Source organism: Sphingomonas faeni, assembly GCF_024273235.1.
In the GTDB taxonomy this organism is placed as follows: Bacteria; Pseudomonadota; Alphaproteobacteria; order Sphingomonadales; family Sphingomonadaceae; genus Sphingomonas; species Sphingomonas faeni_A.
This window is the reverse complement of record NZ_JANBVH010000017.1, coordinates 1-57,671: the sequence shown is the minus strand read 5'-3', so window position 1 is coordinate 57,671 and position 57,671 is coordinate 1. Positions and strand designations below refer to the sequence as shown.

Sequence of the window (57,671 nt, the reverse complement as noted above, 5' to 3'; positions counted from 1 at the left end):
TCCTGCACCATTTACGACATTTTATAATAGCGGCGGACTTTTTGGTTGCACCGCAGCATGGCGAATCTACGTTTCAGCCGGCGGGCGTGCCGAGCGTCGCGGGGAGTCATTATGTCCCAAGCCGGCACGATGCGGCCGATCCCATTGCGCGACGCCAAGTAAATCCTTCATTAACTATTCGAGATGTGGTTAACCCGCTTGCACTTAACGGTTTGTTTTGCAGTTAGTCGGATAGCGGCGTTCCGATGCTGTAGAAAACGGGGATCCGACGCCCAGTAAAATGTCGGCAACGAAAGAGTGACGATATGTCGGTGCGGATGGCCTTGGCGAAATTATGCGCGTGCGCATGTGGCGGTGCCCTGATCGGCGGCGGCGCGGTGCATGTCGCGGAGAGTTCGAAGCGAACCGCCAACACCAAACGCGTTCTCGTCAAGCGAGTCGCGCGGACGCAGGTCGCAGCGGTGAAGCGGCCCCGCGTTCGACGCGTCACCACGACCACGCGGACCACCTGCGCCCCGACCGTCGTCACGGTCGCCAATGCGGCGCCCGTACCGGTCCCATTGCCGGTCGGCGACGGGTATATCGGTGGCGGCGGCGCTGGTCCCGCCCCGGTCGTGGTCGGCGGCAGCGGCGGCTTCTTCGGCGGTGGCGGGTTTGGCGGCGGTTTCGGCGGCGGCTTTGTCGGCGGTGGTGGCTCAAGCGGCAGCATCGTCATCTCGTCGACATCGAGCGGCGGATCGACCTCGACCGGCGGATCGTCGAGCAGCACCGGGGGCGCCGAAGTCTCCAGCACCTCGTCAGGCGGCGGTTCCAGCGGCAACGTCTCGTCTGCGTCGGGCGGTTCGAGCGGCAACGTATCGTCCGCGTCGGGCGGTTCGAGCGGCAACGTATCGTCCGCGTCGGGCGGTTCGAGCGGCAACGTCTCGTCGGCGTCGTCGAGCAGCGCGTCGTCGGCGTCCTCGGCCTCGTCCGCAAGCAGCGCGAGTTCGTCGGGCTACGGATCGAGCAGCAAGGGCTGGGGCTCGAACGGCGGGTGGAATTCCAACGGCGGTTGGAGCTCGAACGGATCGTCGGGCAGCTCGGCCTCGTCCGGGAGCAGCGCATCGTCGGGCAGCAGCGCGAGCAGTGCCAGCAGCGCGTCGAGCGCGAGCAGCGCAAGCTCGGGTGGCAGCACCGGATCGAGCGGCGGCCCGCCGGCACCGGTACCCGCGCCCCCGATGGTGTTGCTGTTCGGTGCGGCCGCGGCCGCGCTGGTCGCTCGCAAGCGGTTTGCAAAGCCGACCAAGGTCGCCGCCTGATCATAGTTGTCGCGGCATGAAAAGGCCCCGCCGGACTATTCCGGCGGGGCCCTTTTTTTTGCGTGAGCGGGGTTTCGAATCAGGCGTTCTGGAGCGCCTTCTCGATGTCCTTGATCGGATGCCCGGTCAGGTCCTTGTCGAGTTCGCCCTTGAGGCGGCTGGTGACTTCCTTGTGATAATGCTTGCGTAGCTCGCCGAGCGTTTTCGGCGGCGCGACGACGATCAGCGAATCGTACCTGTTCTTCAGCGCACCGGTCTTGAGGAACTCTGCGGCGTCCGCCGCGAAGCGATCTTCCTCGATCTGGTGGAAATCGGTCGGCTCGACCGAACTCTGTACGCCACCCTGCGGAGACGAGGCGCGGCCGGCGGAATCGGTCGCCTGGTCGCGCGTCGCCGGATTGTCCTGCTCCTGCGCCTTCTCGACCACGAAATTGGGATAGTCGTTGTCGCCCTCGTTGCGCAGGAAAAGCATTTTCCGGCCATCCGCGACGAGCACGACGGAGTTGTGTGGAAGATGCATGCGTGTCTCTCCTTTTCGCTATGCGTATGGCTTGTGAACGCGTCGAGAACGGGAGAGGTTGCGCCGCCTTGATCCTCCCCCCCGCGGGGCCCTTCTGATCCTCCCCCGCGAGGGGGAGGTGGCTGGCCCTTGCCAGACGGAGGGGGAGGCAAGCGCTCAGGCGGGCTCCGTGTCCTCCCCCTCCGTCAGCTCAAGAGAGCTGCCACCTCCCCCTGGCGGGGGAGGATCATGAGGATGCGCTCCGCCTTGCGTACGCTTGAACGCCTCGGCATAGCCCGATCATGCACGACATACGCCTGATCCGCGACGATCCCGCCGCCTTCGACGCCGCCCTCGCCAAGCGGGGCTTTGCACCGCAGTCCGCAGCTTTGGTGACACTCGACGAACAGCGCCGCGCGACGATCGCGGACTCGCAGACCGCACAGACCCGCCGCAACGAACTGTCGAAGGCGATCGGCCAGGCCAAGGCGCAGAAGGACGAGGCCAAGGCGCAGGCGCTGATGGCCGAGGTCGCGAGCCTGAAGGAGGCACTGCCGGCCCTGGAGGCCGACGAGGCACGGCTGGGCGCCGAACTCGGCGACATGCTGGCCGCGATCCCCAACCTGCCAGCGGCGGACGTGCCGCAGGGTGGCGGCGAGGACGACAACGCGCTCGTCCACACCCGCGGCACGCCGACGACCTTCGCCTTCACCGCCCGCGAACACGATGCGATCGGCCCGGCGATCGGCCTCGATTTCGAGACCGGCGCGGCGATGTCGGGCGCGCGCTTCACATTGGTCCGCGGCCCCGCGGCCAAGCTGCAACGGGCGCTTGGCCAATTCATGCTCGATCACGTTGCCGAGGCCGGTTTCGAGCAGGTGTCGCCACCGTTACTCGTCCGCGACGAAGCCGTGTTCGGCACCGGCCAGCTGCCGAAATTCTCGGAGGATCTGTTCCGCACCACGGACGGCCGCTGGCTGATCCCGACCGCCGAGGTGAGCCTGACCAACATAGTCCGCGAGCAGATCCTGACCGAGGGTGAACTGCCGCTCCGCTTCACCGCGCTGACGCCGTGCTTCCGCTCCGAAGCAGGCGCGGCGGGGCGCGACACGCGCGGCTATATCCGCCAGCATCAGTTCGACAAGGTCGAGATGGTCTCGATCGTCACGCCCGACATGTCGGAGGCCGAGCATGAGCGGATGACGGCGTGCGCGGAAGGCGTGCTCGACGCGTTGCAGCTACCGTTCAGGCGGATGCTCCTATGCACCGGCGATATGGGCTTCACCGCGGCACGCACCTATGATCTCGAAGTCTGGCTGCCCGGCCAGGCGCGCTATCGTGAGATCAGCAGCGTCTCGACTTGCACCGATTTCCAGGCGCGCCGGATGAATGCACGCTATCGACCCGAGGGCGAGAAGGGCACGCGGTTCGTCCACACGCTCAACGGCTCGGCGCTCGCGGTCGGCCGGACGCTGGTCGCGGTCTTGGAGAATTACCAGCAGGAGGACGGCTCGGTCGCGGTCCCGGCGGTGCTCCAGCCGTATCTCGGCGGGCTGACGGTATTGGAGCCGAAGCGCTGATGCGGATCCTGCTGACCAACGACGACGGCTATCACGCGCCCGGCCTCAAGGTGCTGGAAACGATCGCCCGGACATTGTCCGACGATGTCTGGGTGGTAGCACCCGCGGAGGAACAGTCGGGCACGGGCCATTCGCTGACGCTGTCGCGGCCGATCCGCGTGCGGAAGCATGGCGAGAAGCGCTATGCGGTGGCGGGCACGCCGACCGATGCGGTGATGATGGCGCTCGCCAAGATCATGAAGGATTGCCCGCCCGACCTGATCCTCTCCGGCGTCAATCGTGGCGCCAACCTCGCCGAGGACGTGACCTACTCGGGCACCGTATCGGCGGCGATGGAGGGCGCGCTGGGCGGCATCCGGTCGATCGCGCTGAGCCAGATCTACAGCCGCGAGGGCATGGGCGACAGCGTCCCGTTCGAGGCGGCGGCGGCGTGGGGCGAGCGCGTGCTGCGGCCGCTGGTCGACGCTCCCTTGGCACCGCGGACGCTGGTCAACATCAATTTCCCCACCGGCCCCGCCGACGCGGTGAAGGGCGTGCGCGTCGTCGGCCAGGGTTTCCGCGACTATGGCCGGTTGCAGATCGTCAGCAACGTCGATCCACGCGGCTATGAATATCACTGGTTCGCGCTCGGCCGGACCGTCGAGACGCCGGCGCACGCGACCGACCTCGAAGCGACCGCGGACGGGTATGTGTCGGTGACGCCGCTGCATCTCGACCTGACGCATTTCGAGTCGATGGATATGCTCGCCCGGGCCTATCGCTGATGCGGCGCGGCGGCGCCCTGATGGCGGCAGCGACGCTGCCGCTGCTCGGGCTCGCCGCGTGCATTCCGCAGGTCGACCGCCCCGCCGGCTATGGTCGGCCGGTCGAGGGCACCGGCTATGGTAGGCCAGCCGATGCCGGTCGCCCGCAACGGCCATACCGCGATCCGCCAGCGCGACGCGACGATCCCCCGCCGCGGCAGGGTGAGTCCGTACCGCGGGACACGCCCGATGATCGCCCCGCCCGCGATACCGGCGAAGTAACCACCCTGCCCGCGCCGCGCCCCGCGTGGGAGGCGCGCCAAGTCCGCGCTGACGCGAAGACGATCCCCGACACGACCTACGTGGTGCAGCCCGGCGATACGCTGAGCCGGGTCGCCGATCGCAGCGGCGCCAGCCTCGAAGCCATCGCGCGTGCGAACGATCTCGAATCGCCCTACACGATCGAGACCGGTGAGCGGCTGAGGATCCCGGGCGGACGCTATCACCAGGTCCGACGCGGCGAGACCGGTATCGCGATCGCCCGCGCCTACGGCGTCGAATGGTCGCGGATCGTCGCGGCGAACGCGTTGGTCGAGCCGTATGTGCTGCGCGCCGACCAGCGTGTCCTGATCCCCGATGCGCCCGGCGGCGGCAGGCCCAGCGCCGCGGAGCGCGCGCAGGCCTTCACGCTCGACATCGACGACATCCTGACCGGCGGCGAGCCCGCGCTGGCGAGCAACCAGGCGCCGGCCAAACCGATCGCGACGCCGCGCCGCGTGCTCCCGTCGAACGCTGTGGTCACCGGGCCGGCGCGGTTGGCGAGCGGCGGGTTCCTGTGGCCGGTCGACGGCAAGGTCGTGAAACGCTTCGGCCCCGGCGCGAGCGGCGAGCGCAACGACGGCATCAAGATCGCGGTGCCGATGTCGACGCCGATCCATGCCGCGGCGGACGGCGTGGTGGCCTATGTCGGCGACGGCATCGCCGCGCTCGGCGGGCTGGTGATCATCAAGCACGGCGGCGGCTGGACGAGCGTCTACGGCCATGCGTCGAAACTGCTGGTGCAACGCGGCCAGAGCGTGAAGCGCGGCCAGACGGTCGCGCTGTCGGGGGATACCGGGTTTGCGGATCGCCCGGAACTGCACTTCGAACTGCGCAAGGGGCGCACCCCGGTGGACCCGACGTCGCAACTGCCGCGAAGCTGATCCCGCCTCCCCCCGCCCGTCATCCCAGCGAACGCTGGGATATCCCGGTTCTGGCCACGGCACCCGCCCCATAAAGATCCCAGCTTTCGCTGGGATGACGGTTGGGGGCGGGATGAAGCGAATCTCCCCTCCCGCTTGCGGGAGGGGGCGGGGGAGGGCATGGGGGCCAGCAAGCCCCTCCCCTAACCCCTCCCGCAAGCGGAAGGGGAACGAGACGCACCATGACCTACCAGTCCGACCTGCTCACCACGCTGACCTCGCGCGGCTATGTTCACCAGATGACCGACGCGACCGCGCTCGACGCGCTCGCCGGCAAGCAGGTGGTGCCCGGCTATATCGGCTTCGACCCGACCGCGCCGTCGCTCCATGTCGGCAGCCTGGTCCAGATCATGCTCCTCCGCCGGCTCCAGCAGACCGGGCACAAGCCGATCGTGCTCATGGGCGGCGGCACCGGCAAGATCGGCGACCCGAGCTTCAAGGACGAGGCGCGCAAACTGCTCGGCGAGGACGGGATCAAGGCCAACGTCGCCTCGATACGCCGCATCTTCGAACGCTTCCTGACATTCGGCGACGGTCCGACCGACGCGATCATGCTCGACAATGCCGAGTGGCTCGACGCGCTAGAATACATCCCGTTCCTGCGCGACGTCGGCCAGCATTTCTCGGTCAACCGGATGCTCGCGTTCGATTCGGTCAAGCTCCGCCTCGACCGCGAACAGTCGCTCAGCTTCCTCGAATTCAACTACATGATCCTCCAGGCCTACGACTTCCTCGAACTGTCGCGCCGCGCCGAATGTCGGTTGCAGATGGGCGGCTCGGATCAGTGGGGCAACATCGTCAACGGCATCGAACTCTCGCGCCGGATGGATGGCATCGAGGTGTACGGTGTCACCACGCCGCTGATCACGACCGCGGACGGCGGCAAGATGGGCAAGACGATGTCCGGCGCGGTCTGGCTGCACGAGGACCAGTTGCCGAATTTCGATTACTGGCAGTTCTGGCGCAACACCGACGACCGCGACGTCGGCCGCTTCCTGCGACTGTTCACCGACCTGCCACTCGACGAGATCGCGCGGCTGGAGGCGCTGGAAGGCGCGGAGATCAACGCCGCCAAAATCGTGCTGGCCAACGAAGCGACGGCGATGTGCCGCGGTCGGGGCGCTGCCGACCAAGCCGCGGAGACTGCACGGAAAACCTTCGAAGAGGGCGCTTCGGGCGATGCCTTGCCGAGCTTCGCGGTCTCCGGCGGCGCGATCGGCATCGTCGAAGCACTGGTCGGGCTGGGCTTCGTCGCCTCCAACGGTGAGGCGCGCCGAAAGATTGCCGAGGGCGCAGTACGCATCGATGGCGAACCCGCGCGAGAACCGACTCACGTCATCGCGGTCACCGCGCCCGTTCGCCTGAGCCTCGGCAAAAAGCGGCATGGGATGCTAACCCCCTCGTAATAGACGTATTCTCGTTTCGAAGAACGTCCCGTTAAGCATCATGGTTCGTATCCGGTTCACGGCAGCCGTCATAGACTGGTCGGATGGTCAAAGCCGGGGAACGATCGATGCGAGGCTATGCGATGGCGGTTCGCGACTCTCGGGGCGAGCCCCGCGACGAGGTGATGCACCGGACCAGGGCGACCGATAGCGATGGGCGCAGCATCAAGCTCGTGCTCGTCAACATGTCCGCGAACGGCCTGATGGCTCGGTGCGAGGGCGATCCCAAGGCAGGCGAACACCTGCGGGTCCACCTGCCGATCCTCGGTGAGGTCGATGCCATCGTGCGCTGGTCGCTTGGCGGACGGATCGGTTGCGAGCTCGAACGGACAATCCCGCTGGCGGACTATTACGGCATGCTCACGGTGATGACCCGCAACAGCTGAGCTCAGCCTGCGCGGACGAGGACAACGCCGCCGATGACCAGCGCGACACCGGCGAGCCGCGCCAGGCTGATCGGTTGCTGGCTGAGCCCGAGCAGCCCGAACCGGTCGAGGATCAACGCGGTCACCAACTGGCTGGCGACCGCCATCGTCAGCGCGGACGCGAGCCCCAGTCTCGGAGTCGCATAGGCGAGCGCGGCGACGAAGCACGCGCCGTACAGTCCGCCCAGCCACGCCCAGCCGGGGGCGCCCTTCAACGCCGCCGGCATCGTCCGGTCCGCCGCCGCCCATATCCCGAACAGGATGACCGTCCCGACGGCGAACGATACGAGCGAACCGAGCCATAACGAGCCGGACGCCTTGACCAGGGCGGCGTTGGTCGGCGGCTGGATCGCGAGGCCGATACCGGCGAGAAGTACGACGAGGATGGGGATAAGGGCAGTCATCGCGGGTCCGTGACGGGTGACCCCGCGCAGGTCAACCCGAGCGGAGCAGCGCCACGCCCGCATCGCGATCGAACAAATAGAGCGCAGTGCGTGCCGCCTGCCCCCTGGGCCCTTCGAGACCGCCGTCGCGGTCGATCAGCAGGCGCGCGTCGTCGTGCGCGCATTGCAGCAGGTCGGCCATCATGTCCGGCGTGGCGAGCCGGAACGCCATTTCGCCCGACTGCTTGGTGCCGAGCAGTTCGCCGGCACCGCGAAGGCGGAGGTCTTCCTCGGCGATGCGGAAGCCGTCGTTGGTCTCGCGCATCAGGGCGAGGCGCGCGCGGGATGTTTCGCTGAGCGACGACCCGCGCATCAGCAGGCAGATCGACCGTCCGGTGCCGCGCCCTACCCGCCCGCGCAACTGGTGAAGCTGGGCGAGGCCGAAGCGGTCGGCATGCTCGATCACGATCAGCGTCGCGTTCGGCACATCGACGCCGACCTCGATCACCGTCGTTGCGACGAGGACGGAGGTGCGGGCGGCCGAGAACTCGGTCATCACCGCGTCCTTCTCGGCGGGTTTCATGCGGCCGTGGACGAGCGCCACCTTGTCGCCGAAGCGGGCTCGCAGCGTTTCCGCGCGCATCTCGGCGGCGGCGAGGTCGCTCTTCTCGCTCTCCTCGACCAGTGGGCATACCCAATAGGCCTGCCCCCCATCGGCCAGATGCCGGCCGAGCGCGTTGACCACGTCGTCGAGGCGGTCTTCGGAGATCACGCGCGTCTCGATCGGCTGGCGACCGGGCGGCATCTCGTCGAGGCGGCTGACATCCATCTCACCGTATTGCGCGAGCGTCAGCGTGCGCGGGATCGGCGTCGCGGTCATCGCCAGCAGATGCGGCGGTGCGACGCCCTTCGCCTGCAACGTCATGCGTTGCGCGACACCGAAGCGGTGCTGTTCGTCGACCACCACGAGCGCGAGGTCCTTGTAGCCGACCGCATCCTGGAAGATCGCGTGCGTGCCGACGAGGACGTCGATCTCGCCGCTCGCCAGCGCCATCAGCGTCGCCTCCCGCACGCGCCCCTTGTCGCGACCGGTGAGCACGCCGACGTTGATCGGCAGGCCGGCGAGCGTTTTCCGCAACGTCTCGTAATGCTGGCGCGCGAGGATTTCGGTCGGCGCGAGCATCGCCGCCTGCGCGCCGGCCTCGACCGCGATCAGCATCGCCACCGCCGCGACGAGCGTCTTGCCCGAACCTACATCGCCTTGCAGCAACCGCAGCATCGGCGCGGTCTGCGCGAGATCGCCCTCGATCTCACCCACCGTCCGCGATTGCGCGCCGGTCAGCGTGTACGGGAGCTTCAGCAGATTGCGCAGCCGCCGGTCGCCGTGGAGCGCCCTGCCCCGCCGCTTCCGCGTATCGGCGCGGACCAGCGTCATCGCCAGCTGGTTCGCGAAGACCTCGTCATACGCCAGACGCTCGCGCGCCTTCGCATCCGACGGGTCGGCGTGGATGCGCTCGAGCGACTCGTGCCAGCCGGGCCATTCGCGCTTCGTCTTCAGCCCCGGCTCGATCCATTCGGGCAGGTCCGGCGCGCGTGCGACCGCCTGCGCCGTCAGCGCTGCCAGCCGCCGCGAGGTGAGCCCCTCCGACAAAGGATAGATCGGCTCGCGCTCGCGCAACTCCTCGTCGGGCTCGACGATGTCGGGGTGGACGATCTGCAATTCCTGGCCATATTCGTCGAGCCGCCCCGAGACGCGCTTGGCCTCGCCGATCGGCAGCAGCTTCTTCGCCCAGCCCGAACTGCCGCCGAAGAAGACGAGGCTGACATAGTTGCCGTGCTCGTCGGTCGCCTGCACGCGCGTCGGACCGCGGCCTGCGCTGATCCTGTAGTCGCGCGGGGTCAGCGTGATCGTGATGATCCGCCCCGCATCGCTCGACATCAGCTCGGTGCGCGGCAGGCGATCGACGTATCCGGTCGGCAGATGGAAGGCGACGTCGACGACGCGCGCGAGCCCGAGCCGGTCGAGCGGCTTGGCGAGCGCAGGCCCCACCCCCTTCAGGACGAGGGTTTCGGCGAACAGCGGATTGAGGATTTCGGGTCGCATGACTATCTGGCCTCTATAGCCTAGCCGACGGCCGCTGCCAGCGGTCGCCGGCTGTTCGTGTTTGGAGTTCGAAATGGACCACGAGACCCGCCTCAAGCGCCTGGGCTTCCGCAGCTCGCACCGCGGCACGCGCGAAGCCGACATGATGATCGGCGGCTTCTTCGAAACCTATGGCCCGACCTGGACGCCCGAGCAGCTCGACTGGTTCGAGGCGCTGCTGGAGGAACAGGACGTCGACATCATGGGCTGGGCGATCGGCTCGATCCCCTGCCCGCCGGAGTGGGACGGCCCGATGATGCAGGCTATGCGCGACATCAATTACGTGACCGTCGTGAAGTAATCTTCTGCGCCCCTCCCTGGAAGGGAGGGGTTGGGGGTGGGTCGGCCGCTGGGCGATCGTGACACCTGCCTCATACCAACCCACCCCCAGCCCCTCCCTTCCAGGGAGGGGGGAGTTCGAATGCCAGACCTCAAGACGATCCTCTCCGCGACGAGCCCGCTGACGTTGTCGGGCGTGCCGTCCGGCTTCCAGCCGTCGCTGCTCGCCGACCTCGCGCGTGCCGTGAAGACCCGCGCGGTGTTCATCGCGCCGGACGATGCGGCGATGCGCGCGGTCGCCTCGACCGCGGCGTATTTCGCGCCCGATCTCGAAGTGCTGAGCTTCCCGGCCTGGGACTGCCTCCCCTACGACCGCGCCTCGCCCACGCTCCGCATCATGGCCGAGCGCGTCGCCGCGCTGCAACGCCTGCAAGGCAAGTCCAAGGGGCCACAGCTCCTCCTCACCACCGCCAATGCCGCGACGCAGCGCGTCCTCACCCCGTTCCGCATCCGTCAGCTCGTCGCTCGGCTGGCACCCGGTGAGCGAATCGGCCGCGACAAGCTCGCCATGCTGCTCCAGGCGAACGGCTATGTCCGCACCGACACCGTCCACGACCAGGGCGAATACGCGGTGCGCGGCGGGATCGTCGATCTCTACCCGTCGGGCGAAGACCACGCGTTGCGCCTCGATTTCTTCGGCGACGAGATCGAGAGCGTCCGCACGTTCGACGCGGCGGACCAGCGCACCACCGGCCGGATCGACGGCTTCGTCCTGCTCCCAGCCTCCGAAGCTTTGCTCGACGAGGACTCGATCAAGCGCTTCCGCACGCGTTACCGCGACGCGTTCGGCGCCACCGCGACCGGCGATCCGATGTACCAGGCGATCTCCGAAGGCCGGCGGATCGCGGGCATGGAGCATTGGCTGCCGCTGTTCGAAGAGAAGATGGCGACGCTGTTCGACCATCTCGGGGCCGACGACGTGGTGGTCCGCGACAACGGCGTCGCCGCGGCGGCGGAAAGCCGGCTCGAGGCGATTGCCGACTATTACGAGAACCGCAAACGCGCCGAGGCCGCACAACCCGGCAGCTATCGCCCGCTAACCGCCAAGGCGCTCTACCTCGACGCGCAGGAATGGTCGGGCGCAACCGAGGCGTTCGCCGCGCACGTCACCTCGCCCTTCCACGAGCCGACCAGCGCCACCGTGCTCGACTTCGACGTCGACGGCCCGCGCGATTTTGGCCCCGAGCGCGCGGCGCAGGCGAACATCTACGAAGCCGTCGCGGATCACGTCGAGAAGCTCCGGAAACAGGGCCGCAAGCCGATCCTTGCCAGCTATTCGATCGGCGCGCGCGAACGCCTGGGGAGTCTGCTCGCCGATCACGGGATGAAGGGCGGGAAGCACGCGGAAACCTGGCAGGAGGCGCTCGGCATCGCGGATACCGCGCGCAGCTTCGGCGTCGCGCTGATCGTCCTGCCGCTCGATCACGGCTTCACCGCGCCCGGGATCGCGGTCCTAACCGAGCAAGACATGCTCGGCGACCGGCTCGTTCACCGCAAGAAACGCAAGAAATCCGCCGACGCGTTCCTCGCCGAGCTGGCGACGCTGACGCCCGGCGATCTCGTCGTCCACATGGACCACGGCATCGGCCGCTACGAGGGGCTGACCTCGATCCCCGTCGGCCAGAGCCCGCACGACTGCGTCGCGCTGAGCTATGCGGGCGGCGACAAGCTCTACGTGCCGGTCGAGAATATCGACGTCCTTTCGCGCTATGGCTCGTCGGAGGAAGGCGCATCGCTCGACCGTCTCGGCGGCGAGGGCTGGCAGCGTCGCAAGTCGAAGATGAAGGAGCGGATCCGCGAGATCGCCGGCGAACTCATCGCGACCGCCGCCGAGCGCGCGCTGCATCCGGGCGACGTGCTCGAACCCGATGCGAGCGGCTATCCCAGCTTCGTCGACCGCTTCCCGTACGAGGAAACCGAAGACCAGGATCGCGCGATCGAGGACGTGCTGGGCGATCTCGCCGCGGGAAAACCGATGGACCGCTTGGTGGTCGGCGACGTCGGCTTCGGCAAGACCGAGGTCGCACTCCGCGCCGCATTCGTCGCTGCGATGGGCGGCAAGCAGGTTGCGATCGTCTGCCCGACGACGTTGCTCGCACGCCAGCACTACAACAACTTCGTCGCCCGTTTCGAAGGCTTCCCGATGAACATGGGCCGCCTGTCGCGCCTCGTCACCGCTGGCGAGGCGAAGGCGACCAAGGAAGGGCTGGCGAACGGCACGATCGACGTCGTCATCGGCACGCATGCGTTGCTCGCGAAGAACATCGACTTCAAGCGGCTCGGGCTGGTCGTGGTCGACGAGGAACAGCGGTTCGGCGTCACGCACAAGGAGCGGCTGAAGGCGCTGCGGGCGGACGTCCACATGCTGACGCTGACCGCGACGCCGATCCCGCGCACGCTGCAGATGGCGATGTCGGGCATCCGCGAGCTGTCGGTGATCCAGACCCCGCCGGTCGATCGCCTCGCGGTGCGGACGTACATCATGCCGTTCGACCCGGTCGTGCTGCGCGAGGCGTTGCTCCGCGAGCATTACCGCGGCGGGCAGAGCTTCGTCGTCACGCCGCGCGTGGCGGACCTGCCCGAGATCGAGGATTTCCTGCGCGAACAGGTGCCCGAGATCCGCTTCGTCGTCGCGCACGGCCAGATGTCGCCGACCGAGGTCGAGGAGCGCATGTCGGCGTTCTACGACAAGAAGTTCGAGGTGCTCGTCTCGACCACGATCATCGAGAGCGGGATCGACATCGCGTCCGCCAACACGATGATCGTCCACCGCGCCGACCGCTTCGGCCTCGCCCAGCTGTACCAGCTGCGGGGCCGTGTCGGCCGGTCGAAGACACGCGCGTACGCGTATCTGGTGACGCCGCCCGAGCGGCAGATGACCGTCACCGCCGAGAAGCGGCTGAAAGTGCTGTCCGATCTCGACTCGCTCGGCGCCGGGTTCCAGTTGGCGAGCCACGATCTGGATATCCGCGGTGCCGGCAACATGCTCGGCGACGAGCAGACCGGGCATATCAAGGAGGTCGGGTTCGAACTCTACCAGGCGATGCTGGAGGAGGCGATCATGGACGCCAAGGCTGGCGGCATGACCTCGTCCCGTCCGCGTGATTTCTCGCCGCAGATAACGGTCGACGCGCCGATCCTCATCCCGGAGGATTACGTGCCCGATCTCGATTTGCGGATGGGACTGTATCGCCGCCTCAACGATCTCGACGAGGGCCAGGAGATCGAGGCGTTCGCCGCCGAGATGATCGACCGCTTCGGCCCGCTGCCGGACGCGACCGAGAATCTGATCAAGGTCATCGAGATCAAGCTGAACGCCAAGCGCGCGTGCGTCTCGAAGATCGACGTCGGGCCGAAGGGCGTGCTGGTGTCGTTCCATGACGACAAGCCGCCGAACATCGACAAGCTGCTGGCGTATGTCGAGCGGCTGAACGGGGTCGCGCGGTTGCGGCCGGACAGCAAGCTCGTGCTGCAACGCGCGTGGGGCGATCCGAAGGCTCGGCTGCATGGGGCGTTGCAGCTGTCGAAGGGGTTGGCGAAGGCGGCGGGGTAACGTCTTAACCCTCTCCCCTCCGGGAAGAAGGTTGGGTGAGGGGCGCCGCGAGCGATGCCCTTCCCAACTGCCCCTCACCCCGGCCCTCTCCCCGCAGGGGAGAGGGAGCAGCGCCACGAAAAAGGCCGGACTACCCTGGGGTAGCCCGGCCATTTACCGTATCGAAAACCGCAGCTTACTTCGGCAGCACGACACTCGGCCCGATGCTGTCCACAACCTTGCGGGCATCGAACGCGCGAATGTTGTCGCGCGGAATCGGGCCCTTGCGCATCACGATCTCCGCGGTCGCCTCGTAGCGATCGATCGTGCGGATATCGAAGTCGTTGCCCCAAGGCCCGCCACCGAAACCGCCGCCGAAGCCACCACCGAAATAGGGGTCCCAATTGCGCCAGCCGAACCCACGGCCGTAATAGCGCCAAGACGGCCCCCAATAGCCGCCGAAGCCGCCATAGCCGAATCCGCCGCCGAGGCCCGGCGTCGAGTAGGTGCGCGACTGGAGGTTGGTGTCGCGGTCGGCCATCAGGTAATAGTCATAGCCGTTCTGCAGCGTCAGTTCGGCGGCGCGGAAGAACAGATAGCGTTCGACCGTGTCACGCGACGTGACGCTGTTCCCGGCGAAGCTGACGAGGAAGCGACCCGGCTCGATCATACGGTCGCTATAGCCGGTGCGGCTGAACCCCTGCCCAGTCGCGGGACGATAGGTGGTCTCGGTCGCGCATCCGGCCAGCAGCAGCGCGCCCGTTGCGAGCGCTGCTAATGCGACCTTGCGACCCGGTGTCTTGAACATGGTGTCGTCTCCGTTCGCGGCGAATGCGGCGAAACGCCGCTTATTAGCCGTCAGTGGTGGAACGGTTGATGAACGACATCGCTCCAATGCGCCACCAAACTGACTCATTTTTCACGTTTCGCCTAAACGCCGATCAAGTGCAGCGCCAAGGTGCGTCGATGCGGGCGGCGGCGATGTTCGAACAGATAGATCCCCTGCCACGTCCCCAGCGCGAGTCGCCCATCGATCAGTGGGATCGAAAGCTGGACTTGGGTCAGCGCGGTACGAAGATGCGCGGGCATGTCGTCCGGGCCTTCGTCGTCGTGTTCGTACTCACGAGATTCGGGCGCAATGCGGGCGAAGTATGCTTCGAGGTCGGTGCGGACTTCGGGGGCCGCGTTTTCCTGGATCAGGAGGGAGGCGGAGGTGTGGCGGCAGAAGATCGTCAGCAGGCCTTCGGTCACGCGTTGGTCGCGGGTCCAGCGGGCGATCGGGTCGGTGACGTCGACGAGGCCTTGGCGGGTGGTATCGATGGTTAGGATCGTGGTGGCTTGGCGCATGGGGTCCTAACGATCGGTCGAGGGGAGTTGCTCCGTGGCCCGTTCGTTGGCGAGCAACCGTTCCCCCGCGAAGGCGGGGGTCCAGGAGTCCCATACGCCATCGTCGGTAGCCTGGACTCCCGCCTTCGCGGGAGAACTGGAAGTGCGCCCACACTTCTTACCACCCCGGCGGAGGCCGGGGCCCAATTGGGAAACGTCGCTAACGACGGACGCGTTTCGTTACTTCGACCTCACCAATTGGGCCCCGGCCTTCGCCGGGGTGGTAAAGCCTCGAAAGCTCAGCCCTCAAACAGCCCCGTGGCACTGCTTGTACTTGCGCCCCGACCCACAAGGGCACGGCGCGTTACGGCTCACCACGCCCTCCCAGTTCGCCGGATCCTCGCCGATATCGGCCTCCTGCGGCTGAGGGATCTGCAACGGCGGCATCTGCGAGGTAATGTGGCCGCGCGTGCCCGCATCGAAATCGTTTGAATCATCCTCGCCCGTGAACGGGTCGAAATGCGTCGTGATGAAATCCGGCAGCTCGGGCAGCCCGACCGGCGCCTGCATCTGGAACTGTGCGTGCGCGATCGTCTTGGTCACGTCCTCACGGATCGTCTCGAGCATCCGCTGGAACAGCGAGAACGCCTCCTGCTTATACTCGTTGATCGGCGTCTTCTGCGCATAGGCCCGCAGATGGACGACCTGACGCAGCGCATCGAGCGTCGCCAGATGCTCCTTCCAGTGATGGTCGAGATTCTGCAACAGGATCGACTTTTCGACCGACGTCCATGTCTCGGGGTCGAGCTCTGCCGCCTTCTGCGCGATCGCCTCGTCGGCCATCGCCCGGATGCGCTCCTCGAGCACCTCGGGATCGACCGACTCTTCCAGCAGCCACGCGTCGATCTGCGGCTCGAGGTTCAGCACCTCGGCAAGCCGCGTCTTCATCCCCTCGATGTCCCACTGCTCGGGATAGGAGTTGGGCGGGCACGCATCGCCGACGATCACGTTGACCGTCTCCGCGCGCATGTCGGTCACCACGTCGCCGACGGTGTCCGCGTCCATGATGTCGGCACGCTGCTCGTAAATGACCTTGCGCTGCTCGTTCATCACGTCGTCATATTCGACGACCTGCTTGCGGATGTCGTAGTTGCGCGCCTCGACCTTCTTCTGCGCGGTCTCGATCGCCTTCGACAGCCACTTGCTGCCGATCGCCTCGCCGTCCTCGATATTGTTGCGCATCATCTTGGCGAACAGCGTGTCCGGCCCGAAGATCCGCAGCAGGTCGTCGTCGAGGCTGAGATAGAAGCGCGACAGGCCGGGATCGCCCTGACGACCCGAACGCCCGCGCAGCTGGTTGTCGATGCGCCGGCTCTCGTGACGCTCGGTGCCGAGCACGAACAGCCCGCCCGCGGCCAGCACGGCCTGCTTCTCGGCCTCGATCTCGATCGTGATCCGCGCCGCCGCTTCGTCGTACTCGGGCGTGCCCTCGACGAGTTCGGGATGCTCGTCGAGCATGCGGAATTCGAGGTTGCCGCCGAGTTTGATGTCGGTACCGCGGCCCGCCATGTTGGTCGCGATCGTCACCGCGCCCTTGCGCCCGGCCTGCGCGACGATGTGCGCCTCCATCTCGTGGAAGCGCGCGTTCAGCACCTTGTGCTCGACCTTCTCGCCGACCAGGAACTCGCTCAGCATCTCCGACTTCTCGATCGATACCGTGCCGACCAGCACCGGCTGGCCCAGCTCGGCGTGATGCTTGATCTTCTTGGCGATCGCCGCGAACTTGTCCTTGGTGTCCTTGTAGAACTCGTCTTCCTCGTCGACGCGCTTCACCTCGACGTTGGTCGGGATGCTGACGACGTTGATCTTGTAGATGTCGTAGAACTCGGCCGCCTCTGTCGCCGCGGTGCCGGTCATGCCGCCGATCTTGGGGTACATGCGGAAATAGTTCTGGAAGGTGATCGAGGCCATCGTCTGGTTCTCGGGCTCGATCTGGACGCCCTCCTTCGCCTCGACCGCCTGGTGCAGGCCGTCCGACCAGCGACGGCCGTCCATCATGCGACCGGTGAACTCGTCGATGATGATGACCTTGCCGTCCTTGACGATATAGTCGATGTCCGACTTGAACATCACGATCGCACGCAGCGCCTGATTGAGGTGATGCACGACCTGCGTGTTTTCGAAGTCGTACAAATTCTGCCCCTCGAGCAGCCCCGCCGCCTCGAGCATCCGCTCGACCTTCTCGGTGCCGTCCTCGGTGAGGATGATCGTCTTCTGCTTCTCGTCCTTGTCGTAGTCGCCGGGGACGAGCTGCTTCACGACCGCATCGACCTGGATATACAGCTCGGACTTGTCGTCGGTCGGACCCGAGATGATCAGCGGCGTGCGCGCCTCGTCGATCAGCACCGAATCGACCTCGTCGACCACCGCGAAGTTGAATGGGCGCTGCGTCATCGCGCTGCGCTCATACTTCATGTTGTCGCGGAGATAGTCGAAGCCGAACTCGTTGTTGGTGCCGTAGGTGATGTCGGCTGCGTAGGCGGCGCGGCGTTCCTCGTCCGACAGGTTCGGGATGATGACGCCGATCGTCATGCCGAGGAAGGTGTAGACCTGCCCCATCCATTCCGCGTCGCGGGCGGCGAGATAGTCGTTGACGGTCACGACGTGGACGCCGTCGCCCGGCAGCGCGTTGAGATAGGTCGCGAGCGTGGCGACGAGCGTCTTGCCCTCGCCGGTCCGCATCTCGGCGATCTCGCCGCGGTGAAGGACGATGCCGCCGACCATCTGCACGTCGTAATGGCGCTGGCCGAGTACGCGGTGCGCCGCTTCACGCACGGTCGCGAACGCCTCGGGGAGCAGGTCGTCAAGCTTCTCGCCGTTCGCCAGCCGCGCGCGGAACTTGACGGTCTGCGCGGAGAGTTCCTCGTCGGACATCGCCTGGAGCGCGGGCTCGAACGAGGCGATTTTCGCGAGGATCGGGTTGAGCGACTTGACGTAGCGGTCGTTGGACGAACCGAACAAGGATTTGGCGAGGCCACCGAACATGGGCAGATTTCCTGAATTTGAGACGCGGCGACACGCGGTGGGCGCTCGCGGAAGTGGATCACGCGGATCCAGAGGTTACGATAAGGTCATACCAAGCCGCTATTCGCGGCGGCGCTCGGCCCATAACGGCGGCGCGACGATGGCGATGGTCCGCAACGCGCTGGCGACCGCGACCTGAGGCAGCGTGACGATGCCGGATACAGGCCTTATCAAGACCTTGGCTGGCGTTGCTGCCACCGACTGCGAGCAGACGATGCCCTGCGCGACGGCCTGTGCCGACTGCCCACGCACGCCAGGTACCGCGCCGGTCAGCGCGGACAGGAGGGCGGAGATGAGCAGCAGCAGGTTCATGCCTCATGGGCTTTATGCGAGCCCGGGCGATAAATCTACCGTTCGTCTCACGGCAGCGCCCGGCCGACGTGCAAAGGCACGGTCCGCACATCTTGCCGCCCGGATTGCAGCGACTATGAAGACGGGATGCAAACCTCGCCGCTCGCCTTGCCCTTCCCCGCCGCCCCATCGATCGACGGAGTCGCGCTGCATGTCGCCCGCGCGCGGTACAAGAATTGGGACCGGTGCGACCTGACGTTCGTGACGCTGGAACCGGGGACGGTGGTCGCGGGGGTGCTGACGCAGAGCAAATGTCCATCGCCCGAAGTGGAGTGGTGTCGTGCGGCGCTGACGCTCGGGCAGGCGCGGGCGCTGGTTGTGAATGCGGGGAATTCCAACGCGTTTACCGGGTCGCGCGGGCGTGCGGCGGTCGAGGCGATTGCGGCGCGGACGGCAGCGCATCTCGGGTGCCAGCCTTCGGACGTGTTCGTCGCCTCGACCGGGGTGATCGGCGTGCCATTGCCGATCGACAAGGCCGAGACCGGGCTCGATGCCGCGTTCGCTGCCGCGCCGTGCGGCTGGGAGGATGCGGCCGCGACGATCATGACGACCGACACCTTCACCAAGGGCGCGGTGACGACGGCGGTGATCGGCGATCGCACGGTCACGCTGGTGGGGATCATCAAGGGCTCGGGGATGATCGCGCCGGACATGGCGACGATGCTCGGGTTCATCTTCACCGATGCCGCGGTCGAGCCCGAGTTCCTGCAAGCCGCGCTGTCGAAGGCGAACGCACCGAGCTTCTCGTGCATCACGGTCGACAGCGATACCTCGACCAGCGACACTGTGCTGGCGTTTGCGACGGGCAAGGCCGGGAACGCGACGCTGGTCGATGACGACAGTGTGGGCGCGGATGCGTTTCGCGCGGCACTGGCGGATCTATGCCACCAACTCGCCATGCTCGTAGTCCGCGACGGCGAAGGCGCGCAGAAGTTGATCGAGATCCAGGTGACCGGCGCGGAGAGCGACCGCAGCGCGCACCGCATCGCGATGAGTATCGCCAACTCGCCGCTGGTGAAGACCGCGATTGCCGGCGAGGACGCGAACTGGGGCCGCGTCGTCATGGCGGTGGGCAAGGCTGGAGAGCCAGCCGATCGGGATACACTCTCGATCCGGTTCGGGAATACGCAGGTTGCCGAGGGCGGCCTGGCGCTGAGCGGCTACGACGAGGCGCCGGTGGCGGCGCATCTAAAGGGCCAGGACATCGAGATCGGTGTGGACCTCGCGCTAGGCGAAGGCCGCGCCACGGTGTGGACCTGCGATCTGACGCATGGGTATATCTCGATCAACGCCGACTATCGTAGCTGAGCCGAGGCTAAACCGACCACCCCGCCCCGGCCGTCACCCCAGCGAAAGCTGGGGTATCCCGGTTGGCGAGAGGGGTGGCTCAAACCGGGAGATCCCAGCTTTCGCTGGGATGACGGGTGGGCGTTGGGATGATGGAGGGGGAGGGAGTAGGTTGGTTCGGCAACGAACCAACCTACTCCCTCCCCCTCCAAATGTAGCTTACGCCAGCTCGCCCTCGAGCCATGCCTTCAGCCGGCCCTTTGGCTCCGCGCCGACCTTAGTGGCCGCCGGTGCGCCGCCCTTGAACAGGATCATCGTCGGGATGCCGCGCACGCCGTACTTGCCCGGCGCGTCGGGGTTTTCGTCGATGTTGAGCTTGGCGATCGTCACCTTCTCGCCGAGTTCCTCGGAGATTTCCTCCAGCGACGGTCCGATCATCTTGCACGGGCCGCACCATTCCGCCCAGAAATCGACGAGCACGGGGCCGTCTGCGTTCAGAACGTCCGCATCGAAGCTGGCATCGGTGATCTGCTTGGTCGCCATCGTGAATTCTCCTTGGTTGAATCGTATCTAAGGTCGCCCGCGTGTCCGCTCAACCACCGGCGCGCTAGCTTTGCTCCGTGGGCCGATAGCGCGGCTTGTGATCGGCGAGCAGCGCGTCCGGCAGCACGATCAGCCGCGGCCCTGCGGTATAAAGCAACGCAGCCTCGACCGACCGCCCCGGAAAGATCACGCGCAGCGCCTCGGCATAGGCGGCGATCTGCTTGAGGTGATAGTCGGGAACGTCCGCCAGCCCCGACGGCGCGCGGCGCCCGGTCTTGAAATCGACCACGCGGATGCGGTCCGCCTCGATCAGCAGACGATCGACCGTGCCCGACACGACGATGCCGTTGGCGAGCGTCGCGGCGATCGGTGCCTCCGCCAGCGTGTCCGCGCCGAACAGGTCGGCAAAGCGCGGATCGTCGAGTACGCCGGCAACGCTGGCGACGATCTCCGATCGCGCGGCGGCATCGTCGACGCCGCCCGCCTTGGCGAGCCAGCGATCCGCCGCCGGCGTGCGCTCGCTCGGCGCTATGGCGGGCAGGCGTTCGAACAGCGCGTGGATCAGCCGCCCGCGTTCCGCCGCGAGCCGCATCGCCGGGGTTGGAGGCGGATCGGATACCGCATCCTCGCCGAGCGCGGAGGGCGACAGCGGCCGCGGCGGGCGCGCCTCGATCGGGGCCGGCTGGTGCGCCCAGTCGGGCAGCTGCGCGGTGTTGATCGCGGTCGCCTGGTGCGAGGTCTTGGCGACGATCACGGGTTGCGCTTCGGTACCGTGGAAGGTTCTCGCGCCCTCCCCTTCGCCTACCCCCAACGCGAGCAATGCGCGGTCGGCTGCGGCATACCAGCTGTTCGTCGGCGGCACGCCCTGCGCGCGCAGGCCCAGCGCGCCGGCCATCACGAGGCGTTCCTCGGCGCGTGTCGCGGCGACGTAGAACAGCCGCCAATGCTCCTCCAACTCGCGCTGCTCGGCGGACGACACGACCGCGTCCAGCGGCCCGCCACGCTCGCTCGACCGCGGACGGAACACCGGGATCGGCGCAGCGCCGGGTTCGGGCGCCCATTTCAGGATCGAGCGCGGCGCCGCCGACGGGTCCGCCGTCGCATCCGCGAGGATTACCAACGGCGCCTGCAAGCCCTTCGCACCGTGCGCGGTCATCACCCGCACCGCATCGAGCGGCGCCGACGGATCGCGGACGATCTCGACATCGCCGCGATCGAACCAGTCGAGGAAACGCTGCAGCGACGGCGTCGTCGTACTCTCGAACGTCAGCGCGGCGTTGAGCAGTTCCTCGATCGGATCGCGCGCCTCGGTCCCCAGCCGGCGGATCAATTTCCGGCGACCGTCGAGTGGCCCCGACAGCAGTTCCTCCAGGAACTGGTACGGCGTGGCGATGTCGGCGCGCGCGAGCATCCCCAGCAACGGGGCAAGCCTTGCCGCGGGTTGCGTGCGTTGCAGGTGGCGCCACAACGATCCGGCCTCGCGCGGTGCTGCCGCCATCAGCTCGTCCTGCGTCCAGCCGATCAATGGCGACACGAGCAGCGCCGCGACGCTCAGATCGTCCTCGGGCTGCAACACGAAGCGGATCGTCGCGAGCAGATCCTGGACCGCGAGCGGCGCGTTCAGTCTCAAGCGATCGACGCCCGCGACCGGAACCCCCTCCGCATAAAGCCGCGCGACGATCAGCGAGGCGAGATCGCCGCGCCGCTTGACGAGGATCATCACGTCCTCGGGCCGCAACCGCCGCCCCTTGCTCTCCAGCATCAGGCCGGTCTCGGGCGCGAGCCAGCCCTTCACCGCACGCGCGATGTCGCTGGCGAGTTTCCGCACCGCGTCGTCGACCCAGCCCTCTTCGTCGTCCTCGCTGCCGCCTGCCGAGACCGGAGGCCACAGCGTGACGGTACCGGGGCCAGCGACTTCGCTCGCGTGACGCTCGACCTCGCCCGCAATGCCGAGCCCCGGTTCGCCGATCGCGTCGATCGCCGCATCGACGAACTCCAGCACGGTGCGCGTCGACCGGAACGAGTGGCGCAACGACAGCCGCGCCAAGGGGAGCCCGCGCTCTTCCTCAGGCCAGTTGTCGTCGCCCTCCGCCTCGCTCGCACGGCCGCCGAAATACTGTTCGGCCGCCTGGAAGTTGAGCGGATCGGTACCCTGAAACCCGAAGATCGCCTGCTTGTAGTCGCCGACCGTGAACAGCGTGCGCGTCGACGGCGCATAGATGCCGCGGCCGACGAAGAACTCGTCCGCCAGCGCCCGCACGATCCGCCATTGGTGGCCGTTGGTGTCCTGCGCCTCGTCGATCAGCAAATGCTCGGTCGCCTGGTCGAGCTTATAGCGGACCCATTCGCCGATCCCCGGCTGGTCGAGCAGCGCCACCGTCGTCGCGATCAGGTCGTCGAAATCGACTGCGCCCGTGCGTCGCTTGGCCAGCGCATAGGCTCGCGCGTAATCACGGCCGACCTCGAGCCCGTCGGCGAGCAGGTCGCAATAGGTCGCGCGCTGGACCATCGACAGCACGTCGGTGCACGCCTCGCCCAGATCGCGCGCGAGGATTTCGTAGTCGGGTTCGGCATCGATCAGTTTCTTCGACGCCTTGCGCTGCGTGCCCGTGCCGGTCAGTACGATGCTAGCGAGTTCGTCCAGGGTTGCTGCGCGGTCCTCGGAGTCGAGCCAGCGTTGCACGGTCGCCGCTGCCGCCTGCCCGGTTGCCGTCCCCCAGGCGCGATTGGCCGCCGCGATGCGCGCGATCGCATCGAGGTCGAGCGCGTCGCACCATTCCGCGATCGCCTCGTCGATATCGCCGGACGGGAGCCCGAGTTCCCGGCGGAGCCACGGCTGGATCCCGACCGGGAGGGCCTCCAATGCCGGCAACGCGCGGGCACAGGCGAGCAGGAACGCCTCCGCTCCGCCCTCGCCCATCCGCAGCGACAGCCGCCCGACGATCTCGACCGGCCGTTCGCGGCCTTCGCGCTCTGCGTCGGACAGCATCGTCGCCAGCGCTTCCCGCGCGAGCCCCGCCTCTTCGCGCGCCTCTAACGGCCGGAAGTCCGGCGTCAGCCCAGCCTCGACCGGGAACGCGGCGAGCAACCCTTGGCAGAAGCTGTGGATCGTCTGGATGCGCAGGCCACCGCCCGGCGCGTCGAGCACCTTGGCGAACAGGGTCCGCGCGCGGTCTTGCAACGCCTGTACCGGGCTCTCGCCGAGCGCGATCAGGTCCGCAGCGAGCGCCGGGGCGGGCATTCGTACCCAGGCCGCAAGCCGTCCGTTGATGCGCTGCGCCATTTCCGCGGCGCCCGCTTTGGTGAAGGTCAGGCACAGGATAGCGCCGGGATCGACACCTCGCAGCAGCAGCCGGAACACGCGTGCCGCCAACACCTGCGTCTTGCCGGTGCCGGCCGACGCGGACAGCCAGACGTGCGAGGCCGGGTTGCTCGCATCGGCCTGCGCGCCCCTTAAGCGGGGCAGCGTGGCGAGCGTATCACCGCTCACGGCCATACCATTCGTCGCGTCGCATCAACTGGTCGTACTCGGCATAGGGGGCGTATTCGGGGACGAGCTTGGCGGTGAACGCGGCGCTGCCGGTCAGCCATTCGCCGACGACTTCGGTGAAATTGTGCGCGGCGATGGCGGTAAACTCGGCGGTCGGGATCTTGTCGCGCTTGCCCTCGGGATCGACCGGGCTCTCGATATAGCCGAACGCGTCGCGCTTCTTGCCGAGCGACCAATATTCGAACGCGCCCGCGATGCCGGAGACGTCCGCGAACCCGCCGCGCTCGGCGATCAGACCGAGCAGGCCGAGTTGGAGGCTGTAGCCGGCGCGCACGGCGGTCGGCGAAGGGGGCTTGCCGGTCTTGTAGTCGATCACGGCCAGGCGTCCGTCGGGGAGCTTGTCGATGCGGTCGTAGCGACCTGACAGCGTCACGCCGGCGATCTCGATCTTGCCCTTGCCCTCGGCGCTGGCGACAGTGCGGCCGTCCTCGCCTTGTGCGACGATCGCGCCCGCGATCCAGTCGATCGCCTCCAGCAGGCGCGGCTGCCACAGCGCGCGCATCATCGGGTGGGTGCGCTCGTCGTCGAGCATCGCCTTCGCGCGCTGGCGGAGCGTGTCGACGGTGCAGTTGTCCTGCTTCCACCATTGCTCGAGGATGTCGTGCACCGCGGTCCCGCGCCACGCCGCGCTGGGGTCCGCGTCAACGGGGTCGAGCGGCACGAGGCCGAGCACGCGGCGTGCGTAGAAGGCGTACGGGTCGGCCTTCAGGCGATCCACTTCGGTGACGGAAATGACCCTGGGACGCAGCGATGCAGGCGGCGAAGGTTCCGGCCGAACTGCTGGTTTATGCTCGCCCGGATCGTCCAGAGCACGTGTCCAGCTCTCTAGAGATGAAGCCCGTTCGAACCGATCGCCCGCAAGCGCCTGCAACCGCAACCATAGACGCGAGGCCAGAGCCGGCGACTTTGCATCCCGGCGCGCGCGCGTCACTACCGCCCGCGGCGCGCCCAGCGCTTGCGCAAAATCATGCGCCGCGGTGCCGACACGCCGCTCTAACCCCGGCAGCCCTAGCTCCATGCGAATGCGCGGGGCCAGCCAAGGATCTGGCGCGGGCCGGCCCGGCCACACGCCTTCGTTCAACCCGCCGAGCACCATGACGTCGGCCGTCTGCAACCGCGCCTCGATCAGGCCGTAGATCGCAAGCCGGGGATGCCCGCCCGGTGCCGGCCGAACCGCGACTTCGTCGAGCAACGTCCGCAGCAATTGCGGCAGTTCGCGCGGATCGATCCGGGGCGGTCCGGCGGGCGCTTCGGCTTCCAGATCGGCGAGGAACTCCGCCGCCGCTCGCCCCGCCAGCCCCGACCAGAGATTGTCGCCGCATAAAGTCTGCGCCGTTTCGCGCAGGCAGGCGAGTACCGACGCCAGGGGCTGTGGCCCCTGATCGAACGCTCCCGCAAGCGGCGTCAGCAACGGCTGAACGTCGGCCCACCATGTGGCCGCGGTGCCCTTGCCCTCCTCCAGATGTCCGGCGATCCCGTCGAGCCCCGCCGCCGGTCGCGGTCCGCGCAACCGTCGATCGAGCGCACGCGCGCCGTCGAGCCACAGCAGGCGATCCTCCCCCGCGCGCACCAGCGGGTGCTTCAGCAACGCCAGCAGCGCGAGCGGCGAGAAGCGCTGCGCCGCCGCCTCGGCTAGTGCGAGCAGCAACGTACCCGGCGGCAGGATCGACAGAGGCCGCCCTGCGCTGTCGTCGATGCCGATGCCCCAGCGCCCGAGATGCGCCGCCACCCGCCGCGCCAGCGCACGATCGGGCGTCACGAGTGCGGCGGTCCGCTCCGGCGTTTCGAGCGCCTCGCGCAACACGAGCGCAATCGCCTGCGCTTCCTCCGCCGGGGTCGCGAGTTCGGCTGCGGTCACGCCTTTCAAGCGGCGATCCTCCGCGGCGATCTGAGTCCACTTGCCGGTGAAATCCGCGGGCGCCAGCGCGTTGGCGATCGCCCGGCCGCGCGCGGCATCGGCGTCATGCCCGCCACCTTCGCGCCACGTCTGCACCTCGCCGCGCGCAACGCCCATGCGCAGCAGCATGAGCTTCGCATCGAACTGCGGATGCGTCTCGATCGAGCGCCGCGTGAGCCCCGTCACCGGGTGCGGATCATGCGGCCCGAGCGCGTCCCATTCCTCGTCCGGCAGCGCGAGGTCGAGCCCGGCGAACACCACCATGCCCTGCGGCATGTCGGCGATGCACCGGAGCAGGCGCGCCACCGCCGGTGCCGAATCGGTCACGCCGGCCGCACACACGATCCCCGCCGGCGGCGCGTTCCGCCAGCGCTGGGCGAGCCGGTCGAGCAACGCCGAGCGCCGCGTTGCCGCATCGATCCGCTCCAGCCGCGCGAGTTCGCCCGGCCAGCGTTGCAGCACGATCTCGAACGTCGCCAGCGCGCGCCGCCAATGCTCGGTGAGTTCGGGACCAAGCTCGATATCGCGCAACCGGGTCGGCGGCACCTCCTCGACCAGCAACTGATCGAGCGTCCGCGCGAGTTCGCCCGCCAGCCGCACCGCCTCCGCCGCATCGACCGGATGGCCTTCGCGCGCACGCTCTTCCGACACCAGTCGCGCGAGAATCATCCGCCGCTGATACGGTGGCACCGCGGGCAGCGGCGGATCGATGTCGTCCGCCGGATCGAGCGCGGCGCCAACCGCCTCGCCCATCTCCGGATCACCCAGCGCTACGAGGCGGGGTAAAACGAGCCCGCCGCCACTCGCGCGGACAAGCGCCTCGGTCACCGCCTTCACCGCGCGGTTGTTCGGCAGCACGACCAGCGCTCGGGCGAGTGCCAATGGATCGCGCCCGGCTCGCCGCGTCAGACCTGCAACGAGCGCATCCGCAAACGCGCGATGCGCGGGGATCGTGTACAGCGTCGGACGACCCGCCGTGGCGAGATCAGCCATCTGCGAGGATCGCCTCGGTCTTCGGGATCGCGGCGGGCGTGCCGACGTCGAACCACAGGCCCTGGTGGACCTGACCGTAAGCGCGGCCCGCCGCGATCGCGCGATCCCAGAAGATGTTGGTCGAGAACGGCCCCTCCGGCCAGTCCGCGATCAGCCGCGGGTGGAGAATCTGGATGCCGGTATAGGCGAACGGCGCGAGCCGGCCGGTCTTGCGCCGCCCGCTGATCCGGCCATCCGCGGCGAGATAGAAATCGCCCGGCCCGCGGTGATTATGCGCCCGCGCGAGCGGGACCATCAGCAGCAGCGCGTCCATCTTGGCGTCGTCCCAGCGCGACGCGAGCAGCTTGATCGCATCGACCGGCCCGTCGATCCACAGATTGTCGCTGTTGACCACCAGCACCGGCGCATCGCCGAGCAGACCGCGCGCCTGGACGAGCCCCCCGCCCGTCTCCATCAGCATTTTCCGTTCGTCGGAGATCACCACGTCGATCCCCGCGAACCGGTCGGTGACATGCGCCTCCAGCGTATCCGCAAGATAATGCACGTTGACCACCGCGCGCTTGATGCCGGCCGCCTGCAACCGTTCGAACACGTGGTCGATCAACGGCTTGCCCGCGACCTGTACCAGCGGCTTGGGCCGGGTCGCGGTCAGCGGCCGCATCCGCTTGCCCAGGCCCGCCGCCATCACCATCGCCGTCTCGGGCACCGTGCCGCGCGGGACGGGGCGGATCGTCTGCTGGCGGGTCATGCGGCCAGCACCAGCGGATCGCCGCGCAGATCGGCGGGGACGTTCGCGTCGAACCACGCCGCGACCGGCGCCATCACCGGTTGCGCGAGGTCACGCTCCAGATACGTCCAGACGCGCGGGCACATCGTCGGGTAGTGCGGCTTGCCGTCGCGCTTCCACAGCCGCGTGAAGATGCCGAGGATCTTGGCGTTCCGCTGCGCGCCGAGCACGTGATACGCGTTCATGAAGTCGTCCCCCGCATCCGCCGCTGCCCGGTAGCGCGCGAGCATCGCCGCCTCGACCGTCGGATCGACCGTCCGCCGCGCGTCCTGCAACAGCGAGACGAGGTCGTAGGCCGGGTGCCCTGCGAGCGCGTCCTGGAAATCGAGCAGGCCGAGCGAGCGCGTAGGTCCGACCAGCATCAGATTCTCCGCATGATAATCGCGAAGTACCGTGACCGGCGTTTCGGCGATGGCGTGGTCGAACACCGCCTCCCACGCCGCGTCCCAGCCGGGCAAATCGGGCGCGATCCCGACCGCCGGGCAATACCATTCGACGAACAGCCCCGCCTCGCGCTTCAGCACCGCGCGGTCGTACGGCGGAACGGGTGCCGCCGGATGGCCGCGCAACCGCACCAGCAGATCGATCGCGGGCGCGTAGAGCGACAGCTCGTCGGCGGGCGCCGCGTCGACCGCCTCGCGCAACCGGTCGTCGCCGAAATCCTCGATCAGCACGAGGCCCTGGTCGAGATCGCATGCGAGGATCGCCGGTGCCGCGAAGTCACGCTCGACCAGCCATTCGGCGATGGCGATGAACGGTCGCGGGTCTTCGTGCGGCGGCGGTGCGTCCATCAGGATCGCACGGCGCCCCCCCTCTTCGGCACCGTCGATCGCGCGAAAATACCGGCGGAACGACGCGTCGCCGGCGACCGGGAGGATCTGCGCCCCACCCCAGCCATGAGCGTCGAGAAAAGCGGCGGCGCCGGGCGGCGGGGTCATGTCGGCCATCGCGACCTCCAAGCTTCCGGCACCTCGACTGTCAAGCTGCGCGTGCCGTCCGGCTTGATCGTCAGGCTGAGGCGAAGCGCGTCGGGCCAGTAATCGGGGCCCGCCCGCTCCGGCCATTCGACCAGCAGCAGCGAATCATAGCGCGCGTCGTCGAGCGCCAGTTCCTCGATCTCGGCGGGGTCGTCGATCCGATAGAGGTCGACGTGCAGCACCGGCAAGCGCACCTCGGGCGGCTCGTAGGGCTGGACGATCGCAAAGCTCGGCGACGGTGCCTCGCCAGCTAGCCCGAGCGCGGCGAGGAGACCGCGTGCGACGCTGGTCTTCCCCGCGCCGAGGGTGCCTTCGAGGGTGATCACGTCGCCGGGCTGGACGCGCTCGGCCAGCAACGCCCCAAAAGCTTCGGTCGCCTGAGGATCGGGTAGGAGGATCACGCGCACTAGCCCTCTCCCCTGCGGGGAGAGGGTTGGGTGAGGGGCTGTTCCGGGTGGTGCACTGCTTGGCTGCCCCTCACCCCGACCCTCTCCCCGGAGGGGAGAGGGAGTAGGTCATGCACGCTCATCGCCGCGGCAATTCTACGGTGATCAACGTGCCCGCGCCGGGCTCGGAGACCAGCTCGATCGTCCCGCCATGTGCCTCGACGAACTGCTTGGCCAGCGGCAACCCCAACCCCAAAGCGCGATCCCCCATTGCCTTCGATTCCGCGAACCGATCGAACGCATGCGCGACCGCCTCGGCATCCATCCCCGGCCCGTCATCCGACACCACGATCCGCGCGGACGTCGCGTTGCCATCGGTATGCAGCAACACCCGCCCGCCATCCGGCGTAGCCGCGACCGCGTGGCGCAGGAGATGCTCGACGACCTCCTTCAGCCGCTTCGGATTGCCGTTGACCCGGCCCGTCGACCGCGCCACCTCGACCGCGAAATCGAGCTTCCGCCGCTTGGCCGACGGCAGGATCGTCTCCGCCGCCGCACGCACCGTGGTCGGCAGATCGACGTCTGTCCGATCCGTCTCCGCACGGTCGCTTTCCGCCCGCGTCAGGTCGAGCACGTCGTCGACCAGCAACCCCAGTCGCTCGACCGACTCCAGGATCGCCCCGACATAGCCCTCGGCCTGCTTGGTCATTTTGCCGGCATAGCCGCCGTGCAACATCTCCGCGAACCCGCTGATCGACGTCAGCGGCGTGCGCAGTTCGTAGCTCATGTTCGCCACGAACGCGGTCTTCACCTTGTCCGCCGCCTCCAGCGCGTTGGCCCGGTCGCGCAGAGCCTGCTCCGCACGCCGGCTGTCGGTGATGTCGAGCATCGTGAACAGCGCATTCCCGTCGGGCAGCGGCACGCCGGCGAACTCGAAATGCCGTCCGTCCGCAAACGCCACGCGCCCGCCGCGCTGCTGCCGCTCGACCGTCGCCGACCGCACGAGATCGGGGATCAGCGCCGACCGGTTGGGTGTCAGCAGCTTGCCCCCCGCCGCCTCGGCGAACGCATCGACGCGGGGATGCGAGGCGAGGAACTCCTCCTCCAGGCCCCACAGCAGCCGGAACCGGTTGTTCCACAACTGCAACCGCCCATCCGCCGCGAACACGCCGAGCGCCTCGAACAGATTGTCGAACGTCGCGGTCCGCACCCGCAGCAGCGTGTCGCGCGCGCTAGCGAGCTGGACCTGCTCGGTACGATCCTCGAAGATCAGCAACAGTCCGCCATCGGGCAAAGGCTGCGCGACCACGCGAAGATGCGTGCCACCGCGAAGGTGCCAGTTCTCCTCCATGGCCCCCCCGCCGGCCGCGCCACTCTGCGACGAGCCGGTCTGCATGAACCAGTCGCGCCGCTCCGCCTTCCAGCTCGGGAAGTCGCGGACCTCGGGCAACCGATTGGCCTCGCGCATCCGCTCCAGCACGCGGTCGAACTCGGGGCGGTCGGCGAGCCATTCGCTGCGCATCGCGAACATCCGCCGGAACGGCTGGTTGCAGAATACGAGCGAACGATCCCCGCCGAACTGCGCCACGCCCGCCGACAACCGGTCGAGCATCGCGCGCTGCGCCTCTGCGAACCGCTTGGCGCCCGACCGCGCCTGCTCCAGCTCCTCGATATCGATCGCGAACCCGGCGACGCCACCGCTCGACAACGGCACGTCGTAGATCTGCAACGACCGCCGCGCGCCGTCGATCGTGGCGGGCAGGACCTGCTGGTGCGGCCGCCCCTGCTCGCGCGCGACCGCAGCACCGGCGAGTGGCCCGCCCCGCCCCGATCCCTCGACCAGTTCGAGCCCACGCGCCACCACATCGGCGGCATCGCGCCCCTCGACCGCATCGACATAGGCCGTATTCACCATCGCCAGCCGGAGGTCGGTCGCGCGGTACCACATCGGCATCGGCGCCGCCTCGATCAGCCCGGTCAGCGACTCATACGCCTCGCCCAGACGCGCCGTCTCCGCGCCAAGCCGGGCGATCTCCGCCTCGCTGTCGGTCGCATCGAACGCCCAGAGCAGCACCGCCCCCGTGGCGCCCATCTCGCCCGGCGCACGTCCTCCGCGAAACGTGATCGCCCGCGTCGAGCCCTGCAGCCGCACCGATCGCACGAACGCCCGCCCCGACCGCTGCGCCGCCGTCACATCCGCAATCAACCGCGCCGCGTCGTCCGGCGACAGCCCGGTGCCCCCGGCAGCCAACTCGGCCAGCGACCGCGGCGGAACGTCCAGCCCAAGCCAGTCCGCCATCCGCTGGGACATCTCGATCCGCCCCCCGGACCGGATCACCGTCACGATCGCCGGCGAGCCATCGAGGATCGTCCGCAATTGTGCGTTGGTCTCGACGATGGCCTCAGCAGCGCCCCGCGCGCGCAGGCCGAGCAGCAGTGCCACGCCGCCCGCAACGACGAAGACCAGCAGGAGCGCGCCCGTCAGCAGGCCTACCCCGGTCCCGAGGACCATCATCGTTGCAGCATGCGCGAAACCATCGGCCCATCTAGGCCAACCCCATGCCGCTAGGGAAGAGGACGCGGCGCATCCGCATGGCCAGCGACCCTTCAACCGCTCAGTGACAGCGCTGTTGCAGATTTGTTGCACTGCCGTCCGAAAGCGACAGCAATCGTGTCTATTCGTCGCATAGTGGTTTTCAACTCGTCCTGAAAACGGTTTCAGGCGCCATTATCGTACGCGTCAACGACGAAGGAACGGCACTTGCCTCGGACACTGCTTCTCACTGCAACCATTCTCGCTGCCGGCGCGCTCGCCGTACCCGCATTCGCCCAGGACGCTCCTGCTGCGGCTCCAGCCGCCGTTCAGGAGCAGGCGACCGTTGCACCTGAAGCCGACGACTCCATCGTCGTCACCGGATCGCGCATCCGTCGTCCCGATCTCGAATCCGCCTCGCCGGTCGCCGTGATCGACTCGCAGCAGATCCAGTCGCAGGGTATCGTCAACACGCAGGACCTGCTCGCAAAGCTGCCCCAGGTCGGCATTCCCGGCCTCAGCCGCACCAACAGCAACTTCCTGACGACCGGCAACGGCGTCGCGACGATCAACCTTCGCAACCTCGGTGATTCGCGCACGCTCGTGCTGGTCAACGGCCGCCGGTTCGTACCGGGCGTGGCGGGCACGTCGATCGTCGACGTCAACAACATCCCGGCCGACTTCGTCGAGCGCATCGAAGTCGTCACCGGCGGCGCATCGGCGATCTACGGCTCGGACGCGATTGCCGGCGTGGTCAACTATGTGACGAAGACCGACATGCAGGGCATCACCGCCCGTGCGCAATACGGCTTGACCAGCCGCGGCGACAATCCGAACTACACCGCCAGCATCACCGGCGGCACCAAGTTCGGCGAGGACGATCGCGGCTCGATCATCGTCAACGGGACCTATTCGAAGGACCTGGGCCTGCTGTCGAACAAGCGCGGCATCTCGGCGGAGGATTGCTCGAACCTCGGTTGCGGTCCGCAGTCGTACAGCTCCTATTCCGCGCAGGGTCGCTTCGAGCTTCGGAACGGCGCAAACGCGTCGACGAACGCTGGCGGCTATGCGAGCAACCTGTTCTCGTTCAACCCCGACAACTCGGTCGTCTCGGGCGGCGGCACCGGCTTCAACCGCAACTCCGTGCGCCGTATCTCGACGCCGACGGAACGCTACCTCGCGGCCGGTGCAGCCCAGTACAAGTTCAGCGACTCCGTCACGGCGTTCCTGGAAGGCACCTACGCCAAGACCAAGTCCAGTTCGCAGATCGAAGCGCTGGCGCTTGATTCGCAGCTCGACACAGGCGTCGGCTACGGGATCGACAATCCGTACATCCCGGCATCGATCCGCCAGCAGATCATCGCCCGCAACAGCGACGGCATCGCGTCGAACGACGTGACCTCGATCGACTTCCGTCGTCGCCAGAACGAGGTGTTCAGCCGCAGCAACACCAACGACCGCGACACGTTCCGTATCGCCGGCGGGTTCCGCGGCGCCATCTCGCCGAAGTGGAGCTACGAGGTTTCGGGCGTCTATGGCCAGCTGAAGGATCGCACCAGCAGCCAGGACATCGACATCACGAAGTACGCGAACGCGCTCGACGCGGTCACGGACGCGACGGGTACGATCGTCTGCCGCGATGCAGCCGCCCGGGCCGCCGGTTGCGCACCGATCAACCTGTTCGGCTACAACACCGCGAGCGCCGCCGCATCGAACTACGTCCAGGCGGACGTGGCGCGTGAAGTCGCGATCAAGAACACGCAGTTCGTCGCCAACGCCAGCCTCAACGGTTCGCTGCTCACGCTGCCCTACGGCGACGTTCGCGTCGCGTTCGGTGGCGAGTATCGCCGTGAGAAGAGCGCCGAGAACTGGGACGCGCTGACCAATGCCGGCCAGAATTCGGGCAACCAGACGCCCGATACGGTCGGCTCGTTCAACGTGAAGGAGCTGTTCGGCGAAATCGACATCCCGATCCTGAAGGACCTGCCGTTCGTCAATTCGCTCAGCCTGCAGGGTGCAGCACGCTATTCGGATTATTCGACGATCGGCAACGTGTTCAGCTGGAACGCCGGCGCCGAATATTCGCCGGTCCGTGGCCTTCGCTTCCGCGGCAACTACGCGATCGCCAACCGCGCACCGAACATCAACGAGCTGTTCTCGTCGGCATCGGAAACCTTCCCGGCGGTGCAGGATCCCTGCGACGGCGTGACCGCGGCGTCGACCGGCACCTATGCCAATGCCTGCCGCCAGATCCCGGCGATCGCCGCGGCGGTGCGCAATGGCGGTACCTTCCAGTACACGCTGGCGGATACCCAGGGCATCAACGGCTTCGACGGCGGCAACCGCAACCTGCAGGAGGAGAAGGGCAAGACCCTGACGCTTGGCGCCGTGATTGCGCCCGATCAGGTCCGTGGCTTCAGCCTGACGGTCGATTATTTCGACATCAAGCTGACCAACGCGATCGGCATCATCCCGCGCTCGACGTCGATCCAGCAATGCCTGCTCACCAGCGAACCGCAGTTCTGCAACAACGTCATCCGCTACGACAACACCGGCTACATCCGCACAGTGAACGCGCAGAACATCAACATCGCCGACACCAAGACCCGCGGTATCGACGTCAACCTGCGCTATGGTCGTGCGCTCGGCCTGACCACGGACGATCGTCTCGATCTGAGCGTGCTGTACACCCACACGCTGCGTTACAAGACGCAGTCGGATCCGGCGGCACCCGCGTACAGCGGCGTCGGCAACCTGGAATATGGTGCGGCGTTCCGCGATAAGGTCAATGCTACGGCTACCTACAGCGCCGGTCCGTACAGCGTGAACTGGACCACGACGTACCTCAGCCCGATGGTCGACACCGTCCGGGACGAGTTCGCCGACTATGCCGACCAGATCGGGCTCTCGCCCGAGATCGCCGCGCATAACGAGATCGCGTCGCGCTTCTATCACGACGTCCAGCTCCGCGCCCGCGTTGGCGAGGAGAGCCGGCAGATGGAGATGTTCTTCGGCGTCACCAACCTGTTCGACCGCAAGCCGCCGAAGCTGGAGGACACCGTGTTCTACGGCACGATCACCGGCACGACGACCGCAGCGGACGTCTACGACCCGATCGGCCGCCGCTTCTACGTCGGCGCACAGCTGAAGTTCTAGTCGCTAGCGTCTTTGGACCGACAGGCGGGCGGGGCAGGCAACTGCCCCGCCCGTTTGCGTTTTGGGGGCGCTAGCTCTGGGGGGTGACGGTGATCTGCCTAGCGTCCGGGATGGGAAGGATTGCAGACGCCCGCGATCAAGTAGCTGAATAATAGTGTGGCGGGGACGACGCCCGACAGGCCACATGCAAGTGCATGTTGCGGCTTGTGATTACCAAATGCCGAAAATCCGCAGTATCCCAAACGCCGTCGCGTTTCGTCAGTTGCTCGATCCAGTCGGAAGCATGAAACTCAAGAAATGGCCAGCACCCCCCGTAAGGGTAGCCCACATTCGAGAGCAATGCGTCAACATCCTCGACCCCACTCCAATTCATGTTTTCGTCGAGAACCTGAAAAGCGAAGACGTCTTCAAATATCACGACGGCGCTGGCGACGCCGTCATCTACTTCCGCATCGCTTGCGTAGCGAACGGTTGCGATAAGTCGCTGCTCACCGCCCTGCCAGCTTATGTCGAAGATGGTCGCCGGACGCTCGGCCAAGCCAATAATAGGATGCCAGCGCTCGACTCTGCTGTGTTTCATGAGGACGAGCGTGATCCAACGGGGAAGCGTCTGCAAGGGGGCGTTGCCGGCCCTAGCGAACTTGGCTTTCCAAAACGCAAAAAGCCGCGCCCACCTTAATGGTGGACGCGGCCCTTTACGCAGCGATCGTGTGGACGATCAGTAGCGGTAATGGTCCGGCTTGAACGGGCCTTCGACCGGTACGCCGATGTAGCCGGCCTGCTTGTCCGAGAGCTTCGACAGTTTCACGCCGAGCTTCTCGAGGTGGAGCATCGCGACCTTCTCGTCGAGGTGCTTGGGCAGGACGTAGACTTCGTTCTTGTAGTTCTCACCCTTGGTCCAGAGCTCGATCTGCGCGAGCGTCTGGTTGGTGAAGCTGGCCGACATCACGAACGACGGGTGGCCGGTGGCGCAACCGAGGTTCACCAGGCGACCCTTCGCCAGGATGATGATCTGCTTGCCGTCCGGGAACTTCACCAGGTCGGTGCCGGGCTTCACTTCGGTCCAGTCGTAGTTCGACAGCGCGGCGATCTGGATCTCCGAGTCGAAGTGGCCGATGTTGCAGACGATCGACATCGGCTTCATCGCCTTCATGTGATCGGCGGTGATGACGTCGGCGTTGCCGGTCGCGGTGCAGAAGATGTCGGCGCGGGTCACGGCCTCTTCCATCGTCACGACCTCGAAGCCCTCCATCGCCGCCTGCAATGCGCAGATCGGATCGACTTCGGTGACCATCACGCGCGCGCCGCCGTTGCGGAGCGACTGGGCCGAGCCCTTGCCGACGTCACCGAAACCGGCGACGCAGGCGACCTTGCCGGCGAGCATGACGTCGGTCGCGCGACGGATCGCGTCGACCAGCGATTCCTTGCAGCCGTAGAGGTTGTCGAACTTCGACTTGGTGACCGAATCGTTGACGTTGATCGCCGGGAACGGCAGCTCGCCCTTCTTGGCGATCTCGTAAAGACGATGAACGCCCGTCGTAGTCTCTTCCGAGACGCCCTTCAGGTTCTTGACGGTCTCGGTCAGATAGCCGGGGTTCTTCGCGACGTAGGCTTTCAGCGCACGCTGCATCTCGACCTCTTCCTCGTTCTCGGGCTCGGGCATCGTGTGGCCGGCTTCGAGCTTGGCGCCCCACAGCGCGAACATCGTCGCGTCGCCGCCGTCATCGAGGATGATGTTGGCGGTCTGGCCCTCTACGTCGCGATCCCACGAGAAGATGTCGCCGACATAGTTCCAGTAATCCGCGAGGCTCTCGCCCTTGATCGCGAACACGGGGACGCCGGTCGCGGCGATCGCGGCGGCGGCATGGTCCTGCGTCGAGAAGATGTTGCACGTCGCCCAGCGGACGTCGGCGCCGAGTGCGGTCAGCGTCTCGATCAGCACCGCGGTCTGGATCGTCATGTGCAGCGAACCGGTGATCCGCGCGCCCTTCAGCGGCTGCGACGCGCCGAATTCGGTGCGCAGCGACATCAGGCCGGGCATCTCGGTCTCGGCGATGTTGATCTCGGCGCGGCCGAATTCGGCAAGGCTGATGTCGGCGACGACGTAATCGGTCTTCGCGGGGGCGAGGGTGGTGGCCACTATGGGTCTCCTGGAAATTCTGTGATCGGCGAGCCTCATGCCCGTGCCGGATGGCCTGCGCCTTAGAGGATCGAGGGACTCAAATCAAATATAAAGATATCTTTATATGTTGCTCGGAGATGCCCTCGGCGTGAGCTGCACCGCCCTTCTTCGACTCCCCTCCCTGGAAGGGAGGGGTTGGGGGTGGGTCGGCTTGAGGCGCATGCAGAGCCCGCCAACCAGCCGACCCACCCCCGGCCCCTCCCTTCCAGGGAGGGGAGCAGAAGTCAGGCCCGCCCCGTCTCCGCGACCAGCAGCCGCGGATCGACGCCGGCCTGCGCGAACGCATAGGTCCAGCGATCCTCCACCGCGGTATCGAACAGCAGGTCGGTATCGCCGAGCACGTTGAACCACCCCGGCCGCGACAGTTCGCCCTCCAGCTGCCCACCGTCCCAACCGGCATAGCCCAGCGCCACGACCCAGTGCGACGGGCCCTTCCCTTCGGCGATCGCGCGCAGCACGTCGACCGTACTCGACAGCTTCCACCGCCCGGCGACGTCGACCGAGTCCTGCCCGCCCCAATCGGAGGAGTGCACCACGAACCCACGCCGCGGCTCGACCGGCCCGCCGAAATGCACCGGGGCGTTGGGGGCGTCGCCCGGCTCGATCCCGAACTGTTCGAGCAGGTCGTGGAAGCCCAGCCCGTCGATCGTCGCGCCGATCCCGATGCCGATCGCGCCGTTCTCGTCATGGCTGCACATCGCGATCACCGCGCGGGCGAAGCGCGGGTCGCTCATGCCCGGCATCGCGAGCAGGAATTGTCCGGAGAGAAAGGCCGTCTTGTCCATGCCGTGCAACATAGCGCCGCACACCCGCGGTCGCCACGCTTGAAATCCCCCGCCCGGCGTCCAAGGTACGGCTCGCCCGCGACCAACGCGCGGCGACAGGAGATTTCACATGACGATCAGCGTCGGCGACCGGCTTCCCACCACCAATCTCGTCAAGGCTACGGCCGATGGCCCCGATCAGGTCGATACCGACAGCTTCTTCAAGGGGCGGAAAGTCGCGCTGTTCGCGGTTCCCGGCGCGTTCACGCCGACCTGCTCGGCCAAGCACCTCCCCGGCTTCGTCGAGAAGGCAGCCGAGCTGAAGGCCAAGGGCGTCGACGAGATCGCCTGCGTCTCGGTCAACGACGCGTTCGTGATGGGCGCGTGGGGCAAGTCGGCGGGTGCCGGCGACATCACCATGCTGGCGGACGGCAATGGCGATTTCGCCAAGGCGGTCGGGCTGACGATGGACGGCTCGGGCTACGGCATGGGCCTCCGCAGCCAGCGTTACTCGATGCTGGTGAACGACGGCGTGGTCGAGCAACTGAACGTCGAGGCACCGGGCGAGTTCAAGGTGAGCTCGGCCGAACATCTGCTCAGCGAGATCTGATACAAGAGGACGGGAGGACACCCGCTCTTCCCCCCTCCCTGAAAGGGAGGGGCTGGGGGTGGGTCGGCTTGGGGCGGATGCTGGTGTTCCCCCGAGAGCGACCCACCCCTAACCCCTCCCTTCCAGGGAGGGGAATGGCTTTATCGGCATCGTCGTGTACCGAGCCATTTGCGAAGTCTTGCCACCGTAACCTCTGCCGCCTAACCCTGACGCGATGACAATCGCATCCGACCTCGTCGCCGACCTCGACCGCCTCTACCGCGCTTCCGTCGAGCGCCTCCAAGCCGCCATGAGCGCCTATATCGCCGACGGCACGACGCCCGATCCGGTCAGCCGCACCGACGGCTCGTTCGCCTATCCCGAAATCCGGCTCACCTATAAGGGTGGCGTCGACCGCCCCACCCCGCTGCGCTCGTTCGGCCGCATGGTCACGCCCGGCGAATACAAGATCAGCGTCACCAAGCCCGCGATCTTCGCCGAATACCTCATCGAACAACTGACCCTGCTGATCGAGGATTACGACGTCACCGTCGAAGCCGTCGAGGGTCGCCAGGAAATCCCGTTCCCGTACGTGATCGACCCCGGCCATGCGCTGAGTCTCGACGAGGTCTCCGCCACCGAATTGTCGCGCCACTTCCCCGCGACGGAGCTCGCGCATATCGGCGACGAGATCGCCGACGGCCTGTGGATCGCGCAGGACGACACGCGCCCGCTCGCGCTGTTCGACGGGCTGCGCACCGATTTCAGCCTCGCCCGCCTGCGCCATTACATGGGCACGCCCGCCGAGCACGCGCAGCGCTTCGTGCTGTTCACCAACTACCACCGCTATGTCGACGAGTTCGTCCGCTGGGCGGGGACGCAGTTGGGGCCACGCGCGGATGGAACGCCGAGCCGCTTCACCAGCCTGTCGGGTGCGGGGGGGATCACGATCTCGTCCGGCGACGACATCGACAAGATCATCTCCGACAGCGCGTGGCGGCGGCACCAGATGCCCGCCTATCATCTGATGGCGGACGACCGCACCGGCATCACGCTCGTCAACATCGGTGTCGGCCCGTCGAACGCGAAGACGATCTGCGACCATCTCGCGGTGCTGCGTCCCGAGGCTTGGCTGATGATCGGTCATTGCGGTGGTCTCCGTCCGAGCCAGCGGATCGGGGATTATGTGCTCGCGCATGCCTATCTGCGCGACGACCATGTCCTCGACGATGTCCTGCCGCCCGAGATCCCCGTCCCCGCGATCGCCGAGGTGCAGGTCGCGATGGCCAAGGCGGCCGAGATCGTCTCGGGCCAGTCGGGCGAGGAACTGAAACGCCGCCTGCGGACCGGCACGATCGTAACGACCGACGACCGCAACTGGGAACTCCGCTACTCGAAGTCGGCGCTGCGCTTTTCACTCAGCCGCGCCGTCGGCATCGACATGGAGTCGGCGACGATCGCCGCACAGGGTTACCGCTTCCGCGTACCCTATGGTACGTTGCTCTGCGTCTCCGACAAGCCGCTGCACGGCGAACTCAAGCTGCCGGGGCAGGCCAACCGCTTCTACGAACGCGCGATCAGCGAGCATCTGCGGATCGGCATCGAGACCTGCGAACAATTGCGACTGGAGGGCGCCAAGCTCCACAGCCGCAAGCTGCGCGCGTTCGACGAACCCCCGTTCAGATAAGGCGTTCAGATGAGGCGGTCGGATAAAGCGGGCCGGTAAAAAGCGGAGCGGATCGCGTACCGATGCGTTACGCATCCGCAATCATTTCTGAGGGAGCATAGCCGTGGCCGACACCGACCCACCCGAAACGCCGCCCCAAACCGACGCCAAGAAGCCCGTGACGCGCCGCCGTGCCCCGCGCAAGACCAGCGCGCCGAAGTCAGTCGCCGCGACGTCTGCGGCCAAATCCGTGGCAGCGTCGAAGCCGGCGCCGGTGTCGAAGCCGGCTGCCGAGAAGACCGCCTCCCCGACCCCGCGCAAAGCCGTTGCCAAGCCGGTGCCGAAGCCACGGTCGACCAAGCGCAGCACGCCGCGGCCCGCCGCGACACGTCCTGTCGTTGCGACGCCGGTGGCCAAGGCTTCCGACAAGGTTCGCGGAAAATGGGGTGCGGCGGCGATCTTCAGCGGCGTTGCCGTGGCGGGTGCCGCGGTCGGCGCTTTGCTAACCCTGCGCGGCAGCACGCCGAAGCCCCCAAAGCCAAAGGCGCCATCCAGGCACGCGCACCAGGCTGACGGCACCGACGCATCCAAGTCGTTCGACGCCGGCATCGCCGATCCGGGAACGGTTCCGGAATAAGCCCCCGCAACACGGGGATCACCATCGGCCGAAAGCCCTTGATACCGGAAGGGGTTGAACCATCCATGGCCGGTTGACGGCCATGGCGCCAAGGTGTGCGTTGCCTCAGTTTCGCGGGTGCAGAAACCCGATCTTGCCGTCACGGTTCGGTCGCACGGTCGCCGCTGGCAAGAACAACGAAGGCGATCCACCTCCCAAACGAAAACGGGCGACCCGAAGGCCGCCCGTTCCCGCGTACTCAACGGCGGATCAGAACTGATACCCGATCCCGCCCGACGCTCCGGCCTTGCCCTGCGAGTCGTAGGTGCCGCTCAGCTTGACCACGGTGTGCCCGTCGTTGAACGCCTTCGACATGCCGACCGCGACCGCGGACTGCCCGGCATAGGTACCGCCGCCGATCGCGACCATGCCCTTGCCCGCCTCATAGGCCTGCGGCAGCCCGGCGGCGGCGAGCGCGCTCGACGTCCCAGCATAGCCGTCGCGCCGCACCGAGCGGATGTCGAAGTCGAGCGCCGCGATCCGTCCGTCGGTGTAGCTGTTGGCCTGCGTCACCGCGGAGTTGATGCCGGAGTTCAGCTGCCCGACATTGACCGCGTCGGTGGTCGATACGCCCGCCGCGACGTTGCTGAGCACGGTTGCCGCGCCGCCTGCGTTGAACGTCACGTTGGTCCGCCCGGCACTATATTGCACCGAGTTGCTGCCCAGCGCGAGGGCACTGTCCGCGGTACCCTGCGCCGTCGCGACCGCCTGGTTGGTGGTATAGAGCTGACCACCATTCACCGCATCGGTCGATCCCGCCGCCAGCGCCGCCGCAGCCACGTTGGTCACCGTCACCGGTGCCGCCGCATTGCCGCCGGCCAGCGTCACGGTGTTGGTCCGCGCGCCGCTCGCATCGGTGTTGTACGACACCGCGTTCACGGTGGTCAGCGCCAGCGCGTAAACCTGCCCGCCATTGACCGCGTCGGTCGAACCCGCCGCGATCGAACCGCTCGCGACGTTGTGCAGGCCCACCGGCCCAGCCGCCGCACCGACCAAGGTCAGGTCGTTGGTCCTGGTGCCGCCGTTCGGCGTGGTGGGGCTGCCCGGGTTGGAATATTGCACGGGCCCGGTGCCGCCGTTCGCGACCTGGTTGCCAAGGTTCGTGATCGCGGTCGTGTTGTTGGCGACCTGGACGTTGGTCGCGTTCAGCTGCGATCCGTTGACCGCGTCGGTCGATCCGGCGGCGACGTTGCCCGCCGCGACGTTGGTGATCGTCGTCCCGCCGGCACCGCCGAGCGTGATCGTGTTCTTGGTCCCATTGTCATATTGCACCGTGCTGTTGCCCAGCGCCGCGACCTGCGCCGCGACCCCGGCGACCTGGCCGACATTGGCGGCATCGGTCGCTGCCGTGCCCGCCGCGACGTTGGTGATCTGGCGCTCGGCACCGGCCGAACCGACCGACACCTCGCCGACCGAGTTCTGCAACCCGGCCAGGCCGAGTGCCGCATAGCCAAGCGTACCACCGCGCAGGGCCGACGCGCCGGTGCCGATCGCCACGCTGTTGTCGGCGCTCACCACCGCTTCCGGACCGATCGCGATGCTGTCGGTGCCCGTCACGCTGCCGTCGCCGCGGGTCGAGAGTACCCGGAAATACCGGATCCCCGCGCCGCCGTTGATCGCGCCATCGACCGCGTCGAACACCGACTGGACGTTGCCATATTGCACGCCGCCGAAACCGATCGAGGCGAGCACGCTGTTTGTCGCCGCGTCATAGCTCGAGAGGCCACCGAGACCGGCTGCGACCGAGCTGCCGAGACCGACCAGCTGCCCGCCATTGACCGCCTCGGTCGAACCGACCGCCAGCGTTCCCGCGGCGACGTTGCCGAGCACCACCGGTGCGGCGCCGGCCCCGCCGAAGGTCACGCGCGACCGGCTGAGATCGTCATATTGCACCGCCAGCGCGTTCAGCGTGCCGACCTGCCCGGACACAGTTGCCAGCTGACCGCCATTGACCGCGTCGGTCGATCCCGCGGCGACCACGCCGTCGGCGACATTGTGCAACGCGACCGCCCCGGCCGCACCGCCGACCAGCGTGACGTCGTTCGACGGTACGCCACCGTTCGGCGTGGTCGGTGCACCCGCGCTAGAATATTGCAGTGCGCCGATCGCACCGTTCGAGATGCTCGTCGTCAGGTTGGTGACGTTGGTGTTTGTCGCGAACAGCTGGCTGCCATTGACCGCCTCGGTCGAGCTGGCGCCCAGCGTCCCCGCCGCGACGTTGCCGATCACCACAGGGGCAGCACCGGTTCCGGCACCGCCGAGCGTGATCCGCGACCGGCCGATATCGTCATACTGCACCGCGAGCGCGGACAGCCCGCTAACCTGCCCCGTGACGCTGGCGAGCTGGCCGCCGTTGACTGCGTCGGTCGATCCGGTGGCGACCACGCCGTCGGCGACGTTGTGCAGCCCGACCGGGCCGGCCGTCGCGCCCACCAGCGCGACGTCGTTGGTCGGCACGCCGCCGTTGGGCACGGTCGGCGTCGCGGCGTTCGAATATTGCACCGCGCCGATCCCGCCATTGCTGATGTTGGTCGTCAGGTTGGTCAGCGCGGTGTTGGTGTTGGTGACGTTGGTGTTGGTCGCGAACAACTGGCTGCCGTTGACGGCTTCGGTCGAGGTCGCGCCGAGCGTGCCCGCCGCGACGTTGCCGAGCACGACCGCTGGAGCACCAGCGCCACCGAAGGTGACGCGCGACCGGCTGAGGTCGTCATACTGCACCGCCAGCGCCGACAGTCCGCCGATCTGCCCCGATACCGTCGCCAGCTGCCCGCCGTTCACGGCGTCGGTCGAGCCCGTCGCGACGACGCCGTCGGCGACGTTGTGCAGCGCGACTGCACCTGCCGCTCCACCGACCAGCGTCGCGTCGTTCGAGGGCACGCCGCCGTTCGGCGTCGTCGGCGCACCCGCGCTCGAATATTGCAGCGCGCCGATCGCGCCGTTGGCGATGTTGGTCGTCAGGTTGGTGACATTGGTGTTGGTCGCGAACAGCTGGCTGCCGTTCACCGCGTCGGTCGAGGTGGCGCCCAGAGTCCCGGCTGCGACGTTGCCGAGCCCGACCGGTGCCGCACCGACGCCGCCCAGCGTCACGCGGGCGCGGGTCGCATCGTCATACTGGACCGCCAGCGTGTTGAGTGTGCCGACCTGGTCGACGACCGTCGACAGCTGACCGCCGTTGACCGCATCGGTCGATCCCGTCGCGACGACACCCGCAGCGACGTTATGCAGCCCGACCGGGCCGGCAGTCGCACCCACGAGCGCGACGTCGTTGGTCGGCACGCCGCCGTTCGGCACGGTCGGCGTCGCGGCGTTCGAATATTGCACCGCGCCGATCCCGCCATTGGTGATGTTGGTCGTCAGGTTGGTAAGCGCGGTATTGGTGTTCGTGACGTTGGTGTTCGTCGCGAACAACTGGCTGCCATTGACGGCCTCTAGCGACGTCGCGCCGAGCGTGCCCGCTGCGACGTTGTCCAGTACGACAGGCGCTGCCCCGGTCCCGAGACCACCAAGTGTCGCCTTCGCACGGGTCGCGTCGTCATATTGGACGGCGAGCCCGGCCAGCGTGCCGACCTGATCCGATACGGTCGACAGCTGGCCGCCGTTGACCGCGTCGGTAGAGCCGGCGGCAACAACGCCATTGGCGACGTTGTGCAGCGCGACCGCGCCGGCCGCTCCACCGACCAGCGTCGCGTCGTTCGACGGCACGCCCCCGTTCGGCGTCGTCGGCGCACCCGCGCTCGAATATTGCAGCGCGCCGATCGCGCCATTGCTGATGTTGGTCGTCAGGTTGGTCACGTTCGTGTTGGTCGCGAACAGCTGGCTGCCGTTGACCGCGTCGGTCGAGGCCGCGCCGAGCGCGCCCGCCGCGACGTTGGTCAGCGCGACCGGGGGCAGGCCCGCGCCGGCACCGCCCAGCGTCACGCTGGTCCGGGCCACGTCGTCATACTGGACCGCGCCGCTCGCGACCGTACCGATCTGCGCCTGGACACCCGCGAGCTGGCTGACGTTGACTGCATCGGTATCCGCCGAGCCTGCCGCGACGTTGGTGATCTGGCGCTCTGCACCGGCCGCGCCGACCGACACCTCGCCTGCCGACGTCTGCGCGGCGGTCAGGCCGAGCGCGGCATAGTTCGCTAGAGGTCCTCGCGCGGCAAGGCTGCCTGCGCCCAAGGCTACGCCATTCGCGCCAGTCGCGCTGGCGTCCGTGCCAAGCGCCATCGCACCGGTCGCGCCGGCACCGACGCTAGCGCGCGTTCCGAATGCGACCGAGCCGACCGCCGTCGCCGCCGTGTTGGCCGAATTCCCGAACGCGACCGAGCTCAGTTCGCCCGCCGACGCTTCGAGACCGGTCGCTCCCAGGCCCGTGATGCGGTTGCCGCCGATCGAGATGCCGGCGGGATTGAGCAGCGAAACACTGTCCGCCTGCGTGTCGCACCGATCGCTCGCGCCGACGATCTGGCCGTTCGTGTTCAGGACCTGCAAGGTGATATTGTTGCCCGCCGCGGCGTTGGCCAACAGCCCGGCTGCATCGATGCTGAGCGGATCGACGAGTGGCAGCACCGTACCGACAACGCCCAGGATCGGATTAACCGTATTCTGGATCGGCGTCACAATCCCGTTGATGACCGGTGCGAGGATGCCGGTTACTGCCGACCGCGGCAGGCTGACGCCCGAACATGCGCTGACGAGGTTCGGCGTACCCGTCTGTGCCGAAGCCGCCTGGGTTACCAACAGCGATGTCGCGGCGAGACCGATCAGCGACACGCCGTTGCGAAGGCCACGCAACACCCGCGTACCGCCAACCGATCTGCTGGCGAAGGCACTCGACGTTACGATGGGCTGGGCATGCGGACGAACAAACGCGTGAGACATCAAACATCCTCCACTGGCGACTGCAATGGCAGCGCGAATTTCCCGGATCGCCGATGGTCTATCGACCCGACTACCGGAACGGAGGGATGTTCAACCCCTGAATACTAACAGTATGTTACCAACATAAATAAGAAATAATCGGAACTCGGCAAGCAACTATTCGTTCTTGATCGGTCGAACTACTCATAATGGTTCAATATCAAACCCGTTCTTGTTCGATTTTCAAACCACTGTGCGGAGTTACATAGGTTTGTTCGGGTCATGATCGTTAACCGATAGACCCAATCTGACAGATATCGATTTCGGCCTGACCTGGTCTTCGCAAAACGGGTTTATCCGACCCATTGCCGCCCGCGTCCGCCGCGACGACGAATCACGAAGAAACCGCGTCGTCACGGCAAAATGACGACGCGGTTCTGGTACTGCGGAACAGATTTTTGGGGCGAACGGCCCCGCCCGACTCAGGCCTTTTGCAGATGCCGTCGCCCGAGCAGTTCGGCGATCTGCACCGCGTTCAGCGCGGCACCCTTGCGGAGATTGTCGCTGACGCACCACAGGTTCAGGCCGTTCTCGACGGTCGGATCCTCGCGCACGCGGCTGATATACGTCGCGAAGTCGCCGACGCATTCGATCGGGGTGATGTAGCCGCCGTCCTCGCGCTTATCGACCAGCATGATGCCGGGCGCCTCGCGGAGGATATTCTGCGCCTCCTCGGCCGAGATCTCGTTCTCGAACTCGATGTTGATCGCCTCCGAATGGCCGACGAACACCGGCACGCGGACGCAGGTCGCGGTGACCTTGATCTTCTTGTCGAGGATCTTCTTGGTCTCGACGACCATCTTCCACTCTTCCTTGGTCGAGCCGTCGTCGAGGAAGCTGTCGATGTGCGGGATCACGTTGAACGCGATCTGCTTGGTGAACTTCTTGGCCTCGGCCGGATCGCCGACGAAGATGTTGCGGCTCTGCTCGAACAGCTCGTCCATCCCCGCCTTGCCCGCGCCGGACACCGACTGGTAGGTCGATACGACGACGCGCTTGATCACCGCGGCGTCGTGCAGCGGCTTCAGCGCGACGACCATCTGCGCGGTCGAGCAGTTCGGGTTGGCGATGATGTTGCGCGCCTTGTAGCCGTCGATCGCTTCCGGGTTCACCTCGGGCACGATCAGCGGCACGTCGGGGTCCATGCGGTAGAGCGACGAATTGTCGATCACCACGCAGCCGGCAGCGGCGGCGATCGGTGCGTAGACCGCGGTGCCCTCCGAGCCGATCGCGAACAGCGCCATGTCCCAGCCGTTCCAGTCGAAATGCTCGATGTTCTGGCATTTGATCTGCTTGCCGGTGTCGCCGTAGTCGACCATCAGCCCCTGGCTGCGCGACGACGCGACGCAGGCGATCTCGTCGGCGGGAAACTCGCGCTCCGCCAGGATATTGAGCATCTCGCGCCCGACATTGCCGGTCGCGCCCGCGACCACCACCCGATAACCCATGTCATAACTCCGATTGGACTTGGCCGCGCACTAACGTCGTTGCGCGGGCAGGTCCAACGGCTTTCGACTTGTTGCGCGGATAGAGGGGGTTTGGAGGCTTGGATCGCGGCGACGGTTGCACCCGCCTCCTTGTTCGCCCGCGAAGGCGGGGGCCCAGACTGGACCCCCGCCTTCGCGGGCGAACACGCTTCTCTCTCCACCACCCCAGCAGTAGCACCACCCCGGCGGAGGCCGGGGCCCAGTTGGAAAGGTCGCAGTAATAAAGTGCCGCGCGCAGTTAGCCACGTCCCCCAACTGGGCCCCGGCCTCCGCCGGGGTGGTGGCCGGGGAAGGTCCGCCGCTAAACCCGACCCTTAGTCATGCGTCCTAGCCTGCCAAGTCGCATGCTCGATCCCATGCACCTTCGCCAGGTGATCCGTGATCGCATCCAGTTCCTCCGCCGGCACGTTCGTCGCCACCAGCGTCGCGGCAATCTCCACCCGGTCCTCGCCCCGCTCGGTCACGTCCAGCTCCGCCACCTGCAATTGCGCAGCCTCCAGATGCTCCACCACCATATCGCCGATCGGCCCCGCATCCCCCGCCGCCGCCGTCACCATCACGCTATAGGTTGCCTCGATCGTCCGCCCATCGGTCGGAATCCGGTTGATCCCGTCGACCAGCGGCCGCAGCGCGGTGTTCGCCAGCAGCACGACGAACGTCAGCAACCCCGCCTCCGCGATCATGTCGCTGCCGGCGCACGCGCCGACCGCGGCCGAGCACCACAAGGTCGCCGCGGTGTTGAGCCCGCGGACGTTCATCCCCTCCTTCATGATCACGCCCGCGCCGAGGAAGCCGATCCCCGACACGACATAGGCGATGATCCGGATCGACTCGACATCGCCGCCCAGCCGCTGCCCCAGATCGACGAACGCCGCCGACCCGAGCGCCACCAGCGTGTTGGTCCGCAGCCCCGCGGTGCGCTGGCGGTACTGCCGCTCCGCGCCGATCAGCGTCCCGAACACGAACGCAGCGATGTAACTCACCAGCGTGTCGAGGAACGGCCACAGGTGAAACGTCTCGACGAACCGCACCGTGGTTACTTCGCCGGCGTTGCCACAGCCTCAGGCACCGGCTTGTCCTTCACGGTCCGGTCGAGGAAGTTCAGGATCGTCCCCCAGACATGCTCGCTGATCCCCGGCCCCGCCACGCGGTGCGTGTACCCCGGGTAGAACATCATCTCGAACGGCGTCGCGGTCGCCTGCATCCGCGCGGCCACCTTGGTCGAATTGTCGAGGAACACGTTATCGTCCGCCATCCCGTGGATCAGCAGCAACGGATCGACGATCCTGTTCGCCTCCTCGACCGCGGCCGAGGTCGAGTAGCTCGCCGGGTCCTTCGCCGGATCGCCCAGATACCGCTCGGTATAATGCGTGTCGTACAGCTGCCAGTCAGTGACCGGCGCTCCTGAAACGGCCGCGGCATACACGCCCGGCGTCTTCTCCAGCATCTTCAACGACATATAGCCGCCATAGGACCAGCCATAGGTCGCGATCTTGCTCGGCTCGACGAACGGCAGCGACTTCAGGTAGTTCGCGCCCGAAAGCTGGTCCTCGACCTCGACCGTGCCCATCGCGTGATAGATCTGGTCCTCGAACGCCTTGCCGCGATTATACGAGCCGCGGTTGTCGATGGTGAAATAGATCCAGCCGCGATCGACCAGATATTGCGGCAATCCGCCCTGCCAGCCGCGCGTGACCTGCTGGCCGGTGCCGGGTCCGCCGTAATGTTCGAAGAACACCGGGTATTTCTTGCCTGGCTCCAATGGCGGCGTGATCATCTCGTAATAGAGCGTCATGCCGTTCTTGGCCTTCAGCGTGCCGAACTTGGTTTCCTGGTGGCTCGACAGATACGGATAATAAGGGTGCCCCTCGACCACCGCATTCTCGTTGATCCACGAGATTCGCTTGCCGGTCGCGTCCGCGAGATAGACCTGGGTCGGCTGCTTCGGATTCGAGCGCGAGATGATGAACCGGCTCGCGGCGGCATCCATCGTCGCGCTGTTCCACCAGCCGGTTTCGGTCAGCTTGGTGATCGCGTTCGGCTTGGCGACGTCGACCGAATAGAGCTGCTGCTCGAGCACGTCGTCCTTGTTGCCGAGGAAGAACAGCCGACCCTTTGTCTCATCGACGCCGACCAGATCGGTGACGACCCAGTCGCCCTTGGTAAGCTGCGTCCACTTGCCCGACGCGAACCGGTAGAGATGCCCGTAGCCGCTCCGCTCCGACCGCCAGATCAGGCTGCCGTCCTGAAGCACGTGATAGGCGTCGGACAGGTTGAGCCAGCTCTTCACGCCCGATTTCTCGGTGAACAGCACGGTCGACTTGCCCGTCGCGGGATCGACGCGGAGCATTTCCAGCAGCTTCTGGTCGCGGCTCTGACGCTGGACCAGCAGCATCCGGCCATCCGGCGTCCAGTCGACGCGCGCGAGATAGATGTCGGGGTTGGTGCCGAGATCGACCTTCACCTGGCCCGAGCCGTCGGAGTTCATGATATACAGATCGACCAGCACGTTCGGGGTGCCAGCCGCGGGATAGCGCTGCTCGTAGACCTTGGTCCCGGTCGCGCCGATCGATGCGCGTGTCGCGGTGTGGACCGGTGCCTCGTCGAACCGCTCGATCGCGACATGCCGCTCGTCGGGCGACCACCAATAACCGGTGCGGCGATCCATCTCTTCCTGCGCGACGAATTCCGCCTCGCCGAAATGCACCGTTCCGCCGCCACCGGTAGTGAGCGCTCGCGCGTCGCCCCCGCTCAGCGGTTGGACGAAGACGTTCTGGTCGCGGACGAACGAGACGAAGCTGCCCTTGGGGCTGACGACCGGGTTCAGCTCGCCGCCGGGCGTATTCGTCAGCCGCTTCACCTTGCCGTCGAGCCCTGCGAGATACAGGTCGCCGTCGAGCGGCACGAGGATCGACTTGCCGTCGGGCGCCCAGTCATAGGCGACGATGCCCTTCTGCCCGCCGATCCGCGCACGCTCGCGCTGCATCTTCTCGGCCTCGGTCAGTTCGGCGCCGCTGCCGACGGTCTTCGAATCGACCAGCATCCGCGCCTGGCCCGTCGCGGTATCGACCGCCCAGAGATCGAAACGCTCCTTCTCGTCGTCGCGGTTGCGCAAGCTGGTCAGCAACGTGCCGTCCGGTGACAGCCGCACCGCGCGCGGCTGCGATCCCGACAGGTCCGGATTGCCGAACACGCGCGCCATCGTCAGGTCGCCGGGTTTCGCCGCCTCGACCGGCCGCAGCGGCTCGGGCGCGGGAGTCACTGCCGCAGGACCGGCGGCGGGCGTCACCTGATCAGCAGCCATCGCGGCGGTTCCGACCGAAGCAAGTGCAAGCCCGAGCAACCATGTTCGCATCCTGTAGACTCCGTGGGATCATCCCGCCGGATACCGCCCGGCGGCCCGAAGATGTTCGGTGGCGCGTTATCGCGACGGCATGCGGCGGCGTAAAGGGCGCATCGCAGCGACGACCTCGACCATCCCGGCTGCCGACTGACGAGCATGAGATAATTACCACGGCGTAAACCGCGTCTTTACGCGCTTCGTTTAAACCGACCGACGAGAACCTTGCCGTGGACGTTCGTCCACCGCGCAGCACGACCGGAGTATGATGGTCTCGACCACGGTACCGCAGGGCAACGAGCCCGCAGGCGAGCGCAGCGCATGGCAGGCGCTCGTCCGGCTGGCCGAGGCCGATGGCAGCGTCGCGCACCCGCATTATCGCCGCCTTATCTCGGGTGGCCAGCCGCCCCGCAACCTGTCCGACGCGGTCCACGCGCTGTGCTCGGTGCACGGCGACCATCCCGGCATGATCGCCGACGTCCTGGCAAACGCGGTCCAGCCCGAGGCACAGGACTGGCTGACCGCCGCCGCCGCCGGTTTCGTCGACGAGCGCACCTATCTCGCGCAGTTGACCGCCGCGGTCGGCCCGCTGCCCTCGACGCCCGGTCAGGCGGAAACCGAATCGGCGCTGGTCGGCGAACGGCATGCGCTCGAAATGCTCGCCCGGTCCGAACGGCGCGGTTGTGCGACCGGTGCGGTCGCGGCGCTGTTGCTCGATTGGGGCTCGATCCGCGCGATGCTCGATATCGCCGCGGAGCGCTTCGGGCTCCCAGTACCCGCACCGACCTTCCCCTCGAACGCCGACACCGCAGCGATGATCGCGGCGCTCGGCAACGCGCCCGGCGTCCAGCGCGCGATCCTGTTCGGTGCACAACAGCTGTTCGCGCAGCACCGCGGCCTGTGGTCGCTGCTCGAAGCCCGTGCGAGCGCCCGCGGCGATCTGTAACCGGCTTGCACGGGGCTGCGGAAACCTTCTATCCATACCCGGTATTCAGAACCGGACGGGACATCGCATGAAGCGCTTCGAAGGCACCCAGAGCTACGTCGCGACCGACGATCTGAAAGTCGCGGTCAACGCCGCCGTGACGCTGCGCCGTCCGCTGCTGATCAAAGGCGAGCCCGGCACCGGCAAGACCGTCCTCGCCTATGAAATCGCCAAGGCGCTCGGCGCGCCGCTGATCGAGTGGAACATCAAGTCGACCACCAAGGCGCAGCAGGGCCTGTACGAATATGACGCGGTCGCCCGCCTGCGCGACGGCCAGCTCGGCGACGCGCGGGTCCACGACATCGGCAACTATATCCGCAAGGGCAAATTGTGGGAGGCGTTCACCCAGCCGGCCCCGCCCGTCCTGCTGATCGACGAGATCGACAAGGCCGATATCGAGTTCCCCAACGACCTGTTGCAGGAACTCGATCGGATGGAGTTCCACGTCTACGAGACCAAGGAAACCGTGCGCGCGGTCGAGCGCCCGATCGTGATCATCACGTCGAACAACGAGAAGGAACTTCCCGACGCGTTCCTCCGCCGCTGTTTCTTCCACTATATCAAGTTCCCCGATCGACAGACCATGCAGGCGATCGTCGACGTGCATTTCCCCGGCATCCAGAAGATCCTCGTCAGCAAGGCGATGGACCTGTTCTACGACGTCCGCGACGTGCCGGGGCTGAAGAAGAAGCCCTCGACCAGCGAGCTGCTCGACTGGCTGAAGCTGCTGCTCCACGAGGACATGCCGCTCGACATCCTCCAGAACCGCGACCCGACCAAGGCGATCCCGCCGCTCCACGGCGCGCTGCTGAAGAACGAACAGGACGTCATGCTATTCGAACGCCTGGCGTTCATGGCGAAGCGGCAGAAGAACCAGGGGTAGGCTATCGAGGCGCGGCAAACCGACGACGCTGCCCACGCAACGCCATCGGCTTGCGCGTCGCTCAGGTCACGCTTCGACCCGTCGGAATATAATCGACGGCGAGCTGCGGGATACCCGTCGGACCGCGGAAGTTGAACCGCGAGACGGTCGCCGGATCGGGGATGTGCAGCTTCTGCCCGAACGTAACGAGATATTGCGCCGGCGAGCGCGAGCCGAGCGCGATAAAGGAACCGCTGGCCAAAGGCGCGCCGCGCGGCATGTTGTCGACGAGATAGTCGCTGTTGAGAATGCCGTTCCAGTTGTTGAACATGCTGTTGAACGTGTCGCTGTCGGGAATGGCGAAGAGCTGGCCCCACATGGCGATATACACGGCGCCGTGACTGGCATTCGACGTTACGCGATTGCCATCATATTGAGTCCAGTCCACTGCGGCGGCCATCAAGTCTTGCGCGGCCTTAGGGGCCATCAGGGTGTTCGTATCGGTCGTCATGACGTCATCCTTGGTTGACGGGCTTGTGATGTCGCAAACCTGGGATTGCCCAGACCAGGCGTCGCCCGCCCCAGGACCGGCGGATCGTCGACCAGCCGAGGTCTAACCGACACGCAGCGGGTGCGTGGCGCTCGACGCAACCGCTTCGGAGGCGAGGAGTCACCGGGCGGGTACTTCACCGCTCCAGCTGAACCGAAGTTGATGATTTACAGCCCGTTACGGCGCAGTGTTACCGGCTTATTCGATCCGATCCGGATGAGCCTCCCCGGCCCGTGATCGCTGGCCTCGACCTACGCCGTCGGCCTAAAGACCATCCGCCGAACTTATCCTGCGTTAACCATCTGCGGCAACAATTATGCCACACCTTCGGCGCAGGGTGGCCTCATGAGATTGTATGCTTTCCGTCGTTGGGCGCCGGCACTGCTGGCAATCGCCATGGCCGCCCCCGCATCCGCGTCCAAATCCGCCTCGCTGCTCGACTATGTCGGCCAGTGCGTGCCCTTCGCGCGCGCCGCGTCGGGAATCCAGATCTACGGCAACGCCTGGACCTGGTGGGAGCAGGCCGACGGCAAATACGAACGCACGCACATCCCGAAAGAAGGCGCCGTCATCGTCTTCGCGAAGACCGCACGCCTGCCGTTCGGCCATGTCGCGGTCGTCAGCCGGGTGGTCGAGAAGCGCGTCGTGATGCTGACCCACGCCAACTGGTCGCGGCAGAACGGCGAGCGCGGGCACGCGGAACAGGACGTCACGCTGTTCGACGTCTCGCGCGACAACGACTGGAGCGACGTGAAGGTCTGGTACAAGGACGTGGACGGCCTCGGCGGCGGGATCTACCCGGTCTACGGCTTCATCTACGGCAAGGCGCACGCCGCCGCCGAACTGACGAGCCGCAACCCCGATTACGTCGGCGCGCTGATCGACGCGTACGTGCCCGTCAGCGGCAAGCCCATCGGACGCTGACTTCCCCCATCCTGAAAGGGAGGGGATTTCGCTACCTGCTGATTCTTCCCCCCTCCCTGGAAGGGAGGGGTCGGGGGTGGGTCGGCGTCCGCATATCCGAACCGGTGTGGCTCGAGCTGGCCTACCCACCCCCAGCCCCTCCCTTCCAGGGAGGGGAGCCAGAAGTGCCTATTCTTCGATTGCCGCCACCCTCGAAGCGGCGAATCGATCGCTCGCTGACTTCTCGCTGGCCCGCTGACTTCCGCTCCCGTCAACTTCGCCCCTCCCTGGAAGGGAGGGGTCGGGGGTGGGTCGGCGTCCGCATATCCGAACCGGTGTGGCTCGAGCTGGCCTAGCCACCCCCAGCCCCTCCCTTCCAGGGGGGAGCCAGAAGTACATATTCTTGGATTGCCGCCACCCTCGAAACCATGCCACCACCGTCCCGCAAAAGACGGCGAGGATGACGATGCGGTTCAGGGCTTTCACGACGATCACGCTGGCCTTGCTCGCAACGTCCGCCCCCGCGATCGTCGGGGCGCAGAAGGAAAAGGCCCCGCCCCCCGGCGGCGATATCCCCGCCAGGTTCGTCCCCGCCAACGCCAGCTTCGATTTCGACCGCCGCGAGGTCGATATCCCGATGCGCGACGGCGTCACGCTCCACGCCGTCATCGTCCAGCGCAAGGGCCTGCGGGATGCCCCGATCCTGCTCCAGCGCACCCCCTACAACGCCGAGGGCGTCGCCAGCCGATCCTCCAGTTCCAGCGGCGCGATGACCCTTCGCGCCTCCGACGCGATGTTCTTCGACGCGGGCTATATCCGCGTGTTCGAGGACGTCCGCGGCAAGAACGGCTCGAACGGCGCATACATCAACGAACGCCCGCTGATCGGCCCGCTCAACACGACCAAGGTCGATCACTCCACCGACGCCTATGATACGATCGACTGGCTGGTGAAGAACCTCAAGAACTCGAACGGTCGCGTCGGCATCATCGGTGGCAGCTATGACGGCATGATGGCCGCAATGGCGCTGGTGAACCCGCACCCCGCGCTGAAGGCCGCGGTGCCGATGAACCCGGTCATCAACACGTGGAAGGGCGACGACGATTTCCACGGCGGCGCCTTCCGCCAGATCGGCTACGATTATTACTACACGCAGGACGCCGCGAAGGGCGAAGCCGGCGACCTCTGGCGCGACGCGTACGATGATTACGACACCTTCCTCCGCGCCGGTTCCGCCAGCGCGTTCGCGAAAAGCCGCGGGCTCGAACAACTCCCGTTCGTGAACCGCCTCCACGATCACCCGGCGTACGACGCATTCTGGCAGGGCCAGGCGCTCGAGACGATCCTGCCGAAGCAGCCGCAGACCGTGCCGACGCTCTGGGTCGCCAGCCAATGGGACCAGGAGGATATTTACGGCGCCGTCGCGGCGTATGAGGCGGTGTCGAAGGTCGATCCGAACCACGTCAACCACCTCGCGCTCGGCCCCTGGGCGCACGGCGGCGCGAACGGCGACGGCTCGACCTTGGGTGCGATCCGGTTCGATGCGGACACCGCGCTGTGGTTCCGCAAGAACGTCCTGCTCCCGTTCCTCGACGGCGCGCTGAAGACCGGCGCAATGCCGCCCGCGCTTGCCCCCGTCACCGCATTCCAGACCGGCACGAACCAGTGGCAGACGCTGGCCGGCTGGCCGAACTCTGCCGCGACGCAGAAACTCTACTTCCAGCCCGCAAGCGGCCTCGCCCCGACCGCCCCCGCGCAGGACGGCCAGGACGACTATGTCTCCGACCCCGCCAAGCCGATCCCCTACCGCCTCCGCCCGATCCGCCCGACCTACGCGACCGGGTCGACCTGGCGGCAATGGCTCGTCGACGACCAGCGCCCGTTCTCCGATCGCACCGACGTCCTCACCTACCAGACGCCCCCGCTGACGACCCCGATCGCAATCGCCGGCGCGCCCGTCGCGGACCTGATCGCCAGCACTACCGGCACCGACGGCGACTTCGTCGTGAAGCTGATCGACGTCTACCCTGCCGAATATTCCGACAAGCCCGAGATGGGCGGCTACCAACTCGCCGTCTCGATGGACATTCTGCGCGGCCGCTACCGAGATAGCTTCGAGAAGCCGACGCCGATCGTCGCCGGCCAGCCGACGCATTTCCGCGTCGTCCTGCCCAATGCCAACCACGTCTTCCTCCCCGGCCACCGCATCATGGTCCAGGTCCAGTCGAGCTGGTTCCCGCTCTACGACCGCAATCCGCAGACCTACGTCCCCAACATCTTCGACGCGAAGCCCGCCGACTACCGCAAGGCGACGATCAGCGTCTTCCACTCGACCGCGCAACCCAGCGCGATCGAACTGCCGATCGCGCGGTGAGACAATGCCGACCGCCCCATCCACTCCGTCACCCCGGACTTGTTCCGGGGTCCACGGTCCCGCATCATCACGCCTATCGAGTGTGCGGAACCGTGGATGCCGGAACGAGCCCGGCATGACGAAGGCTCTGGAGTGACCCCATGTTCCTGAACTTCCTCGACGAACTCCGCAGCGCCGGCATCCCCGCCAGCCTCAAGGAACACCTCATCCTGCTGGAGGCGCTCGACGCCGAGGTGATCGAGCGCACGCCCGAAGATTTCTACTACCTCTCCCGCGCGGTGTACGTGAAGGACGAGGGACTGCTCGACAAGTTCGACCAGGTCTTCGCCAAGGTCTTTCGCGGCCTCGCCACCAGCTACGGCACTGTCCCCGGCGAAGTCCCCGAGGACTGGCTGAAGGCGGTCGCCGAGAAATTCCTAACCCCCGAGGAGATGGCCGCGATCAAGTCGCTCGGCTCGTGGGACGAGATCATGGAGACTCTCAAGCAACGTCTCGAGGAGCAGAAGGAACGCCACCAGGGCGGCAATAAGTGGGTCGGCACCGGCGGCACGTCGCCCTACGGCAACGGCGGCTACAACCCCGAAGGCGTCCGCATCGGCGGCGAAAGCACGCACAAGCGCGCGCTGAAAGTCTGGGACCAGCGCGAGTTCCGCAACCTCGACAACACCAAGGAACTCGGCACCCGCAACATCAAGGTGGCACTCCGCCGCCTGCGCCGCTTCGCGCGCGACGGTGCTGCCGACGAACTCGACATCGATGGCACGATCGCCGGCACCGCGCGGCAGGGCTATCTCGACATCGTCATGCGCGCCGAGCGCCGCAATGCGGTCAAGCTATTGCTGTTCCTCGACGTCGGCGGCTCGATGGACCCGTTCGTGAAACTCTGCGAGGAACTGTTCTCGGCCGCGACCACCGAGTTCAAGAACCTCGAATTCTTCTACTTCCACAATTGCCCATACGAGGGCGTGTGGAAGGACAACACGCGCCGCTTCGCCGAGCGCACGCCGTTATGGGACGTGCTCCACAAGTTCGGTCATGATTACAAACTGATCTTCGTCGGCGATGCGTCGATGAGCCCGTACGAGATCACCCATCCCGGCGGCTCGGTCGAGCATTTTAACGAGGAGCCGGGCGCGGTGTGGATGCAGCGCCTGACGAATACCTATCCGGCGGCGGCGTGGCTCAACCCCGTGCCCGAGGCGCAGTGGGGCTATTCGCAATCGGTGCGGATCATCCGCGAGCTGATGACCGACCGGATGTACCCGCTGAGCCTTGCCGGGCTCGACGACGCGATGCGCGAACTGACGCGCAAACGGTGAGTTTGGTGCGGTAGGCCGCGCACCGTAACGGAACCGTCACGGAGGCGATCGGTTTATCGGGCATCATCCCTCAACCGAAGGACAAGCCCGATGTCGTCGATCCCCAACTCCGCCATGCCGCACGCCAAGGTTCACCACGACGACGACCACACGCCGAAGGCTGACAAGAAGACCGCCGCGACGAGCGACTGGGTCGAGGACGCGACCGACGCGGCGAAGGCTGGGCTGGCAACGGCGACCGATGCGGTGAAGTCGCACCCGAAGACGGCGATCGCGGTCGGCGCGACGGTGATCGCGGGGATCGCGGCCGCGATCGCGGTGCCCGCGTTGCGCGCGAAGGACGGGGCCGAGAAGAAGACCCCGCCGAAGAAGCCCGAGCCGAAGAAGCCGGCCAAGGCAAAGAAGCCGCACTGATACGAACGCCGCCCACTGGCAGCCCCTGCACCACCCCGGCGAAGGCCGGGGCCCAATTGGGGGACGCCGCTAACTGAGCGCGCGCTCCGTTACCGCAACCTTTCCACTTGGGCCCCGGCCTCCGCCGGGGTCGAGATTTCACTGGCGACGGGCA

At 66.9% G+C, this 57,671-nt stretch carries 41 protein-coding genes; 19 read left to right on the top strand and 22 right to left on the bottom strand.

Annotated features, from left to right (window positions below; all coding sequences use genetic code 11):
- The first annotated feature begins 305 nt into the window (after nucleotides 1–305).
- Nucleotides 306–1,298 (top strand): hypothetical protein, encoded by a 993-nt coding sequence (locus tag NLI89_RS11030; protein WP_254687111.1) that lies wholly within the window; start codon nucleotides 306–308, stop codon nucleotides 1,296–1,298.
- 79 nt (nucleotides 1,299–1,377) lie between these two features.
- On the opposite strand, the gene NLI89_RS11025 is transcribed toward NLI89_RS11030, so the two are convergent.
- Nucleotides 1,378–1,818, bottom strand: coding sequence for a host attachment family protein (locus NLI89_RS11025; protein ID WP_254687110.1), 441 nt, complete (start codon nucleotides 1,816–1,818; stop codon nucleotides 1,378–1,380).
- A 281-nt stretch (nucleotides 1,819–2,099) separates the two neighbouring features.
- On the opposite strand from NLI89_RS11025, the gene serS reads away from it, so the two are divergent.
- The 5 genes from serS (at nucleotide 2,100) to NLI89_RS11000 (ending at nucleotide 7,192) form a co-directional block, all read left to right on the top strand.
- The gene (serS, locus tag NLI89_RS11020; protein ID WP_254687109.1) at nucleotides 2,100–3,377 is read left to right on the top strand and encodes a serine--tRNA ligase; all 1,278 of its coding nucleotides are present in this window, start codon (nucleotides 2,100–2,102) and stop codon (nucleotides 3,375–3,377) included.
- Complete coding sequence (gene surE, locus NLI89_RS11015; protein WP_254687108.1) at nucleotides 3,377–4,141, top strand: 5'/3'-nucleotidase SurE; 765 nt, start codon at nucleotides 3,377–3,379, stop codon at nucleotides 4,139–4,141. Before serS ends, surE begins: the two co-directional genes overlap by 1 nt.
- Nucleotides 4,141–5,322, top strand: coding sequence for a M23 family metallopeptidase (locus NLI89_RS11010; RefSeq protein ID WP_254687107.1), 1,182 nt, complete (start codon nucleotides 4,141–4,143; stop codon nucleotides 5,320–5,322). Before surE ends, NLI89_RS11010 begins: the two co-directional genes overlap by 1 nt.
- Nucleotides 5,323–5,543: 221 nt before the next feature.
- Nucleotides 5,544–6,767: a tyrosine--tRNA ligase gene (gene tyrS / locus NLI89_RS11005; protein ID WP_254687106.1), complete on the top strand. Its 1,224-nt coding sequence runs from the start codon at nucleotides 5,544–5,546 to the stop codon at nucleotides 6,765–6,767.
- Nucleotides 6,768–6,889: 122 nt separating this feature from the next.
- Nucleotides 6,890–7,192: a PilZ domain-containing protein gene (locus NLI89_RS11000; RefSeq protein WP_254687105.1), complete on the top strand. Its 303-nt coding sequence runs from the start codon at nucleotides 6,890–6,892 to the stop codon at nucleotides 7,190–7,192.
- 2 nt (nucleotides 7,193–7,194) lie between these two features.
- Here the strand turns inward: NLI89_RS11000 and NLI89_RS10995 are convergent, their stop codons facing one another.
- Together NLI89_RS10995 and recG are read right to left on the bottom strand one after the other, a co-directional pair.
- Nucleotides 7,195–7,635, bottom strand: coding sequence for a DMT family transporter (locus NLI89_RS10995; RefSeq protein WP_254687104.1), 441 nt, complete (start codon nucleotides 7,633–7,635; stop codon nucleotides 7,195–7,197).
- Between the two features lie 31 nt (nucleotides 7,636–7,666).
- The gene (gene recG, locus NLI89_RS10990) at nucleotides 7,667–9,718 is read right to left on the bottom strand and encodes an ATP-dependent DNA helicase RecG (RefSeq protein WP_254687103.1); all 2,052 of its coding nucleotides are present in this window, start codon (nucleotides 9,716–9,718) and stop codon (nucleotides 7,667–7,669) included.
- Between the two features lie 73 nt (nucleotides 9,719–9,791).
- On the opposite strand from recG, the gene NLI89_RS10985 reads away from it, so the two are divergent.
- The gene (locus tag NLI89_RS10985) at nucleotides 9,792–10,058 is read left to right on the top strand and encodes a succinate dehydrogenase assembly factor 2 (RefSeq protein ID WP_254687102.1); all 267 of its coding nucleotides are present in this window, start codon (nucleotides 9,792–9,794) and stop codon (nucleotides 10,056–10,058) included.
- Between the two features lie 120 nt (nucleotides 10,059–10,178).
- On the top strand, nucleotides 10,179–13,649 hold the full coding sequence (gene mfd, locus NLI89_RS10980) for a transcription-repair coupling factor (protein WP_254687101.1): 3,471 nt from the start codon (nucleotides 10,179–10,181) through the stop codon (nucleotides 13,647–13,649).
- Between the two features lie 175 nt (nucleotides 13,650–13,824).
- Here the strand turns inward: mfd and NLI89_RS10975 are convergent, their stop codons facing one another.
- From NLI89_RS10975 to NLI89_RS10960, 4 genes are all read right to left on the bottom strand, one after another.
- On the bottom strand, nucleotides 13,825–14,436 hold the full coding sequence (locus NLI89_RS10975) for a CC0125/CC1285 family lipoprotein (RefSeq protein ID WP_254687100.1): 612 nt from the start codon (nucleotides 14,434–14,436) through the stop codon (nucleotides 13,825–13,827).
- 122 nt (nucleotides 14,437–14,558) lie between these two features.
- A complete protein-coding gene (locus NLI89_RS10970) occupies nucleotides 14,559–14,975 on the bottom strand; it encodes a secondary thiamine-phosphate synthase enzyme YjbQ (protein ID WP_254687099.1) in 417 nt (138 codons plus the stop codon).
- A gap of 285 nt (nucleotides 14,976–15,260) precedes the next feature.
- Entirely contained in the window at nucleotides 15,261–17,999 is a 2,739-nt protein-coding gene (gene secA / locus NLI89_RS10965; RefSeq protein WP_254687098.1) for a preprotein translocase subunit SecA, read from the bottom strand.
- Nucleotides 18,000–18,098: 99 nt separating this feature from the next.
- Complete coding sequence (locus tag NLI89_RS10960) at nucleotides 18,099–18,350, bottom strand: hypothetical protein (protein WP_254687097.1); 252 nt, start codon at nucleotides 18,348–18,350, stop codon at nucleotides 18,099–18,101.
- Nucleotides 18,351–18,476: 126 nt separating this feature from the next.
- On the opposite strand from NLI89_RS10960, the gene argJ reads away from it, so the two are divergent.
- Nucleotides 18,477–19,697: a bifunctional glutamate N-acetyltransferase/amino-acid acetyltransferase ArgJ gene (gene argJ / locus NLI89_RS10955; RefSeq protein ID WP_254687096.1), complete on the top strand. Its 1,221-nt coding sequence runs from the start codon at nucleotides 18,477–18,479 to the stop codon at nucleotides 19,695–19,697.
- Nucleotides 19,698–19,895: 198 nt separating this feature from the next.
- On the opposite strand, the gene trxA is transcribed toward argJ, so the two are convergent.
- The 7 genes from trxA to NLI89_RS10920 form a co-directional block, all read right to left on the bottom strand.
- Nucleotides 19,896–20,219 carry a thioredoxin TrxA gene (gene trxA / locus NLI89_RS10950; RefSeq protein WP_055877560.1) on the bottom strand — a complete coding sequence of 108 codons (324 nt, stop codon included), beginning with the start codon at nucleotides 20,217–20,219 and terminating at the stop codon, nucleotides 19,896–19,898.
- A 64-nt stretch (nucleotides 20,220–20,283) separates the two neighbouring features.
- Entirely contained in the window at nucleotides 20,284–23,715 is a 3,432-nt protein-coding gene (addA, locus tag NLI89_RS10945; protein ID WP_254687095.1) for a double-strand break repair helicase AddA, read from the bottom strand.
- Nucleotides 23,699–26,659 carry a double-strand break repair protein AddB gene (addB, locus tag NLI89_RS10940; RefSeq protein ID WP_254687094.1) on the bottom strand — a complete coding sequence of 987 codons (2,961 nt, stop codon included), beginning with the start codon at nucleotides 26,657–26,659 and terminating at the stop codon, nucleotides 23,699–23,701. Before addB ends, addA begins: the two co-directional genes overlap by 17 nt.
- A complete protein-coding gene (locus NLI89_RS10935; RefSeq protein WP_254687093.1) occupies nucleotides 26,652–27,407 on the bottom strand; it encodes a nucleotidyltransferase family protein in 756 nt (251 codons plus the stop codon). Before NLI89_RS10935 ends, addB begins: the two co-directional genes overlap by 8 nt.
- Nucleotides 27,404–28,384: an aminoglycoside phosphotransferase family protein gene (locus NLI89_RS10930; RefSeq protein ID WP_254687149.1), complete on the bottom strand. Its 981-nt coding sequence runs from the start codon at nucleotides 28,382–28,384 to the stop codon at nucleotides 27,404–27,406. Before NLI89_RS10930 ends, NLI89_RS10935 begins: the two co-directional genes overlap by 4 nt.
- Nucleotides 28,381–28,821, bottom strand: coding sequence for a tRNA (adenosine(37)-N6)-threonylcarbamoyltransferase complex ATPase subunit type 1 TsaE (gene tsaE / locus NLI89_RS10925; RefSeq protein ID WP_254687148.1), 441 nt, complete (start codon nucleotides 28,819–28,821; stop codon nucleotides 28,381–28,383). The genes NLI89_RS10930 and tsaE overlap by 4 nt, the downstream gene beginning before the upstream one ends.
- Nucleotides 28,822–28,948: 127 nt before the next feature.
- A complete protein-coding gene (locus NLI89_RS10920; protein ID WP_254687092.1) occupies nucleotides 28,949–31,324 on the bottom strand; it encodes a PAS domain-containing sensor histidine kinase in 2,376 nt (791 codons plus the stop codon).
- Between the two features lie 246 nt (nucleotides 31,325–31,570).
- On the opposite strand from NLI89_RS10920, the gene NLI89_RS10915 reads away from it, so the two are divergent.
- Entirely contained in the window at nucleotides 31,571–34,498 is a 2,928-nt protein-coding gene (locus tag NLI89_RS10915) for a TonB-dependent receptor domain-containing protein (RefSeq protein WP_254687091.1), read from the top strand.
- Between the two features lie 136 nt (nucleotides 34,499–34,634).
- On the opposite strand, the gene NLI89_RS10910 is transcribed toward NLI89_RS10915, so the two are convergent.
- The 3 genes from NLI89_RS10910 to NLI89_RS10900 all read right to left on the bottom strand — a co-directional run bounded on the left by NLI89_RS10910 (nucleotide 34,635) and on the right by NLI89_RS10900 (nucleotide 37,465).
- Entirely contained in the window at nucleotides 34,635–35,078 is a 444-nt protein-coding gene (locus NLI89_RS10910; RefSeq protein WP_254687090.1) for a hypothetical protein, read from the bottom strand.
- A 138-nt stretch (nucleotides 35,079–35,216) separates the two neighbouring features.
- Nucleotides 35,217–36,677 (bottom strand): adenosylhomocysteinase, encoded by a 1,461-nt coding sequence (ahcY, locus tag NLI89_RS10905; protein WP_302675726.1) that lies wholly within the window; start codon nucleotides 36,675–36,677, stop codon nucleotides 35,217–35,219.
- A 227-nt stretch (nucleotides 36,678–36,904) separates the two neighbouring features.
- Nucleotides 36,905–37,465: a YqgE/AlgH family protein gene (locus NLI89_RS10900; RefSeq protein ID WP_254687088.1), complete on the bottom strand. Its 561-nt coding sequence runs from the start codon at nucleotides 37,463–37,465 to the stop codon at nucleotides 36,905–36,907.
- A 109-nt stretch (nucleotides 37,466–37,574) separates the two neighbouring features.
- Here NLI89_RS10900 and NLI89_RS10895 point away from each other — a divergent pair, with 109 nt between their 5' ends.
- From NLI89_RS10895 to NLI89_RS10885, 3 genes are all read left to right on the top strand, one after another.
- Entirely contained in the window at nucleotides 37,575–38,054 is a 480-nt protein-coding gene (locus NLI89_RS10895; protein WP_254687087.1) for a peroxiredoxin, read from the top strand.
- Between the two features lie 214 nt (nucleotides 38,055–38,268).
- Complete coding sequence (locus tag NLI89_RS10890) at nucleotides 38,269–39,720, top strand: AMP nucleosidase (RefSeq protein ID WP_254687086.1); 1,452 nt, start codon at nucleotides 38,269–38,271, stop codon at nucleotides 39,718–39,720.
- Nucleotides 39,721–39,823: 103 nt separating this feature from the next.
- Nucleotides 39,824–40,336: a hypothetical protein gene (locus NLI89_RS10885; protein ID WP_254687085.1), complete on the top strand. Its 513-nt coding sequence runs from the start codon at nucleotides 39,824–39,826 to the stop codon at nucleotides 40,334–40,336.
- A 249-nt stretch (nucleotides 40,337–40,585) separates the two neighbouring features.
- Here the strand turns inward: NLI89_RS10885 and NLI89_RS10880 are convergent, their stop codons facing one another.
- The 4 genes from NLI89_RS10880 to NLI89_RS10865 form a co-directional block, all read right to left on the bottom strand.
- The gene (locus tag NLI89_RS10880; protein WP_254687084.1) at nucleotides 40,586–45,244 is read right to left on the bottom strand and encodes a beta strand repeat-containing protein; all 4,659 of its coding nucleotides are present in this window, start codon (nucleotides 45,242–45,244) and stop codon (nucleotides 40,586–40,588) included.
- 461 nt (nucleotides 45,245–45,705) lie between these two features.
- Nucleotides 45,706–46,731 (bottom strand): aspartate-semialdehyde dehydrogenase, encoded by a 1,026-nt coding sequence (locus tag NLI89_RS10875; RefSeq protein ID WP_254687083.1) that lies wholly within the window; start codon nucleotides 46,729–46,731, stop codon nucleotides 45,706–45,708.
- Between the two features lie 353 nt (nucleotides 46,732–47,084).
- Nucleotides 47,085–47,801 (bottom strand): MgtC/SapB family protein, encoded by a 717-nt coding sequence (locus NLI89_RS10870; protein ID WP_254687082.1) that lies wholly within the window; start codon nucleotides 47,799–47,801, stop codon nucleotides 47,085–47,087.
- A 5-nt stretch (nucleotides 47,802–47,806) separates the two neighbouring features.
- Complete coding sequence (locus tag NLI89_RS10865; protein ID WP_254687081.1) at nucleotides 47,807–50,125, bottom strand: S9 family peptidase; 2,319 nt, start codon at nucleotides 50,123–50,125, stop codon at nucleotides 47,807–47,809.
- 250 nt (nucleotides 50,126–50,375) lie between these two features.
- On the opposite strand from NLI89_RS10865, the gene NLI89_RS10860 reads away from it, so the two are divergent.
- Together NLI89_RS10860 and NLI89_RS10855 are read left to right on the top strand one after the other, a co-directional pair.
- Nucleotides 50,376–51,056, top strand: a complete 681-nt coding sequence (locus NLI89_RS10860) for a DUF6975 family protein (protein WP_254687080.1) — start codon at nucleotides 50,376–50,378, stop codon at nucleotides 51,054–51,056.
- 67 nt (nucleotides 51,057–51,123) lie between these two features.
- Complete coding sequence (locus tag NLI89_RS10855) at nucleotides 51,124–51,978, top strand: AAA family ATPase (protein WP_060525606.1); 855 nt, start codon at nucleotides 51,124–51,126, stop codon at nucleotides 51,976–51,978.
- Nucleotides 51,979–52,039: 61 nt separating this feature from the next.
- Here NLI89_RS10855 and NLI89_RS10850 read toward each other — a convergent pair whose 3' ends face one another.
- Entirely contained in the window at nucleotides 52,040–52,468 is a 429-nt protein-coding gene (locus NLI89_RS10850; RefSeq protein ID WP_254687079.1) for a hypothetical protein, read from the bottom strand.
- Nucleotides 52,469–52,852: 384 nt separating this feature from the next.
- Between NLI89_RS10850 and NLI89_RS10845 the strand changes: the two genes are divergently transcribed.
- The 4 genes from NLI89_RS10845 to NLI89_RS10830 all read left to right on the top strand — a co-directional run bounded on the left by NLI89_RS10845 (nucleotide 52,853) and on the right by NLI89_RS10830 (nucleotide 57,517).
- Nucleotides 52,853–53,431, top strand: a complete 579-nt coding sequence (locus tag NLI89_RS10845; RefSeq protein ID WP_254687078.1) for a CHAP domain-containing protein — start codon at nucleotides 52,853–52,855, stop codon at nucleotides 53,429–53,431.
- A gap of 445 nt (nucleotides 53,432–53,876) precedes the next feature.
- Nucleotides 53,877–55,784 carry a CocE/NonD family hydrolase gene (locus NLI89_RS10840; protein ID WP_254687077.1) on the top strand — a complete coding sequence of 636 codons (1,908 nt, stop codon included), beginning with the start codon at nucleotides 53,877–53,879 and terminating at the stop codon, nucleotides 55,782–55,784.
- 140 nt (nucleotides 55,785–55,924) lie between these two features.
- Entirely contained in the window at nucleotides 55,925–57,103 is a 1,179-nt protein-coding gene (locus NLI89_RS10835; RefSeq protein WP_254687076.1) for a vWA domain-containing protein, read from the top strand.
- Between the two features lie 90 nt (nucleotides 57,104–57,193).
- Nucleotides 57,194–57,517 carry a hypothetical protein gene (locus tag NLI89_RS10830; RefSeq protein WP_254687075.1) on the top strand — a complete coding sequence of 108 codons (324 nt, stop codon included), beginning with the start codon at nucleotides 57,194–57,196 and terminating at the stop codon, nucleotides 57,515–57,517.
- Nucleotides 57,518–57,671: the final 154 nt, after the last annotated feature.

What these genes read in the sequence shown, in the direction of transcription:
- NLI89_RS10850 (WP_254687079.1), bottom strand. Translation starts at nt 52,468, where the DNA reads ATGACGACCGATACGAACACCCTGATGGCCCCTAAGGCCGCGCAAGAC.
- NLI89_RS10910 (WP_254687090.1), bottom strand. Translation starts at nt 35,078, where the DNA reads ATGAAACACAGCAGAGTCGAGCGCTGGCATCCTATTATTGGCTTGGCC.
- NLI89_RS10890 (WP_254687086.1), top strand. Translation starts at nt 38,269, where the DNA reads ATGACAATCGCATCCGACCTCGTCGCCGACCTCGACCGCCTCTACCGC.
- NLI89_RS10975 (WP_254687100.1), bottom strand. Translation starts at nt 14,436, where the DNA reads ATGTTCAAGACACCGGGTCGCAAGGTCGCATTAGCAGCGCTCGCAACG.
- NLI89_RS10880 (WP_254687084.1), bottom strand. Translation starts at nt 45,244, where the DNA reads ATGTCTCACGCGTTTGTTCGTCCGCATGCCCAGCCCATCGTAACGTCG.
- recG (WP_254687103.1), bottom strand. Translation starts at nt 9,718, where the DNA reads ATGCGACCCGAAATCCTCAATCCGCTGTTCGCCGAAACCCTCGTCCTG.
- NLI89_RS10900 (WP_254687088.1), bottom strand. Translation starts at nt 37,465, where the DNA reads ATGGACAAGACGGCCTTTCTCTCCGGACAATTCCTGCTCGCGATGCCG.
- NLI89_RS10995 (WP_254687104.1), bottom strand. Translation starts at nt 7,635, where the DNA reads ATGACTGCCCTTATCCCCATCCTCGTCGTACTTCTCGCCGGTATCGGC.
- secA (WP_254687098.1), bottom strand. Translation starts at nt 17,999, where the DNA reads ATGTTCGGTGGCCTCGCCAAATCCTTGTTCGGTTCGTCCAACGACCGC.
- NLI89_RS10855 (WP_060525606.1), top strand. Translation starts at nt 51,124, where the DNA reads ATGAAGCGCTTCGAAGGCACCCAGAGCTACGTCGCGACCGACGATCTG.
- NLI89_RS10875 (WP_254687083.1), bottom strand. Translation starts at nt 46,731, where the DNA reads ATGGGTTATCGGGTGGTGGTCGCGGGCGCGACCGGCAATGTCGGGCGC.
- NLI89_RS10860 (WP_254687080.1), top strand. Translation starts at nt 50,376, where the DNA reads ATGATGGTCTCGACCACGGTACCGCAGGGCAACGAGCCCGCAGGCGAG.
- argJ (WP_254687096.1), top strand. Translation starts at nt 18,477, where the DNA reads ATGCAAACCTCGCCGCTCGCCTTGCCCTTCCCCGCCGCCCCATCGATC.
- NLI89_RS11030 (WP_254687111.1), top strand. Translation starts at nt 306, where the DNA reads ATGTCGGTGCGGATGGCCTTGGCGAAATTATGCGCGTGCGCATGTGGC.
- NLI89_RS10865 (WP_254687081.1), bottom strand. Translation starts at nt 50,125, where the DNA reads ATGCGAACATGGTTGCTCGGGCTTGCACTTGCTTCGGTCGGAACCGCC.
- NLI89_RS11025 (WP_254687110.1), bottom strand. Translation starts at nt 1,818, where the DNA reads ATGCATCTTCCACACAACTCCGTCGTGCTCGTCGCGGATGGCCGGAAA.
- NLI89_RS10930 (WP_254687149.1), bottom strand. Translation starts at nt 28,384, where the DNA reads ATGACCCCGCCGCCCGGCGCCGCCGCTTTTCTCGACGCTCATGGCTGG.
- ahcY (WP_302675726.1), bottom strand. Translation starts at nt 36,677, where the DNA reads ATGAGGCTCGCCGATCACAGAATTTCCAGGAGACCCATAGTGGCCACC.
- addA (WP_254687095.1), bottom strand. Translation starts at nt 23,715, where the DNA reads ATGGCCGTGAGCGGTGATACGCTCGCCACGCTGCCCCGCTTAAGGGGC.
- NLI89_RS10985 (WP_254687102.1), top strand. Translation starts at nt 9,792, where the DNA reads ATGGACCACGAGACCCGCCTCAAGCGCCTGGGCTTCCGCAGCTCGCAC.
- mfd (WP_254687101.1), top strand. Translation starts at nt 10,179, where the DNA reads ATGCCAGACCTCAAGACGATCCTCTCCGCGACGAGCCCGCTGACGTTG.
- serS (WP_254687109.1), top strand. Translation starts at nt 2,100, where the DNA reads ATGCACGACATACGCCTGATCCGCGACGATCCCGCCGCCTTCGACGCC.
- NLI89_RS11010 (WP_254687107.1), top strand. Translation starts at nt 4,141, where the DNA reads ATGCGGCGCGGCGGCGCCCTGATGGCGGCAGCGACGCTGCCGCTGCTC.
- NLI89_RS10895 (WP_254687087.1), top strand. Translation starts at nt 37,575, where the DNA reads ATGACGATCAGCGTCGGCGACCGGCTTCCCACCACCAATCTCGTCAAG.
- NLI89_RS10845 (WP_254687078.1), top strand. Translation starts at nt 52,853, where the DNA reads ATGAGATTGTATGCTTTCCGTCGTTGGGCGCCGGCACTGCTGGCAATC.
- tyrS (WP_254687106.1), top strand. Translation starts at nt 5,544, where the DNA reads ATGACCTACCAGTCCGACCTGCTCACCACGCTGACCTCGCGCGGCTAT.
- trxA (WP_055877560.1), bottom strand. Translation starts at nt 20,219, where the DNA reads ATGGCGACCAAGCAGATCACCGATGCCAGCTTCGATGCGGACGTTCTG.
- NLI89_RS10920 (WP_254687092.1), bottom strand. Translation starts at nt 31,324, where the DNA reads ATGATGGTCCTCGGGACCGGGGTAGGCCTGCTGACGGGCGCGCTCCTG.
- addB (WP_254687094.1), bottom strand. Translation starts at nt 26,659, where the DNA reads ATGGCTGATCTCGCCACGGCGGGTCGTCCGACGCTGTACACGATCCCC.
- NLI89_RS10830 (WP_254687075.1), top strand. Translation starts at nt 57,194, where the DNA reads ATGTCGTCGATCCCCAACTCCGCCATGCCGCACGCCAAGGTTCACCAC.
- NLI89_RS10935 (WP_254687093.1), bottom strand. Translation starts at nt 27,407, where the DNA reads ATGACCCGCCAGCAGACGATCCGCCCCGTCCCGCGCGGCACGGTGCCC.
- NLI89_RS11000 (WP_254687105.1), top strand. Translation starts at nt 6,890, where the DNA reads ATGGCGGTTCGCGACTCTCGGGGCGAGCCCCGCGACGAGGTGATGCAC.
- NLI89_RS10970 (WP_254687099.1), bottom strand. Translation starts at nt 14,975, where the DNA reads ATGCGCCAAGCCACCACGATCCTAACCATCGATACCACCCGCCAAGGC.
- NLI89_RS10960 (WP_254687097.1), bottom strand. Translation starts at nt 18,350, where the DNA reads ATGAACCTGCTGCTGCTCATCTCCGCCCTCCTGTCCGCGCTGACCGGC.
- NLI89_RS10835 (WP_254687076.1), top strand. Translation starts at nt 55,925, where the DNA reads ATGTTCCTGAACTTCCTCGACGAACTCCGCAGCGCCGGCATCCCCGCC.
- surE (WP_254687108.1), top strand. Translation starts at nt 3,377, where the DNA reads ATGCGGATCCTGCTGACCAACGACGACGGCTATCACGCGCCCGGCCTC.
- NLI89_RS10840 (WP_254687077.1), top strand. Translation starts at nt 53,877, where the DNA reads ATGCGGTTCAGGGCTTTCACGACGATCACGCTGGCCTTGCTCGCAACG.